The sequence below is a fragment of the Pseudomonas syringae genome (genome assembly GCF_023278085.1).
In the GTDB taxonomy this organism is placed as follows: domain Bacteria; phylum Pseudomonadota; class Gammaproteobacteria; order Pseudomonadales; family Pseudomonadaceae; genus Aquipseudomonas; species Aquipseudomonas syringae_Q.
The window spans coordinates 168,021-225,691 of the sequence record NZ_CP066265.1 but is presented as its reverse complement, the minus strand read 5'-3'; the positions used below and the strand labels follow the sequence as shown (position 1 = coordinate 225,691).

Here is a 57,671-nt window from a genome sequence, read left to right as displayed (position 1 = left end):
ACGACATCGCCTGCCTTCACGTCGACACCGTCCAGATAATCAGCGACCAGAGGAACCTCGCGGCCCAGCGCCTTGCTCAGGTACTCGGCAACCGGCTTCAGGCTGTTCTCGGCAGAAAACTCGCCTTCGGTCGGGCGACCCAAGTGCGAGCAGATCATGACAGCCGCGCCTTTTTCCAGCGCCAGCCTGATGGTCGGCAGCGAAGCAAGGATACGCGCGTCACTGCTGACAACGCCGTCCTTGACCGGGACGTTGAGGTCTTCGCGGATCAGTACACGTTTGCCTTGCAGATCGAGGTCGGTCATCTTCAACACGGTCATGAGCATTCCTGTTTTTTTACTGTTATTGGTCAGCGACGCGCAAAAAGTGATCGGCGACGTCGAGCATTCGGTTTGCAAAACCCCACTCGTTATCGAACCAGGCCAGCAGATTGACCAGCCGGGGTCCGGAAACGCGGGTCTGACTCGCATCGACAATGGCCGAATGCGGGTCATGGTTGAAATCGCAGCTGGCATGCGGCAACTCAGTGTAGGCCAGCAGCCCCTTGAGCGGGCCACGGGTGGCGGCCTCACGCAGGATACGGTTGACCTCCACTGCATCGGTGTCCCGCGACATCTGCAGTGTAATGTCCAGACAAGACACATTGACGGTCGGTACACGAACTGCTTTGGCCTGAATTCGACCGGCAAGTTCCGGAAGCAGCCGCTCGATTCCTCGCGCCAGACCGGTGGACACCGGAATGATCGACTGGAAAGCCGAGCGGGTACGACGCAAATCCTCATGGTGATAGGCGTCGATTACCGGCTGATCGTTCATCGCCGAGTGAATAGTGGTGATGGTGATGTATTCCAGACCAATGGCCTGATCCAGCAAACGCAGCAGCGGAACGCTGCAGTTGGTGGTACAGGACGCGGCCGAGACCAGCAATTCGCGCCCGGTCAGCCGTTGCTGGTTGATGCCGAACACCACCGTGGCATCGACATCCCGCTCGCTGGCCATAGGCTGGGAAAACAGGACCCGTGGCGCACCGGCATCCAGAAAACGCTGCCCGTCTTCGCGGGTGTTGTAGACACCCGAGCACTCCAGCACCAGATCGACTTCCAGCCCGGCCCAGTCAATGCCTTCGGGCGTTGAACTGCGCAGGACCTTGATCCGGTGATCGTTGATATGCAGGTATTGCCCTTCGACCCGCACTTCGCCGGGGAACCGGCCATGTGTCGAATCAAAGCGCGTGAGGTATTCGAGACTGGCCATATCGGCCAGATCATTGATGGCAACCACTTCAAACCCGGCCTTCGTCCCCCGCTCGCACAGCGCACGAACGACACAACGGCCGATACGACCGTAGCCGTTCAGAGCAACTTTATAAGGGCGGGGCTGGGGCATGAAATTTTCGCCAGGGGATGGATCAGGTTGCGTAGAGCTCAATATGCGTAGTGATACATGTGTAGGAGCGGACGGGGCAACGCTTCGCTTGTCCGCGAATAGGAACACTCGGTGTATCTGATTTACCGAGTTGCTCCATTCGCGGACAAGTCCGCTCCTACACAGACCTTCACATAGCCAATCAGTCCTCCAGCAGCTCTTCAGCAATGCTCAGGACGTTTTCCAGCGTGAACCCGAACTCTTCGAACAGCGCTGGTGCAGGGGCCGACTCACCGAAGGTGGTCATGCCGATCACGCGGCCTTCCAGACCGACGTATTTGTACCAGTAGTCTGCGTGCGCGGCTTCGATGGCGATACGTGCGCTGACCTGAAGTGGCAGGACTTCCTGCTTGTACAGCGCATCCTGAGCTTCAAAGATGCTGGTGCACGGCATGGAAACCACGCGAGCCTTGCGGCCCTGAGCGATCAGTTTGTCGTAGGCCTCAACAGCCAGACCCACTTCCGAACCGGTCGCGATCAGAATCAGTTCAGGCTCGCCAGCGCAGTCGCGCAGCACGTAGCCACCACGAGCGATGTTGGCCAGTTGGGCCTCGTCACGCGCCTGGTGAGTCAGGTTCTGACGCGAGAAGATCAACGCCGATGGACCGTCGTTACGCTCGATGGCGTGCTTCCAGGCCACTGCCGATTCAACGGCATCGGCCGGACGCCAGGTGTCCAGGTTCGGCGTGGTACGCAGGCTGGTCAACTGCTCGATTGGCTGGTGAGTCGGGCCGTCTTCGCCCAGACCGATGGAGTCGTGAGTGAACACGTAGATCACACGCTTCTTCATCAGCGACGCCATGCGCACTGCGTTGCGGGCGTATTCCATGAAGATCAGGAAGGTTGCGCCGTAGGGCACGAAGCCGCCGTGCAGGGCGATACCATTCATCATGGCGGCCATGCCGAACTCGCGAACGCCGTAGTGCAGGTAATTGCCGTTAGGGTCTTCGCCGGTGATGCTCTTGCAGCCTTTCCAGATGGTCAGGTTGGAACCTGCCAGGTCGGCCGAACCGCCGAGGATTTCAGGCAGCAACGGGCCCAGCGCGCTCAGTGCGTTCTGGCTGGCCTTGCGGCTGGCAATGGTTTCGCCCTTGGCGTTGACTTCAGCCACGTACGCTGCGGATTTCTCGGCAAAGTCGGCAGGCAACTCGCCGCTCATGCGACGGATAAAGTCGTTGGCCAACTCGGGGAATGCAGCGGAGTAGGCAGCAAAGCGCTGGTCCCACTCGGCTTCGACCGCCAGGCCTTTTTCCTTGGCATCCCATTCGGCGTAGATATCAGCCGGAATTTCGAAGGGGCCGTAGTTCCACTTCAGCGCAGCACGGGTCAGGGCGATTTCGTCAGCACCCAGCGGCGCGCCGTGGGATTCTTCCTTGCCCTGCTTGTTCGGCGAACCGAAACCGATGGTGGTCTTGCAGCAGATCAGGGTTGGCTGAGCGCTCTTGCGGGCGGTGTCGATCGCGATCTTGATCTCTTCGGCGTCATGGCCGTCGACATTGCGGATGACCTGCCAGCCGTAGGCTTCGAAACGCTTCGGCGTGTCGTCGGTGAACCAGCCTTCGACTTCGCCATCGATGGAAATGCCGTTGTCGTCGTAGAACGCGATCAGCTTGCCGAGTTGCAGCGTACCGGCCAGCGAGGCGACTTCGTGGGAAATGCCTTCCATCATGCAGCCATCGCCCATGAACACGTAAGTGTTGTGGTCAACGATGGTGTGGCCTGGACGGTTGAACTGTGCCGCGAGGGTCTTCTCGGCAGCGGCAAAACCGACAGCGTTGGCAAAACCCTGACCCAATGGGCCAGTAGTGGTTTCAACGCCCGGGGTGTAGCCGAATTCAGGGTGACCTGGCGTACGGCTGTGCAGTTGACGGAAGTTTTTCAGATCGTCGATCGACAGGTCGTAACCGGTCAGGTGCAGCAGCGAGTAAACCAGCATCGAACCATGGCCGTTGGACATGATGAAACGGTCACGGTCGGCAAACGAAGGATTCTTCGGGCTGTGTTTCAGATAATCACGCCACAGAACCTCGGCGATATCCGCCATGCCCATCGGGGCACCCGGATGGCCGCTGTTGGCTTTTTGCACGGCATCCATGCTTAGGGCACGAATAGCATTGGCACGCTCACGACGGCTTGGCATCGCTGATCTCCTGGGATTGAAAAAATTAGGGGCGGAAAAAAGACGCTCATTTTCCCTCACGGACCGGCCGGGGGCAATGACAGATGTCGACCTTAGGCTCTTTTCCTGCGTTACGGACATTATTTAGCCTGTGAAGACTGGAACACACGGCGACACGACAAGTTCACAGCGCCTGACCGGCACCCGGCCAAGGGCAATATCAAAACTTTTTGATATTGCCCTTGCGGCGTCATGGATCGCTCTCTAGACTGCGGAGCTTATGAACCTGCGCGTGCCTGCAATTCGCCATGACGCATGCGACGACCTTTCTGCATTGTGCAAGGCCGGCGGCGATCCTCTACGGCTGAATGTATTGCGCGCACTGACCAACGATTCGTTCGGCGTGCTTGAACTGGCGCAGATCTTCGCCATTGGTCAGTCAGGCATGAGCCATCACCTGAAGGTTCTGGCGCAGGCCGACCTGGTGGCGACTCGCCGTGAAGGCAACGCGATTTTCTACCGCCGCGCCCTGCCCCACACCAGCTTGCCGGGCGGCAGACTGCACGCGGCGCTGCTGGATGAGGTCGATACGCTGGCTTTGCCGGACGATGTTCAGGGCCGCATCGGCCTGGTGCATCGGCAGCGGGCAATGGCCAGCCAGGATTTCTTTGCCCGCACTGCAGAAAAGTTTCGCGCTCAGCAGGACCTGATCGCCGGTCTGGCGCAATACAGCGAGAGTCTGCTGACGCTGCTCGACAAACTGAGCTTCGGCGCGCAGGCCACGGCTCTGGAAGTAGGCCCCGGCGACGGCGGCTTCCTGCCAGAACTGGCGCGGCGTTTCCGGCAGGTCGTCGCCATGGACAACAGCCCGGCTATGCTGGAGCTGGCGCGCGGCGTCTGTGAACGCAAGGCGCTGGCTAACGTTGAGCTGAGGCTGGCCGATGCACTGAACGACAGTAAAGTCAGCGCCGACTGCGTCGTCCTCAACATGGTGCTGCATCATTTCGCGGCACCGGCCGAAGCGCTCAGGCAACTGGCCGAGCACGTAACACCCGGCGGTAGCTTGCTGGTAACAGAATTGTGTAGTCATGACCAGAGTTGGGCCAGGGAGGCCTGTGGCGATCTCTGGTTAGGTTTCGAGCAGGAAGACCTGGCCCGTTGGGCCATCGCTGCGGGGCTAGTTCCCGGGGAAAGCCTCTATGTAGGCTTACGTAATGGTTTCCAGATCCAGGTTCGCCATTTTCAGCGACCGGCTGGCGACACTCACCATCGGTAAAATGAAGGAAACCCGTAGAGATGAGCGAATACTCACTTTTCACCTCCGAGTCCGTGTCCGAAGGGCATCCGGACAAGATCGCCGACCAGATTTCCGACGCGGTTCTGGACGCTATCATCGCTGAAGACAAATACGCCCGTGTAGCGTGCGAAACACTGGTCAAGACCGGTGTGGCGATCATCGCTGGCGAAGTGTCGACATCGGCCTGGGTCGATCTGGAAGACATCGTGCGTAACGTCATCCTCGACATCGGCTACAACAGCTCCGACGTCGGCTTCGACGGCGCGACCTGCGGCGTGATGAACATCATCGGCAAGCAGTCGGTGGACATCGCTCAGGGCGTTGACCGCAGCAAGCCTGAAGATCAGGGCGCTGGCGACCAGGGCCTGATGTTCGGCTACGCCAGCAATGAAACCGACGTGCTGATGCCTGCGCCGATCACCTTCTCGCACCAACTGGTGCAGCGTCAGGCCGAAGCCCGCAAATCCGGCCTGCTGCCGTGGTTGCGCCCGGACGCAAAATCCCAGGTCACCTGCCGTTACGAAAATGGCAAAGTGGTCGGCGTCGACGCCATCGTGCTGTCGACCCAGCACAACCCGGACGTGTCTTACAAAGACCTGCGCGAAGGCGTGATGGAGCTGATCGTCAAGCACGTCATCCCTGCGCACTTGCTGCACAAAGACACCCAGTTCCACATCAACCCGACCGGCAACTTCATCATCGGTGGCCCGGTAGGCGACTGTGGTCTGACCGGCCGCAAAATCATCGTCGACACCTACGGCGGCATGGCCCGTCACGGCGGCGGTGCTTTCTCCGGCAAGGACCCATCGAAGGTTGACCGTTCGGCCGCCTACGCCGGTCGTTACGTCGCCAAGAACATCGTGGCTGCCGGCCTGGCCGAGCGTTGCGAAATTCAGGTGTCCTACGCCATCGGCGTCGCTCAACCGACCTCGATCTCGTTGAACACTTTCGGCACCGGCAAGCTGTCCGATGACAAGATCATCAAGCTGGTCCGCGACAACTTCGACCTGCGTCCTTACGCAATCACCACCATGCTCGACCTGCTGCACCCGATGTACCAGGCCACTGCGGCCTACGGCCACTTCGGTCGTACCCCGGTCGAAATGACCGTTGGCGATGACACCTTCACCGCCTTCACCTGGGAAAAAACCGACCGCGCCGACGCCCTGCGCGCAGCTGCCGGCCTGTAAAACCCGCCCCGAAAAAAGCCCCGGACGACCTGGTCGTTCGGGGCTTTTTTTCGTCTGGATTATTGATCCTGCGCTGCATGGTAACGACGCTATGGGCGTTCTGCGTCCAATTCTGAGTACGCAGTGCGGCGCAGATTTGTGACGCAGAGCGTCACGAAAGGCATGCCAACGCGGAGCATTGGCACGAGAGGACACAGTCTCGTTCCGCACGCTCCAGCGTGGGAATGCCGTTCTGGACGCTCCGCGTCCGATCTTGGGCATGCGGCGCAGTGCGGTGGAAAAACCCGGTAACCAAGCCACTCGTGTGCAAAGCGAACCGGCAACTACTCTGATCGGGCCTACCCCTAAAGCAAGGATGCTTCGATGTTGTCCACCCTCCGCCTGATGACGTGCGCTCTGGTCTTTCTTCTCCCCGGCCTCGGCCATGCCAGCCAGTGCCCTGACTGGTCTGCCGCCAGGGCAAACAACGAAATAACGGCACTGCAAAAGCAGGTTGCCGAGTGGGACGACAGTTATCACCGACGCGGCATCTCGCAAATCCCTGACGAGCTTTACGATCAGGCGCGGCAGAGGCTGAGCGTATGGCGTGCATGTTTTGCAGTGTCTACGCCTGAATCCAACCCGCTGAAAACCGCAGTCGGCCCACTGGCACATCCTGTCCCGCACACCGGCGTTAACAAGCTGGCGGACGAAGGCAGCGTCAAGGCCTGGCTCAAGGGCCGCAACGATCTGTGGATTCAACCCAAGGTCGACGGCGTGGCGGTGACGCTGGTTTACGAACAGGGCCAGCTGGTGCAGGCAATCAGTCGGGGCGACGGGATAAAAGGTCAGGACTGGACCTCGCAAGCACGACTGATCAAGGCGATCCCTCAGCAGATCCCCCAAACCGAATCCGTGGTCCTGCAAGGCGAGCTTTACTGGCGGCTTGACGATCATATTCAGGCGACGGCCGGCAGCGTCAACGCTCGCAGCAAGGTGGCGGGCCTGTTGGCGCGACAGACGATCAGCTCGCAACAGGCCGACGCCATCGCCCTGTTCGTCTGGGACTGGCCGAACGGGCCAGCGGATATGACTCAGCGGCTCGAAAGCCTGCAAAGCATGGGTTTTGCAGACAGCATGGCTTACACCCACCGGCTGGAGAACTACGCTCAGGCCGCGAAATGGCGTGAGCACTGGTATCGCAATCCCCTGCCGTTCGCCACAGACGGCGTGATCATGCGCCAGGGCAAGCGGCCACCCGCACAGCGCTGGCAAGCCAGTGCGCCTTACTGGATCGCTGCCTGGAAACATCCTTACGCCCAAGCGCTGGCCGAGGTGCGCAAGGTCAACTTCACCATCGGGCGCAGCGGCAGAATCACCCCGGTGCTGGAACTGACACCGGTACGCCTCGATGACCGGACCGTCACCCGTATCAGCACAGGGTCGCTGCAACGCTGGCAGGCGCTGGACATCCGGCCCGGCGATCAAGTGGCAGTGAGCCTGGCCGGCCTGACAATCCCACGACTCGACAGCGTGGTTTCTCGCACAGCCGAGCGAGCGGAAATAAGCATTCCGCAAGCCAGTGATTTTCATGAGTTGAGTTGCTGGCAAGCCACGCCAGGCTGTGAAAGCCAGTTTCGCGCCCGACTGGTCTGGCTCAGTGGCAAGAAAGGTCTCGCGTTGCCCGGAGTCGGTCCGGGAACCTGGGACAAGCTGATTGAAAGCGGCCAGATCGAAGGCTTGCTCGATTGGATGACCCTTAATCACGCTCAGCTTGCTAACATCCCCGGCTTCGCCGAACGCAGTAGCGCTAAACTGCTTGCGAGCCTGCAAACAGCCCGCGAACGGCCGTTTCAGGCGTGGCTCAAGGCCATCGGTCTACCGCCCTCAGGTGACGCGAAACTGCCTGATAACTGGCACGACCTCGCGGCACTCACCGCCGAACAATGGCAAGCCGAACCGGGCATCGGTCCGGGACGGGCAGCGAAACTCAGGGCTTTTTTTCAAGACCCTCAGGTGCAGGCGATAAGCCAGCAATTGCAGGCGCACGGTATTTCAGGTTTCTAGGTAGCGGACGTTCATTTTTCTGTCCGGGTATTGTCATCTTCAAGCGGAGTTCACATGCGGTTTTTATCACCATTGATCCTTTTCACCAGTTGCACGCTGATTGCGAGCACATCGCTGGCCGTCGAGCCGGCAACACCGCCTTCCGAGTGCCTGATCAAAAGTCAGGAGATCAGCAGCAAGATTCAGGACGCCAAGACCGAAGGTAACAAGGCCGAGCAGACCGGGCTGGAAAAGGCCCTTGCCGAGGTCAATGCCAATTGCACGGAGACTTCCTTGCTCAAACAGCGCGAGCAAAAGGTGCTGGACGCCAAACGCGAAGTCAGCCGCCGTCAGACCGATCTGAACAAAGCCATGGACAAGGGTGACCCGGAACGGATCAACAAGCGCAAAGACAAGCTGGCCGAGTCGCGCAAGGAGTTGCAGGATGCGCAGACTGAACTCGAGAAAGTACAGCCGGACGATTGATCGGTATTGGACGTTGCGACGCTGACCATGAAAGACAGCGTCGCAAGGCCATCATCAGGCAGCAGCCGGGAAAGCCGATACACCGAACAGCGCAATGATCAGCCCCATGCCAACCAGCCATACCGCAGAACGCAACGCAGCCAGGTCGGCCAGATAGAAAATGATGTACAGCAGGCGGCTGGTGATAAACAGCACCGCCAGTACATCGATGGTGACCAACTGCGCATTGCCCGCGATGTGCGCAATGATCACCGCCGCTGCAAACGCAGGGGTCACTTCAAAGCTGTTGAGCTGTGCCGCGTGGGCACGTCGTGGAAAACCTTCCAGCTTGTCGAGAAATGCACGCGGGTCATGATTGTGCCCGCTGCCGAATTTGCGGCTACCGAACTTGGCGATGCCGGCACAGATTATCGGCAGCAATATCGCGACCAGCACGCACCAGAAAGCAACTGTCATACGTCCATCCTTATAGGTTCAGCTTCATCGGAAGCATCCGGGCGTTACCCGCTCACAAGCTATGAGCCGGAGGTCAGCGAAAGGTTCTTGAAGAACGACCATCAACCTGACGCATTACATCAGTTTAGGGAAGATCAGGCTGAACGTGGTGAAATGTCCGGGCTCACTCTGAACCGTCACCTGCCCTTCATGCAGGCTCATGATGGAACGCACAATCGCCAGCCCCAGCCCCGTACCGCCCTGCTGCCGGGCGCGACTGACGTGGACCCGATAGAAACGGTCGAACAGTCGCGGCAGGTGTTCGGCGTCAATACCGTCGCCCGCATTGCGCACTGCCAGCGAGACTTCATCACCCTGCGTGGCAAGGGTGATGGTAATCACACTGCCGGACAGACCGTGGCGGATGGCGTTGGAGAGCAGGTTCGAGATCGCTCGCTGGATCATCAGCTTGTCGCCCGATACTTTCGCCGTGCCATTGATCTGTAGCGTGATGTCGCGGTCCTCGGCCGAGGATGAAAACAGCTCGGCGACTTTTTCTGCCTCTTCCCGCAGATCGACAATGTCAGCCGGCAGCGGCGCAGCCGGCTGGCTGACGCTGGCCAGGAACAGCATCTGGCTGATCATGCGCGACATGCGCTCCAGCTCTTCGGTGCAGGACTCCAGTGCCTGCTTGTACTCTTCGGGCGGACGCGGTCTGGAGAGCGTGACCTGCGCCTTGCCCATCAGATTGTTCATGGGCGAGCGCAACTCATGCGCCAGATCGTCAGAAAATTGCGCCAGTTGCTGCACGTCGCCATCCAGCCTGTGCAGCATGAAATTGACTGCATGCGCGAGATCGCGCAATTCGTCAGGCAGGCCATTCACTTTCATGCGATGGGACAGATCTCGAGCCGAGATCAGCGCAGTCACCTTGCGAAACGCCCTCAACGGCCTGAGGCCACGGCGCACCACCCACCAGACGCAAAAGCCGACCAGCAGCAGAATCACGGGCAAGACCATACACGTCGATCTCACATAAGCGTGCAGCAGCTCAGTGTCGCTTTCCCTGTCCATCGACAGCCTGACCAGTATGTCCTGACCGGTTTTGAGGCGTATCGTCTTGTAACCCAGCAGGATCTTGTGACCCTGCGCCGATTTCAGCTCCTGAAAGTCTTGAGGTATCTGTGCGGTATCGGGAACCGGCAGATTGCGCCCCTCCTCGTTACCGACGCTCATCAATTGTTGCCGAGGATTACCCGAGTCGAGAACGGTCAGCGAGAAGCTGTCATGCCCGACGATCTGATCGCGCAGCGTGTGGGGGTATTGAACGATGTCTTCGATCCCCAGAAAACCCTCGCTCATGCTGTGTTCGATCTGCCTGAATTTCTCGCTCAATCCGTCTTCGGCGCGTATATCGAGCTGACGGGAAATCGCCGCGTAGGCGAGCATTTCCATCATCAGCACCAGGCACGCAATCAGAGCAACGACCGTCAACCCGAGACGCGTCGAAAGGCGTGTCGGCGTCATTCACGCACTTCCAGTACGTAACCGACGCCACGCAGGGTGTGAATCAGCTTGGTCTCGAACGGATCATCGATCTTCGCTCGCAGGCGGCGGATCGACACTTCCACCACGTTGGTGTCGCAATCAAAGTTCATGTCCCAGACCAGCGAAATGATCTGGGTACGCGACATGACTTCACCACTGTGGCGCATCAACAGGTGCAGGAGCGCAAACTCCTTGGTGGTCAGGTCGATGCGCTGCTTGCCGCGAAATGCCCGGTGTCGGCCTTGATCGAGCTCCAGGTCGCCGACCTGCAACACCTTGGAAGTGGTGGTCTGCTCACTGCGACGCATCAGGGTGCGGACCCTGGCCAGCAGTTCCGGAAACTCGAACGGCTTGACCAGATAGTCATCAGCGCCCATCTCCAGACCTTTGACTTTTTCCTCAAGCCGCCCCCGCGCCGTGACCATCATGATGCGCGTGTTGACGGTTTTCCTCAGCCGGCTCAACACTTCCCAGCCATCCATCTCCGGCAGGTTCACATCCAGAATCACCACGTCGTAAGCCTGATGCTGCGCGAGATAAAGCCCATCAAGCCCGGTGGCGGCGATATCGACGACATAGCCACTTTCGGTCAGACCTTGATGCATGTACTCGGCCGTTTTCGGCTCGTCCTCTACGACAAGGATTCGCATAACCTGGCTTCCTGTTTGATGAACGGAGGATGACGATGCCGTGCAGTGTACTGAAAAGAAACGCTTATCTCGCTGGATAACAGAATCGTAATTTTCCGGCAATCCCTGTGATAACTCCCATTGCATAAAGTCCTCCCAGCCAACTTCAGCGCCTCGGTGCCTGTTTGTATTTTTGCTTTGATGGGGTGATTTCATGGGACTGGAGAACAACATACGCACTCGGCGTACAGTTGGATTTGCAGGGGGCCCGGCATGAGAGTCGGCGCGTTTTTTCTGTTGTTGTTGCCGTTTGCTGCGCCCGGCGTTGCAGCGGCTCAAGGCATCAGCCTGCCTCAGGCACTGGAAGCCGCTTTTGCCCACAACCCGGAGCTGGCCGCAGCCCAATGGGAGATCGGTGTCGCCGAAGGCGATCGACAGCAGGCGGGACTAATCCCCAACCCGACCGTGTCGTGGGAAGTCGAGGACACGCGACGCAACACCAGCACCACCACCGTGATGCTCAGCCAGGCGCTGGAGCTGGGTGGCAAACGCGGCGCGCGTATCGAAGCGGCCGGCAAGGGGCAGGATGCGGCTCGACTGGAACTTGAACGGCGCGGCAATGAACTGCGCGCCGAAGTGGTTCAGGCCTTCTATGCCGCAGCGCGTGCGCAGGCCGGTCTGGAACTGGCACGGCAATCCCGGGCGCTTGCCGAACGCGGCCTGAGGGTCGCCGAAGGTCGCGTGCAAGCGGGCAAAGTTTCGCCGGTCGAGGCCACCCGCGCACAGGTGCAGCTGGCAGAAACCGACTTGCTGGTGCGCCGCGCCGAAACCCTGAAAATCAACAGCAACCGTGAACTGGCGCGCGCCACCGGCTCGCCGACCGCGTCTTTCGAACGTCTGGATTACACCGATCTGTCTCCCGGCAAATTGCCGCCGACCGCAAAGATGCTGACCGCCCTCAGCCAGTCTGCCGAACTGCGCCTCGCCCAGACCCAGATCGAGCAGCGCGAAGCCGCACTCGGATCGGAACGCGCCAAGCGTATTCCGGACCTGACCGTCAGCGTCGGCAGCCAGTACAGCCGCGAAGAGCGCGAACGCGTCAACGTGGTCGGGCTGTCGATGCCGCTCCCGCTGTTTGACCGAAATCAGGGCAACGTGCTCGCCGCCTCACGCCGGGCCGACCAGTCCCGCGACCTGCGCAATGCCGTCGAACTGAAACTGCGCACCCAGACACAGTCGGCCCTCGATCAGTGGAGCACCGCTGCGCAGGAAGTCGAGTCGTTCAATCAAGTCATTCTGCCCGCCGCGCAACGTGCCGTCGACACGGCGACCCGTGGTTTCGAAATGGGCAAGTTCGGCTTCCTCGAAGTTCTGGACGCACAGCGAACGCTGATTTCGGCGCGCAGCCAATACCTGGAATCACTGGCGACAGCGACCGAAGCGAGAGTCGCCATCGAACGAATTCACGGTGATCTCAACCGGTTCAGCTTCAACCCCTGACTGTCTTTTTCCGCCTACATCGAGCGTATCCAGAGGTGCTGCACGTACCTGATCGCCGGGAGCTTTCATGAATAACAAACGAAGCATTGCCATCGCGTTGGCGGTGGTGGTCATCATTGGTCTGGGCAGTCTGACAGTGAACCAGCAGATGCGGCCCTTCGCCGCTGAAACCGGCTCATCGGGCGATGGGCATTCAGACCAAGAGCACGCCCATGAACCGGAAGAGGCTCACGGCGAAGACAACCATGACAGTGAGCCGAAAAAACCGGGCGCTGCAGCCGCAGAGCCGGCCCACGAAGAAGAAGAGGGACACATCGAGCTGACTGCCGAGCAGATCAAGGCCGCTGGTATCGAGCTGGCAACCGCCGAGCCTCGGCAGATGAGCACGACCGTGACCTTCCCCGGTGAAATCCGCTTCGACGAGGACCGCACCGCGCATGTCGTGCCTCGGGTCAGCGGCGTGGTCGAATCGGTCAAGGTCGATCTGGGTCAGGCGGTGAAAAAAGGCCAGGTGCTGGCGGTGATTGCCAGCCAGCAGATCTCGGATCAACGCAGCGAACTGAACGCCGCCCAGCGCCGTCAGGAACTGGCACGCCTGACCCTGCAACGCGAGAAGAAGCTGTGGGAAGACAAGATTTCTGCCGAGCAGGACTACCTGCAAGCGCGCCAGGACTTTCAGGAAGCCGACATCAACCTCGCCAACGCCCGGCAGAAGATCAGCGCCATCGGTGCCAGTCTCAGCCCTTCCGCAGGCAATCGCTACGAACTGATCGCCCCCTTCGACGCTATGGTCGTGGAAAAACACCTCGGCATCGGCGAGATGGTCAACGAAGCGAGCAACGCGTTCACCCTGTCGGATCTGTCCCGTGTCTGGGCCACGTTTGGCGTATCGCCAAGGGATCTGGACAAGGTGGTCGTCGGGCGTCCGGTGATTGTCAGTGCGCCTGATCTGAACGCGAGCGTCGAAGGCAAGATCGGTTATGTCGGCAGCCTGCTGGGCGAGCAGACCCGTGCCGCCGCTGTGCGCGTGACGCTTGCCAACCCGCAGGGCGCCTGGCGTCCAGGCCTGTTCGTATCAGTAGAGGTCGCCGCCGAACAGACCGGTGTAGCGGTCAGCCTGCCCGAGTCCGCCATCCAGTCGATTGAAGACAAGCCATCGGTCTTCGTGCGCAACGAAGAAGGTTTTCAGCTGACGCCCGTCACGCTTGGCCGCCGCGACGGCGGTCATGTGGAAATCGTCAAAGGCCTGGCCGCCGGTAAGCAAGTGGCCTCCGCTGGCAGCTTCATCCTCAAGTCGGAGCTGGGCAAAGGCTCCGCCGAGCACGCCCATTGATCTGCGTCACACGAGTACACCTCCATGTTTGAACGGTTGATTCAATTCGCGATTGAACAGCGCATCGTCGTGATGCTCGCTGTGTTGCTCATGGCTGGGCTGGGCATCGCCAGTTACCAGAAACTGCCCATCGATGCCGTACCCGACATCACCAACGTACAGGTGCAGATCAATACGTCTGCGCCCGGTTTCTCGCCGCTGGAGACCGAGCAGCGCATCACCTTCGCCATCGAAACCAACATGGCGGGCCTGCCCGGCCTGCAACAGACGCGTTCGCTGTCGCGTTCGGGCCTGTCCCAGGTCACGGTAATTTTCGAAGACGGCACTGACCTGTTCTTTGCACGCCAACTGGTCGGCGAGCGCCTGCAGATCGCCAAGGACCAATTGCCCGAAGGCGTCGACGCGATGATGGGGCCGATTTCCACCGGCCTCGGCGAAATATTCCTGTGGACGGTCGAAGCCCGGGATGGCGCGCTGAAAGAGGACGGCACGCCGTACACGTCGACTGACCTGCGGGTGATTCAGGACTGGATCATCAAGCCACAGTTGCGCAACGTGCCGGGCGTGGCCGAGATCAACACCATCGGCGGGTTTGCCAAGCAGTATCAGATCGCCCCCGATCCGAAAAAACTGGCCGCCTACAAGCTGACGCTGAACGATCTGGTGGCGGCGCTGGAGCGCAACAACGCCAACGTCGGCGCAGGCTACATAGAACGCGGCGGCGAGCAGTTGCTGATCCGCGCACCGGGCCAGCTTGGTACGGTGGACGATATCGCCAACATCGTCATCGCCAATGTGCAGGGCACACCGATCAGGATCAGCAGCGTGGCCGAGGTCGGCATCGGCAAGGAAATGCGTTCCGGCGCAGCCACCGAAAATGGCCGTGAAGTGGTGCTCGGCACCGTGTTCATGCTGATAGGCGAGAACAGCCGCACCGTCTCGCAAGCCGTCGCAGCGAAACTCGCCGACATCAATCGCACGCTACCCGAAGGTGTCGAAGCGGTAACGGTTTACGACCGCACCACGCTGGTCGAAAAAGCCATCGCGACGGTCAAGAAGAACCTGATCGAAGGCGCGATTCTGGTTATCGTGATTCTGTTTCTGTTCCTGGGCAATATCCGCGCGGCGCTGATCACCGCCATGGTGATTCCGCTGGCCATGCTGTTCACCTTCACCGGCATGTTCACCAACAAGGTCAGCGCCAACCTGATGAGCCTGGGCGCGCTGGACTTCGGCATCATCGTCGACGGCGCGGTGGTGATCGTCGAAAACGCCATTCGCAGGCTGGCGCATGCCCAGAAAAAATACGGCCGCATGCTGACTCGCTCCGAGCGTTTCCACGAGGTATTCGCCGCCGCCAGAGAAGCACGTCGACCGCTGATTTTCGGTCAGTTGATCATCATGGTCGTGTACCTGCCGATCTTCGCCCTCACCGGCGTGGAAGGCAAAATGTTCCACCCGATGGCTTTCACCGTGGTGATCGCCCTGCTCGGCGCGATGATCCTTTCGGTGACCTTCGTACCCGCCGCCATCGCCATGTTCGTCACCGGCAAGGTCAAGGAAGAAGAAGGCTTGGTGATGCGCACCGCCCGCCAGCGCTACGCACCGATACTGAGCTGGGTACTGGGGCATCGTGCCATTGCCTTCAGCATGGCGTTCGTTGTAATCGTGTTGTCCGGGTTCACCGCCAGCCGCATGGGCAGCGAGTTCATTCCGAGCCTGAGCGAAGGCGACTTTGCCTTGCAGGCGCTGCGGGTGCCTGGCACCAGCCTGACCCAGTCGGTGGACATGCAACAGCGTCTGGAAAAAGCCATCATCGAAAAAGTGCCGGAAGTGCAGCGTGTGTTCGCTCGTACCGGGACCGCCGAAATCGCCGCCGACCCGATGCCGCCCAACATCTCCGACAGCTACGTGATGCTCAAGCCGCAAAGCGAGTGGCCTGATCCGGACAAATCCCGAGAAGCCTTGATCGCCGACCTGCAAAAGGCCGCCGCTACGGTGCCGGGCAGCAACTACGAACTGTCTCAGCCGATCCAGTTGCGCTTCAACGAACTGGTTTCGGGAGTGCGCAGCGATGTGGCGGTGAAGGTATTCGGCGACGACATGAACGTCCTGAATCAGACTGCAGCAAAAATCGCCGCCACGCTTCAGAAGGTGCCGGGTGCATCAGAAGTGAAAGTCGAGCAGACCACCGGCCTGCCGGTGCTGACCATCAATATCGATCGCGACAAGGCCGCGCGTTACGGCCTCAATGTCGCCGACGTGCAGGACGCCATCGCCATTGCGCTGGGCGGGCGTCAGGCGGGCACGCTGTATGAAGGGGATCGCCGTTTCGACATGGTGGTGCGCCTGTCCGAGCAACTGCGCACTGACGTGGACGGGCTTTCCAGCCTGCTCATTCCGGTACCCGCGAGCGCCAGCAACCAGCAGATCAGCTTCATCTCGCTGTCGCAGGTCGCCAGCCTCGATCTGGTGCTGGGCCCGAACCAGATCAGTCGCGAGAACGGCAAGCGCGTGGTGATCGTCAGCGCCAATGTGCGCGGTCGCGACCTTGGCTCGTTTGTCGAAGAAGCAGGCACCACCATCGAAAACGGTGTGCAGATCCCGGCAGGCTATTGGACCAGTTGGGGCGGGCAGTTCGAACAACTGCAATCCGCTGCGAAACGCTTGCAGATCGTGGTGCCGGTGGCATTGCTGCTGGTCCTCGCGCTGCTGTTCATGATGTTCAACAACCTCAAAGACGGCCTGCTGGTCTTCACCGGCATCCCGTTCGCGTTAACCGGCGGCGTCATGGCCCTGTGGCTGCGCGACATTCCCCTGTCGATCTCCGCAGGCGTAGGCTTCATCGCCCTGTCGGGTGTTGCGGTACTGAACGGCCTGGTGATGATCGCTTTCATCCGCAGCCTGCGCGAAGAAGGCCGCTCGTTGCACGACGCCATCAACGAAGGCGCCATCACCCGCCTGCGCCCGGTACTGATGACTGCACTGGTCGCATCGCTGGGCTTCATCCCCATGGCCCTCGCTACAGGGACCGGCGCCGAAGTGCAGCGGCCACTGGCAACCGTGGTGATTGGCGGGATTCTGTCCTCGACGGCACTGACATTGCTGGTGTTGCCAGCGCTGTATCAGTGGGCGCATCGGCGGGAGGAGGAAGAGGAGTAAACAGGCTACCCGTAGAAAAAAAGCGCCCAGTGGGGCGCTTTTTGCTTATGTCGAAAACACTTTAAGTCAGGTCAAAGCACGCTCAACGGATACTCCACAATCACCCGCACTTCATCCAGGTCCGATTCAAACGCCGTAGCCCGGGTCGTCGCCTGGCGCACGCGCAACGACAGGTCTTTCAGCGAGCCGGTCTGCACGATGTATTTGGCTTCGATATTGCGCTCCCAGCGTTTCTGATCGGTCAGCGGGTTGCCTTGTGCATCGCGGCGCATGTAGGTGCTGTTGGCGTTGGAGTAGTCGGCGTCGGTGCCTTTGCCGTAGCGGGTCATGAACGACAGGCCGGGGACGCCGAAGGTGGACATGTCGAGGTTGTAAGTGAGCATCCATGAACGCTCTTTGGGCGAGTTGAAGTCGCTGTACTGGATGGAGTTGGCCAGGTAAATGGAATCGGACTGCCTGAGGTAGTCGAAATCGTCATCGCCTTCGTTGCGCTGGTGCGACAGCGACAGGGTGTGCGCGCCGTATTGCAGGGCGACTTTCGCACTCCAGATGTCGTTGTCGAATTCGCCGAGCAGCTTTTTGCCTTCATCGGTAGCGTTGTAGTAGTTCAGGCTGCTGGTCAGCGACAGGTCATCGGAGAGCGGCAGCACGTAGGAGGCCGAGGCGTATTTCTGATCCCAGGCGTCTTTCAGGCGGCTGGTGTAGAGGCCAAGGCTCAGTGCGTCGGTGGCCTGGTAATCACCGCCGAAGTAGGCAACCCAGGGAGAGTCGACCGCGCCGCCGTAGAAGGTCACGAAGCCGTCGCGCATGTTGCTGGAGACCGGCTGGCTCATGGAGTGCAAGCGACCGCCTTGCAGGGTCAGACCGCTGATGCTGTTGTTGATCGCCGTGACGCCACGAAAGCTTTCCGGCAGCAGGCGCGAATCACCGAATGCAACCACCGGCGTCGAGGGGAAAACATCGCCCACATTGACGACGGTGTCGAAGGCCCTGGCCTTCAGCGAGCCGCCGACTTTGCTGTACTCGTCGCGGGCATTGCCTTGCCCATCGACCGGCAGCACATCGAATGCGCTGCGCCCGCCATTGCGTCCATCACCGGTGTCGAGCTTGATGCCGATCATGGCAAAGGCATCGACCCCGACGCCGAACGTACCCTGGGTGAAGCCTGACTGGAAGCGCCCGATGATGCCCTGCGCCCAGGCTTCGGAGTAGCCGTTGCCGGTAGGGCTGGACTCGCCGTTGCGGTGATCCCGGTTCATGTAGAAGTTGCGGTTGAGTACGGTCAGCGTACTGCCTTCGATGAAGCCTTCTTTCTGCTCTTCCGCAAGTGCCGCAAAAGGCGTTATACCTGCGAAGGTCGAACACAGGGCCAGTGAGAGTGTTCTGAGTTGAGTCATGTGCGCTCCGATTGATCGGCAGATTGTTTTAAGTGTCGACCTGGCTGTTTTTATTAAACCGAGCGCTGCCAGTGGGGCACAATCTTGAAGCGGCGAAGATAACGCCAAGGTGACGGGAAGATTACAAATAGGAAAGGAAGCGCACTGCAGCGTGTGTTAGTTCGATAAAACAAAACACGCTTTGGCCAGATGCGACTAGATATTCAATAGCGGACGCGGAGCGTCCAGAATTGCGCTCCCACGCTGGAGCGTCGGAGCGATACCGAATCGGCGTTTTGCGGGAATAAAAAAAAGCGCCCCGAAGGACGCTTAAAGATTCGCCCGGACCAAAGGAGCTGGGAGCTGCCAAAGGGCGAATGGGGGTGCAGCGGGTCGAGCATCAAGGCATCAGCCTTCAGACTTGGTTGGCTGCTCAGCCTTCTTGTCGTCTGAGTTGACGTACCGCTCGCCCGGGGTGCTGTTCTGCTCCTTGAAGCGCATCTCTTGTGCCAGGCGCATCTTGTCAGCGGCCGTGCTTGCATACTCGTTGCCGTCGTCGGCAAATGCTGCAGTACCGGACAGGGCAGCTACTGCGAAAACCATCGACTTGATCAGCTTCATCATCATTACCTCTTGGGTTGAAAGTGGTTCCTGAAAAGCGCGTTGCTCGTCAGGGATGAAACAAGCTTACGCCCGGACAACTAACAGGAAGGTGAGCAGACAATGACAATACTGTTAGAAAACTGACATCTTGAAGATTGCCGATTTGTAATGTTTCAGCCACTTTCTGGTTAGCACCTGCTTGTTAAGGTTGAGCCACATTCAAACGGAGACAAAAGAAAATGCGCACAGCCAAATCGTTGTTACTTGCTCTGGTTATCCTTTCGCCAATGAGTGCTTTCGCTTACACGACTGATGAAGTCAAGGCCACCACGGTCATCAAGGAACACCAGGCCAGCGTGCAAAAGTATGCCGCCATCCATAACAAGCCGATGCCGGAGATCAAGGAGTACAAGTACGGAATGAAGCTGGACGTCGCCAAAGTCATTCGCAAATCCCCGGATCTGCAGACCTGTAGCGTGATGCCGAAGCTGATGACCTACGAAGACTCCAAGGGCAAGCTGAACACCGTGCAGTACCAGATCCTGAGCGGGTGCAGAAACAGCCAATGATTCTGAACCTGCCAGGGAGGCCACCCAGCGTTACATCCCCCATCAGCCCGGACCATCCTCCGGGCTGATTTTTTTGCGTTGCCCTCCCGCTTGAACCCTGTTTACAGCCCGCCGCCTGACCGCTTATTCCCACCTTCCTTGCAACATCACCGGCTTTGCGTGGTCAACGCAGACCCTGCTGTGTCTTGTCGCCATGTGCCTGGATGCCCGTCCGGTCCATCCAACACAGGCTCGGTTACGGTGATCGAGTAACTGCAACTACGGATTTGGAATGACCGATGCTTGAACTCGCTGCTGGTTTTATCTGCCTCACTGCGCTGCTGACCTATGTGAACTATCGTTTTATCGGTCTGCCTCCCACCATCGGTGTGATGGTGACAGCGCTGATGTTCTCGTTACTGCTGCAAGGCCTGAGCTTTCTGGGCTACCCCGGTCTGGAAGACCGCGTCCAGCAATTGATCGGCCAGATCGACTTCGGCGACCTGTTGATGAACTGGATGCTGTCCTTTCTGCTGTTCGCAGGGGCCTTGCACGTCAACCTGGGTGACTTGAGGAACTATCGCTGGCCCATCGGCCTGTTGGCGACCTTCGGTGTGCTGATTGCCACCACCGTTATCGGTGCGCTGGCCTACTGGATCTTTGCTCTGTTCGGCTGGCATGTGAGCCCGCTGTACTGTCTGCTGTTCGGCGCACTGATTTCGCCTACCGACCCGATTGCGGTGCTTGGTGTGCTGCGAACCGCCAATGCGTCCAAGCCGCTCAAGACCACCATCGTCGGTGAGTCGCTGTTCAATGACGGCACGGCAGTGGTGGTGTTCACCGTATTGCTGGGCATTGCGCAACTGGGCGAGACGCCCACGGTCGGCGAAACCGCGTTGCTGTTTGCCCACGAAGCGCTCGGCGGAGTGCTGTTCGGCGGCCTCATCGGTTACGCCGTGTACCTGATGATCAAGAGCATCGAGCAGTATCAGATTGAAGTCATGCTGACCCTGGCGCTGGTGATCGGCGGTTCGGCCATGGCCTCCGAGCTGCATGTCTCCGGCCCCATCGCGATGGTCGTGGCCGGTCTGATCATCGGCAATCTGGGGCGCAATCTGGCCATGAACGACATGACCCGTCGTTACATGGACGGTTTCTGGGAGTTGCTGGATGACATGCTCAACGCGCTGCTGTTCGCGCTGATCGGCATGGAGCTGTTGCTGCTGCCGTTCTCGTGGCAGCATTTGATTGCCGCCAGTCTGCTGGCTGTGGCGATCCTGCTGTCGCGCTTTGTCACCGTGGCCCCGGCCATTCTGCTGCTGCGGCGCTGGCGTAAAGTGCCGCACGGCACGATTCGCATCCTGACCTGGGGCGGCTTACGCGGCGGCGTTTCGGTAGCGCTGGCGCTGGCCCTGCCCACCGGGCCGGAACGCGACCTGCTGCTGAGCATCACTTACATCGTGGTGTTGTTGTCGATCCTCTTGCAGGGCCTGACCATCGGCAAGCTGGTAAAGGCCGTCACCCGCGCCCCGCAGGCAAAAGACGACGCGCACTGATTCACGTTGCTGCAGCGGCGCGCCGGTACTCACTGGGCGTCTGCTGCATTTCCACGCGAAAGTGCCGGTTGAAGTTGGACAGGTTGGCGTAGCCGACTTCGAAGCAGATGTCCGACACCGACATCTCGCTGTGCAGCAGCAACCGGCAAGCCCGCTGGACCCGCAATTTGCGCATCAGATCGATGAAACAGTGGCCGGTGGTGCGTTTGAAGAAGCGCGAGAAACCCGGATCGCTCATGTCCAGTTGCCGGGCAATCACTGACAACCGGATATCGCTGGTCAATTCCTTGAGCAGATAATCGAACGCCTTGTTGATCCGCTCCGAGCTGCGCGCATCCAGGGTCGGCGCATACCAGGCGCTGGCCAGCAGGCGAACCTCCTGCGCAGGCGCTTTCATCAGCGTATTGACCAGTTGCAGGAACAGAATCAGCCGCTCCAGACCTTGTGCCGGGCCGATCTGCTCCAGCAGGCGCGCAGCCTGTACAGCCGTCGCCCCGGTGAACTCCAGCCCGCGACGCGCCTGCTCGAACAGGCGCTGCAAGTCGCCCATTTCCGGCAACGTGCCGCGTAGCGCCAGCAGCGCTGCACCATCGAACTGCAACACCACATCCCGCCCGGCCAGGTGTTCACCGGGGGCCAGATCGCCGATCCAGTCATGGGGCAGATCCGGACCGATCAGCGCCACATGACCGGCGCCGAACTGTCCGATGTAATCGCCGGCCACCAGTTTGCCGCTGCCTTGGCGGATCAGATGGATTTCGAATTCCGGATGGTGGTTCCAGCGCGCCAACGCGTAAGGATAGTCGTGCTCATACCAGCGAAAGCAATGGTCTGGCTGTGGGAGGATGACTTCAAGCTCGGCGGGACGCTGCTCGAACAAGGCCGCTCGACTGTCAGGCACTGGATGCCCCTTTTATCGTTATGAATGCGCTATGGACACTTGAACATACGCCCTCCCGACCGGCCAATGCTAGCTCGCGCTCAAATCGACACTGATACTTTTTTGCTTTCTGACCACCGGGCGGCACTCGGTTAAAAAAGTATCAGTCAGGCGTTTCTGCTGCGTTTGTTCAGCGCAGCACAGGCTGCTGTAATCGGGACGTCCACCAGGCCGTTCAGTGCAGCCGTGGTCAACAACAAAAACAATAGCTCCCGCCCGCAAGGCGCGGAGTGGAGAGCACTACGATGAACATCCAGAAAGCGCTTTTCCTGTCCGCAGGCGTTTCGTTCGCCTTCCTCAGCCTGGCCGCTCAGGCCGCCGAAACCGTGACCATTGCCACGGTGAACAACGGCGACATGATCCGTATGCAGCGCCTGTCGAAACTCTTTGAGCAGCAGCATCCTGAGATCAAGCTCAACTGGGTGGTGCTTGAAGAAAACGTCTTGCGCCAGCGCCTGACCACCGACATCGCTACGCAGGGTGCCCAGTTCGACGTGCTGACCATCGGCACTTATGAAACGCCGCTGTGGGGTGCCAAAAAGTGGCTGGAGCCGATTACCGGCCTGGCCCCGGAATATGATCTGGAAGATATCTTTGCCTCGGTACGTCAGGGTTTGTCAGTCAACAACACCCTGTATGCCCTGCCCTTTTATGGCGAAAGCACGATCACCTATTACCGCACCGATCTGTTCAAACAGGCGGGTTTGAGCATGCCAGAGCATCCGACCTGGACGCAGTTGGGCGAATTTGCGGCAAAGCTACATCAGCCCGACAAGGGGATTTACGGCATGTGCCTGCGCGGCAAGGCCGGCTGGGGTGAGAACATCGCGCTGCTGAGCACCATGGCCAACGCCTTCGGCGCGCGCTGGTTCGATGAGCAGTGGAAACCCGAGCTGACCAGCCCGGAATGGAGCAACGCTGCGAATTTCTACGTCAATACCCTCAAGAATTACGGCCCACCGGGTGTGTCGAGCAACGGCTTCAACGAAACCCTTGCGCTGTTCAACAGCGGCAAATGCGCCCTGTGGGTAGACGCCAGCGTGGCCGGTTCCTTCACCACCGACAAGGAGCAGAGCAAGGTGGTCGACAGCGTCGGCTTTGCGCCTGCGCCGGTTGAGGTGACGGACAAGGGCTCGTCATGGCTGTATGCCTGGTCGCTGGCAATACCGGCCACCTCGAAGCACAAAGACGCAGCCAAGGCCTTCATCACTTGGGCTACGTCCAAAGACTATATCCAGCTGGTCGCCAAGACGGATGGCATCTCCAACGTACCGCCCGGTACCCGCACGTCCACCTACAGTGAGGCTTATCTTAAGGCTGCGCCGTTCGCCAAGGTCACGTTGCAGATGATGCAACACGCCGACCCTGCGCAACCCTCGGCCAGGCCGGTGCCTTACGTTGGCATCCAGTACGTGACCATTCCCGAGTTTCAGGCCATCGGCACCTCGGTCGGCAAGTTGTTCTCTGCTGCCGTGACCGGGCAGACCACCACCGAGCAGGCACTCAGCGCCGCGCAGGCCGTCACTGAACGCGAGATGAAACGCGCCGGTTATCCGAAATAACCCGGCAGCCCTCAACTGTATTGGACGGACGATAAACCCATGAAACGACTAGACGGTAAAAGTGCGCTGATCACCGGATCGGCGCGAGGTATTGGGCGGTCTTTTGCGCAGGCCTACATTCGCGAAGGGGCCAGTGTGGCCATTGCCGACATCAATCTGCAGCGCGCACAGGCCACGGCGGCTGAACTGGGGCCGAACGCTTATGCGGTCAGCATGGACGTAACGGATCAGGCGTCCATCGATCAGGCCATCGCCGCCGTCGTCGCGCACAACGGCAAGCTGGATATCCTCATCAACAACGCGGCGCTGTTCGATCTGGCGCCGATTGTCGAGATCACCCGCGAAAGCTATGAGCGGCTGTTTTCAATCAACGTCGCCGGCACGCTGTTCACCTTGCAGGCGGCTGCAAGGCAGATGATTGCCCAGGGCCACGGCGGCAAGATCATCAACATGGCCAGCCAGGCCGGTCGCCGAGGCGAAGCGCTGGTGGCGGTATACTGCGCGACCAAGGCTGCTGTGATCAGCCTGACGCAATCGGCCGGTCTGGACCTCATCAGGCACGGCATCAATGTGAATGCCATTGCTCCGGGCGTGGTCGACGGCGAGCACTGGGACGGGGTCGATGCGATGTTCGCCCGTTATGAAAACCGGCCGCTGGGCGAGAAGAAAAGGCTGGTGGGCGAGCAGGTGCCCTATGGGCGCATGGGCACGGCAGATGACCTGACCGGCATGGCGATCTTTCTCGCCTCCAGCGACAGCCAATACGTGGTGGCCCAGACCTATAACGTCGACGGCGGCAACTGGATGAGCTGAGGGGCAACCGGTGCGCAGATGAGCCGCACCGCGCAAAAAAGCCGGGTCGACGCTTCCATTGCCGAAGCGATTGGCTAAGATGCGCGGACCGCCTGCTGCCTGGGGCGGCTCATTGATGCACAGGAGCACGCATGTCCACTGAAGAGGAGATCGCCATTGCCGGCGGTACACCTATGATTCCCGATCAACGCCGGGAGCTGATGCTGCGTCAGTTGCGCAAGCATCAGGTACTCAGCGTTCATCAGTTGATGGAGATGTTCGACTGCTCGCACATGACCATCCGCCGCGACATCGCCGTGCTGGAACAGGAAGGCCGGGCCTACTCGGTGACTGGCGGCGTGCGCATCGCCAGTCAGGTACACAGCGAACCCAGCCATCAATCGAAAGCCGTCGTCGAGCTGCCGCACAAGCAGGGCATGGCGCGGCTGGCAGCGGGTTTGCTGCACCCGGACATGACGATCTATCTGGACGCGGGCACCAGCACGCTGGAGATCGTGCCGCATATCGTTGCGTTGTCAGGCATGACCGTGGTGACCAATGATTTCGGCGTGGTCAATGCGCTGGCCGACGCCGCGCACGTGGATGTGATTCACACCGGCGGCCTGCTCGATCATCCGAACCGCTCCAGTGTCGGCGGGCTTGCCGCCGCAACGTTGCGCCAGCTGGCCACCGACGTGGCGTTCATGTCGACCAGCTCGTGGGACCTGCAACGCGGCACCACCACACCCTCGGCATTGAAGGTCGAGGTCAAGCAGGCGGCGATGCAGTCCGCTTCGCAAACCGTATTGATCGCCACCAGCTCCAAATACGGCACCTTCGGCATGTACAAGGTGGCCGGGCTGGAGCAGTTCGACACCATCATCACCGACGCAGCGCTGGCCGAAGCCGCTGCGGACGGTATCCGCAAGCAGCGCATCGAGTTGCTGCTGGCGCCCGTGGGCGGCCGTTCCAAGTAACGTGCTGCCGAGCTGGCGGATGCCAGAGGCCACAAATGGCAGGCATAAAAAAACCCGGTCTCGCGACCGGGTTTTTTGTGTCTAGCCGACTAACTGATTACTCAGTTGCCCGACTTCTTGGCAGCGCGAGTACGCTCGCTTTCGCCAAGGATTTTCTTACGCAGGCGGATCGACTTTGGAGTCACTTCGCAGAGTTCGTCTTCTTGTACGAATTCCAGCGCTTGTTCCAGAGTGAAACGGATAGGCGGAACCAGAGCGATGGTTTCGTCTTTACCGGAAGCACGCATGTTGTCGAGCTTCTTGCCTTTGGTTGGGTTGACACCCAGGTCGTTGTCGCGGCTGTTGATGCCGACGATCTGACCTTCGTACACGTCTTCGCCATGACCCAGGAACAGCTTGCCACGGGCTTGCAGTGTTTCCAGGGAGTAGGTCAGCGCCTTGCCGGTAGCAACCGAAACCAGAACGCCGTTCTGACGGCCGGACATGTCGCCAGACTTCATCACGTCGTAACGGTCGAAGATGCTGGTCAAGATGCCTGCGCCGGAAGTCAGGGTCAGGAACTCGTTACGGAAACCGATCAGGCCACGTGCCGGGATGTTGTACTCAAGGCGCACACGGCCCTTGCCATCCGGAACCATGTTGGTCAGGTCGCCCTTACGGATACCGATCTGCTCCATGATCGAACCCTGGGATTCTTCCGGCAGGTCGATGGTGACGTTTTCGAACGGTTCGTGCTTGACGCCATCAACCATGCGGATGATCACTTCAGGACGGCCGACACCCATTTCGAAGCCTTCGCGACGCATGGTTTCGATCAGTACCGAGAGGTGCAGCTCACCACGGCCGGAGACCTTGAACTTGTCGGCGGTGTCGCCTTCTTCAACGCGCAGGGCAACGTTGTACAGCAGCTCTTTGTCCAGACGTTCCTTGATGTTACGGCTGGTGACGAACTTGCCTTCTTTACCGCAGAAAGGCGAGTCGTTTACCTGGAAAGTCATGGAAACGGTAGGTTCGTCAACGGTCAGCGGCTTCATCGCTTCAACGTTCTGTGGATCGCACAGGGTGTCGGAGATGAACAGCTCTTCGAAGCCGCTGATGCAGACGATGTCGCCGGCAGCCGCTTCGTCGACGTCGATACGGTGCAGACCGTGGTGACCCATCAGTTTCAGGATACGACCGTTACGGCGCTTGCCGTTGGCATCGATAGCCACAACCTGAGTGTTTGGCTTGACCTTGCCGCGAGCGATACGGCCAACACCAATGATGCCCAGGAAGCTGTTGTAGTCCAGTGCCGAGATTTGCATCTGGAACGGACCGTCACGGTCGACTTTAGGGGCCGGAACGTTATCGACGATGGACTGATACAGCGGAGTCATGTCTTCAGCCATGTCGGTGTGTTCCAGACCGGCAATGCCGTTCAGGGCCGAGGCGTAGACGACTTTGAAGTCCAGCTGTTCTTCGGTAGCACCGAGGTTGTCGAACAGGTCGAAGATCTGGTCCAGAACCCAGTCCGGACGCGCGCCTGGACGGTCAACCTTGTTGATGACCACGATTGGACGCAGGCCGGCTTCGAAAGCCTTCTTGGTCACAAAACGGGTTTGCGGCATAGGGCCGTCCTGGGCATCGACCAGCAGCAGTACGGAGTCGACCATCGACATCACGCGCTCTACTTCACCACCGAAGTCAGCGTGGCCCGGGGTGTCCACGATGTTGATGTGGTAGCCATTCCAGTTGATCGCGGTGTTCTTCGCGAGAATGGTAATACCGCGCTCTTTTTCCTGGTCGTTGGAGTCCATCACGCGCTCATCGTTGAGCTCGCCGCGCTCCAGAGTGCCGGATTGACGCAGGAGTTTGTCTACCAGGGTGGTCTTACCATGGTCAACGTGAGCAATGATGGCGATGTTACGTAGATTTTCGATCACTTGTGTATCTCGATCAGAGGATTCGGTCTGCTGACTGTTTAAGGACAGCGATTACTATTTTGAGTCGGCAAAAGCCGTTACGGCATGACGACTGGTGTCGGGGGGCCGGTGACGCAAGCCACAGGCAAACAGCCCCGGGCACTTAGCTCGGTCGATAAACGCGCACATTGGCATGCCCCTCACTGAGCAAATGGTGAGCATGCAGGCGACTCATGACGCCTTTGTCGCAATACAGCAGGTACTGGCGCGTGTCATCCAGTGCCTTGAAGCGGCTATTCAATGCGTAGAACGGCAACGTCTGTATCTCCACGCCGGGCACTTGCAACGGCTGGTCTTCCTGGGCATCCGGGTGACGGATGTCGATGATGACCTGGCCGGCCAGCGCCTGGCTGACTTCTTCAATGTCGACATGGCGGCTCAGATCGTCGATGACCCGATCGATCGAAACCAGCTTGGCGCGCTCGAGCGCTTGCTCGAGAATCGCCATGTCGAACTGCTTTTCTTCGTACTCAACGCGGTTACGCTTGGCGTTGGTCTTGGGGTTGACCGAAATCACCCCGCAATACTCAGGCATGTGCCGGGCAAAATCAGCGGTGCCGATTTCAGTCGCCAGGTCCACGATGTCCTGCTTGTGGCTTGCAACAAGCGGGCGCAAGACCAGCTTGTCGGTCGCCGCGTCGATCAGCGACAGGTTCGGCAGCGTCTGGCTGGCAACCTGTGAAATCGCTTCGCCCGTGACCAGCACATCGATTTCGAGACGATCAGCCACCGCGGATGCAGCGCGTAACATCATACGCTTCAAAACTACACCCATATGACTGTTATCGACTTTCTGCAGAATTTCTCCGAGAACTTCCTCGAAAGGCACGCTGACGAACAGCACGCGCTGCGAACTGCCGTACTTCTTCCAGATGAAGTGCGCGACTTCCATCACGCCCAGTTCATGGGCACGTCCGCCCAGATTGAAGAAGCAGAAGTGCGCCATCAAGCCGCGGCGCATGATCTGGTAGGCCGCAACGGTCGAATCGAAACCGCCGGACATCAATACCAGGGTCTGCTCCAGCGCGCCGAGCGGGTAGCCGCCCAGGCCTTTGTGCTGGTCATGCACGACAAACAACCGTTGGTCGCGAATTTCCATGCGCACGACCAGATCGGGCTTTTTCAGCTCGATTCCGGCGGCGCCACATTGCATGCGCAGCTTGCTGCCGACGTATTTCTCGACGTCCATGGAGCTGAAATCGTGACGACCGGCACGTTTGCAGCGCACCGAAAACATCGTGCCCGGCAGCAGGTCTGCATAGTGCAGTTTGCACTTGGCAACGATGTCGTCCAGATCGCCCAGCGGGTACTCGGCCACTTGCAGAAAGTTGGCGATGCCCGGCATGCAACTCAGCCGATCCCTGATGCCCTGCAGCACTTTGGGGTCGGTCTGGCGGGTTTCGACCTCAAGGTTGTCCCATACGCCACCCACGACAATGTCCGCGTCCAGTTCCCGGAGCACGGTACGAATGTTCTTGCCCAGCTGCCGGATGAATTTCTTGCGAACCGGCGGGCTTTTAATGGTGATTTCTGGGAAAACTTTAACGATTAGTTTCATGGAAACGGAGCGTGAGGTGCCGACCAAAAAAGGGGGGCGCGGATTATAGCGGAAATTGCTCAAGGTTTAACCAGTTATCGTACAGCAGATAAGCAGCGCACCAAAAAGAGTCGACGCACCAAAATGCAGCGCCATAACGGTGCGCGTTTTCTCCGACTCAAGCGCTTTCAGCCCCTGAAAGCCTTCATTTGAAGCAAAAAACCCAACACAGGGCACTGGCATGCAAATTGCTCCCTTGTGAGGCAGGTTGCCTTGGCAGAATATTCGAGCCGGCATCACCAAAATTCAAGGGACCCACACTCTACCAACAAGTAGGTCTCTAGCCACCCGGAGGACACCATGTCGAAGTCGGTTCAACTCATCAAAGATCATGACGTTAAGTGGATTGATCTGCGCTTCACGGACACAAAAGGTACGCAGCACCACGTGACCATGCCAGCTCGCGATGCGCTGGAAGACGACTTCTTCGAAGTCGGCAAGATGTTCGACGGTTCCTCCATTTCCGGCTGGAAAGGCATCGAAGCCTCCGACATGATCCTGCTGCCGGACGATGAAACCGCGGTCCTGGATCCGTTCACCGAAGAGCCTACCCTGATCCTGGTGTGCGACATCATCGAACCTTCGACCATGCAAGGTTACGATCGCGACCCACGCGCCATCGCTCGTCGCGCCGAGGAATACCTGAAGTCCACCGGTATTGGTGACACGGTATTCGCAGGCCCGGAGCCAGAATTCTTCATCTTCGACGAAGTGAAATTCAAATCCGACATCTCCGGCTCCATGTTCAAGATCTACTCTGAACAAGGTTCGTGGATGTCCGATCAGGACGTCGAAGGCGGCAACAAAGGCCACCGTCCAGGCGTCAAAGGTGGTTATTTCCCGGTTCCGCCGTTTGACCACGACCACGAAATCCGTACTGCCATGTGCAACGCTCTGGAAGAAATGGGCCAGACCGTTGAAGTTCACCACCACGAAGTGGCGACCGCTGGCCAGAACGAAATCGGCGTGAAATTCAACACGCTGGTTAAAAAGGCTGACGAAGTTCAGACCCTGAAGTACTGCGTACACAACGTTGCCGATGCTTACGGCCGTACCGCTACCTTCATGCCCAAGCCACTGTACGGTGACAACGGTTCGGGTATGCACGTGCACATGTCCATCGCCAAAGATGGCAAGAACACCTTCGCAGGTGAAGGCTATGCCGGTCTGTCCGACCTCGCGCTGTACTTCATCGGCGGCATCATCAAGCACGGCAAGGCACTGAACGGTTTTACCAACCCTTCGACCAACTCGTACAAGCGTCTGGTTCCAGGTTTCGAAGCACCGGTCATGCTGGCCTACTCGGCACGTAACCGTTCCGCATCGATCCGTATTCCTTACGTCAACAGCCCGCGCGGCCGTCGTATCGAAGCACGCTTCCCGGATCCGTCAGCCAACCCGTACCTGGCCTTCGCAGCCCTGTTGATGGCTGGCCTGGACGGCATCCAGAACAAGATCCACCCTGGCGATGCAGCTGACAAAAACCTGTATGACCTGCCGCCTGAAGAGGCCAAAGAGATCCCACAAGTTTGCGGCAGCCTGAAAGAAGCCCTGGAAGAACTGGACAAGGGCCGTGCGTTCCTGACCAAAGGCGGCGTATTCAGCGATGACTTCATCGATGCCTACATCGCGCTGAAAAGCGAAGAAGAAATCCGCGTTCGCACCTTCGTACACCCACTGGAATACGAGCTGTACTACAGCTGCTGATCCAGCCGCGCCAGCATTGATGGCGTAACAAGAGACCTCCTTCGGGAGGTCTTTTCGTTTGGGCGCACTACGCCGGATTGCAGTACACCACGTAAAGTTTTCTTCACTGCACAGGTCTGGCCCTGATCAGTTACCTGGAGTTAAATCTGCGTCTCCCCAACTGATCCGAGATGGAACCGCCATGCGCCTGCTTCTGGCCACTTCCCTGCTGACTCTGACCTTCATGTCCTCAGGCTTCGCCTTCGCCGGCGGGCAAAAGCCTTCTGTTATCGAACCGTTGCTGCAAGCAATCAGCGAACGTCTGACCATCGCCGATCAGGTCGCCCTGAGCAAATGGGACAGCGGCAAGGCCGTTGAGGACCCGCCCCGCGAACAGCAAGTCATCAGCGCCGCGCAGGCCCGCGCTGCCGAGTTCAAGCTGAAGCCCGAAGACGTTGAACGGCTGTTCCGCGCACAGATCGAAGCCAATAAGCAGGTGCAGAACGCCCTTCTCGCCCAGTGGCACGCAGCGGGCAAGGCGCCTGATACGGTCAGACTGAGCCTGGCGGACGACATCCGTCCGAAACTCGACCGCCTGCAAACCCAATTGCTGCAGGCCTACGCCGACTTCCAGCCGCTGCGCGAGACAAAAGACTGCAAGATCCAGCTCGACGCGGCGCTCAAGCGTTATCAGCGCGACCCGATTCATGACCAGGCGCTGGTGCTGGCCACTGCCGATCTGTGTGCCGCAAAACCCTGACACAGCAGGCGGATAGCGCAGCATAGGGCGATGTGTTCTATGCTGAGCGCCATTCATGCCCTTTGCTGTCGAGAGCCTCATGCGTCATAGCCTGATTTGCCTGCTGCTGTTGATCAGCCTGCCTGCCATGGCGCAGATCTATAAGTACACCGATGCGAACGGCAATACCGCGTTCAGCAATCAGCCACCCAATGGCACCAGGAGCGAAGTGGTCGAATTGCCGCCGCTGAACAGCATCGACACCCAGGCACCGTCCAGACCTGCCGTGAACAGCGCCCCGCCATCGGCCCCGGCACAAGCGCCCGCTCAATCTCAGCCACAACATGCCTACGACGTACTGGAGCTCACGGACCTGCCAGCTGATGAGGCCTTACGCGCCAACAACGGCACGTTCATCATTGGCGTGAAGATCCAGCCGCGCCTGCAGGAGAACCATCGCCTGCAACTGCTGCTGGACGGTAATCTGTACGGACAGCCGTCCAACCTGCCGCGTTTTCAGGTGGTCAATATCGACCGTGGCGAACACAGCTTCGCCGTGGTGGTGAAGGATGGCGAGCGGATCATTCAGCAGAGCGAGACGATCACGCTGACGGTGCAACGCGTCCATCTCGGCAAACCATGAACCGGCCCGGCATGCGCTGCCTGCTGATCGGTGTGCTGTTGCTGTCGGCGCTGCCTGCGCTGGCCGACGTCTACACCTACATCGACGCGCAGGGCAATCGGGTATTTACCGATCAACCGCACAAGAACGCCAAGCGCGTCGACATCCCGCCCAGCAACAACATGACCGGCACGCCGCCCACCCGCACCCTGAAAGCCAGCCCCAGGCCAGCAGCTCCGGCGCCGATGTTTCACTACCAGTTGTTGAGAATTCTGGTCCCGGAGCCGGATGCGACGCTGAACAATCCGAGTGGCGAATTCATCGTCACCGTGACCAGTGACCCTGCCCTGCAGCCGGGCCACAGCTACCGGTTGTTGCTGGACGGCGTTGCTGTCGGCCAGCCTGGACGCAGCCCGGTGTTTCCGGTGAGCAATATCGATCGCGGTACCCATCAGCTGTCGGTGGAAATTTTCGATGAGCTCGGCCGGGTGCTGGAAAAGACCCCGAATCAGCCGCTCCACGTGCAGCGCGTTTCCCTGGCGCAGAAGCGTATGACCAACCCCTGCAAGGACGAGCAATACGGCGTTCGTCCGGAATGCCCGCTCAAGGACAAGCCAGAGCCAAAAAGCAGCATTCTGCCGTTCTTCTGACTCCCGCCCAAGCCAGGCACCTTTTTGGTGCGCCATCAGCCTGACTGCGCAACAATACAGCCCAAACTGGTTCAGAAATGCGGCCCGGATAGCGCCGTATGCGGGCACACTTTGAAAAAATGCCCCGAATTTGCAGATAAAGCGCTTCTTTTCGGAGCCTTGGTTTGGTTTTTGCAACTTCACTGACACAGCACCTATCAAGCACCGTATCGGTGATTTTGCTCATGCTGGCGAAGACCACCCAGCACCCGCATTGCACGACTGCAATGTGCCAAAAGAGGTCAACACGATTCATGACTATCAGCGACGCGCTGCACAGACTGTTACTGGATAACCTGACCACTGCCACCATTCTGCTCAACTCCGACCTGCGACTTGAGTACATGAACCCGGCAGCGGAAATGCTGCTGGCGATCAGCGGGCAGCGCAGCCATGGGCAATTCATCAGCGAGCTGTTCACCGAGTCGGCCGAAGCACTGAGTTCACTGCGCCAGGCGGTGGAGCAGGCACACCCGTTCACCAAGCGCGAAGCAATGCTCACCGCACTTGCCGGCCAGACCCTGACGGTCGACTACGCCGTGACGCCCATCCTCAGCAAAGGCGAAACCCTGCTGCTGCTTGAAGTACACCCGCGCGACCGTCTGCTGCGCATCACCAAAGAAGAAGCGCAGCTGTCCAAGCAGGAAACCACCAAGATGCTGGTACGCGGTCTGGCCCATGAAATAAAGAATCCACTGGGCGGGATTCGCGGTGCCGCGCAACTGCTGGCCCGCGAACTGCCGGAAGAAAGCCTCAAGGACTACACCAACGTCATCATCGAAGAGGCCGACCGGCTGCGTAATCTGGTCGACCGCATGCTGGGCTCCAACAAGCTGCCTTCGCTGGCGATGACCAACGTGCATGAAGTGCTCGAGCGGGTGTGCAGCCTGGTCGAAGCCGAAAGCCAGGGTTGCATCACGTTGGTGCGCGACTATGACCCAAGCATTCCCGATGTACTGATCGACCGCGAACAGATGATTCAGGCCGTGCTCAATATCGTGCGCAATGCGATGCAGGCAATCAGCGGCCAGAACGAGTTGCGCCTCGGCCGGATCACGCTGCGAACCCGCGCCATGCGCCAGTTCACCATTGGCCATGTGCGCCATCGGCTGGTCAGCAAGATCGAAATCATCGACAACGGTCCGGGTATCCCGGCCGAGCTTCAGGAAACCATTTTCTACCCGATGGTCAGTGGCCGCCCGGATGGTACCGGGCTCGGTCTTGCCATTACCCAGAACATCATCAGCCAGCACCAGGGCCTGATCGAGTGTGACAGCCATCCCGGCCACACCACGTTCTCGATCTTCCTGCCGCTGGAACAAGGAGCAGCTTCGACATGAGCCGTAGTGAAACTGTCTGGATCGTAGACGACGATCGTTCTATCCGCTGGGTACTGGAAAAAGCCTTGCAACAGGAAGGCATGACCACGCAAAGCTTCGACAGCGCCGACGGGGTGATGAGCCGTCTGGCCCGTCAGCAACCGGACGTGATCATCTCCGACATTCGCATGCCCGGCGCCAGTGGCCTGGACCTGCTGGCGCGGATTCGCGAGCAGCACCCGCGCTTGCCAGTGATCATCATGACGGCCCATTCGGACCTGGACAGCGCGGTTGCCTCGTATCAGGGTGGTGCTTTCGAGTACCTGCCCAAGCCGTTCGACGTCGACGAAGCCGTCTCGCTGGTCAAGCGCGCCAACCAGCACGCTCAGGAACAGCAAGGCCTGGACGTGCCGCCGACCCTGACCCGCACCCCTGAAATCATCGGCGAAGCGCCAGCGATGCAGGAAGTGTTTCGGGCCATCGGGCGTCTGAGTCATTCCAACATCACCGTGCTGATCAACGGCGAATCGGGGACCGGTAAAGAGCTGGTCGCTCACGCCCTGCACCGTCACAGCCCGCGTTCGGCTTCGCCGTTCATCGCCCTGAACATGGCGGCGATTCCCAAGGACCTGATGGAATCGGAGTTGTTTGGCCACGAGAAAGGCGCTTTCACCGGCGCGGCCAACCTGCGTCGCGGCCGCTTCGAGCAGGCGGACGGCGGTACGCTGTTCCTCGATGAAATCGGCGACATGCCGGCCGACACGCAAACCCGGCTGCTGAGGGTTCTGGCGGACGGCGAGTTCTATCGGGTTGGCGGTCATACGCCGGTCAAGGTCGACGTGCGAATCATTGCCGCGACGCACCAGAATCTGGAAATCCTCGTGCAGGCCGGCAAGTTCCGTGAGGACTTGTTCCACCGCCTGAACGTGATCCGTATCCACATTCCGCGCATGTCGGACCGTCGCGAAGACATTCCGACGCTGGCCAAGCACTTCCTGAGCCGCGCAGCGCAGGAGCTGTCCGTCGAGCCCAAACTGCTCAAGGCCGAGACCGAGGAATACCTCAAGCATCTGCCGTGGCCAGGCAACGTTCGTCAACTGGAGAACACCTGCCGCTGGATCACGGTCATGGCTTCGGGTCGTGAAGTGCACATCAGCGACCTGCCGCCGGAACTGCTAAGCCTGCCGCAAGACGCTGCGCCGGTTACCAACTGGGAACAGGCGCTGCGTCAATGGGCCGACCAGGCGTTGTCTCGCGGTCAGTCCAGCCTGCTGGACAGCGCGGTGCCGACCTTCGAACGAATCATGATCGAAACCGCCCTCAAACACACCGCCGGCCGTCGCCGCGACGCCGCCGTGCTGCTGGGCTGGGGCCGCAACACCCTGACCCGCAAGATCAAGGAACTGGGCATGAAAATCGACGGCGGTGACGACGACGAGGCAGACGAAAGCTGAGCCTTCCTCAAGACCGAACACTGGCATTTCTGCCAGTTACTCGCCACGTCCTTTAATGATTAGCTTCTTCTGACCCCACTCAAGGGGCATAAGGAGCTAATCAGTATGGAAAGTGCATTATTCGATGAATCTGACGCCCGACAGCGCGCCAATAATTTACGTTTGCTTGCTGCACTGCCGTGTGGTGCCAGCATTGAAAGACGCGAGCGGATTGTTGACTACGATATCGTCGAACTCGCCGCACTGCTGCGCGAAGACAACCCGCAAAGACTGACCGCCGAACAGGTGTTCATCGAGTACTGGAGCCGCATCACCCAGCTCAACGGCCCGGAAGAAATCTATGGCGATAACGGCAAGTACAATGCTTTCGTGCGTCTTGAGCATTTTTCGGCGCTCCTGGAGCAGGCGAGACTTGCCGATAGATGGCTGACCAGCCAGGACGATGAACGCGGCCCGGCCCCTCCGTTATGCGGAATTCCCTTCGGCATAAAAGACTCTTTCGCCATCAAGGGCCTTGAAAGCAAAAACGGCACTCAGGCCTTTTCCGGCAACCTGGCATTACGTGATGCGACATGCGTCGCCCGGCTGAGGGCTCAGGGCGCATTGATTATCGGTCATACCATCTGCTCCGAACTCTCAACCCATACCGTCGGCCAGTTTGCCGGGAATGCGTGGGACCCGACGCGCACGCCGGGTGGGTCCAGTCAGGGCTCGGGGGTCGCCCCGGTTGCGCGTCTGTGCGCCGCAGCGCTGGGCGAAGAAACCGCGGGCTCGATTATCATCCCGGCGGCAGCCAATGGCGCCAGCGCGATAAAGCCGTCGCTGGGGCTGGTGTCTGGCGCCGGCGTGATGCCGCTGCGAACCGGCTGGGACGTGGTCGGCCCCATGGCCCGTTCGATTCGTGATGCATCGCTGATCCTGTCGATAATTGCCGGCCCTGATGGAGAAAACGATCCGCAAAGCCTGTCGGCCCCGTCGATAGGCGAGCAGCTATCCATTACCCCGACCCCCGGTTCTCTTCCTCTGGAAGGGCTGACCATAGGCATTCCGCAGACAGACTGGATGTCTTCGCCTGGACAACCTCCCGCGCAGTCTTACGACGAGGACTACAGCGCAGCCTTCGTCAGGTTCAAGGACCAGCTTGCAGCGCTGGGCGCAAAGGTCGTCGACTTCCCGTGGCTGGATGCCGGAGCTCCTGAAAACACCCCTTACACCGCGCCCGAACCCATTCATGACGTGCTGAACAGTGATGGCAGCATTCTGATGAGTGTCAACGCCCAGGCCGTTACCAGTTACGCCAATCAACTGGAAACCCGGCACTGGTCGGCCGTGCGTGATTTTGCAGGCTCGCTGGAGAATGAAGACGACCGGGAATACCTGCTGCGAAGATACCCGGAGTTGTACGATCAGGTTGCCTCACTCATTCCAGTGGGCATCAGACTCGAAGCAGAGAACAGACGCCGCCAGGAACAGGGGCATTTTGAAAAGGCACTGAATGACTATCAGATTGACTTCATGATGGTGCTGCCGCTTGGTGCACATGTCGGCGAACGGGCAGGCCCGGTGGCAAAGTCGCTTCCGGTGCAACGCAGGTACTTCGCCCAGCCCAACGCACTGGCCTGGCCCATGCTGACGCTGCCCATCGGCCATGGCGCGACCGGCATTCCACAGCAATTGCCCATTACTGCGGCCTTTTGGGGAAGGCGCTTCAGCGAGCCTTTTCTGGTGCAGGCCGCCATCGACTTTCAGACCCATTATCCCGAGTATCACACCAAGGTCCCGCCAGACCCGGACTTCGCCTCACCTGTGGCGTTTCATCTCTGGGCACTGGACGAAATACCTTCGCAGTACTCAGCGGATCCGCTGGTCATTGCCGAGGGCAGGAGAAAAACATCATGACCCCGGGATATTTCTTCGTCATTGAGTGGCGCCCCCTGAACAACTCGGCGCTGCTGCCCGTGCAGGCTAGCAGGCCGCCAGGTGCATTTTTCAATGTCCGATGGCGGCCTGCACTGAGCCTGGCCTATTACCCGGCCATGGCTGTGCTTACTCCGCCAGCGACGGTTTTTCCCACAGATTGATGCCGCCTTCCACGGCAAAGCTATCGATCTCGGCCAGTTCTTCGCTGCTGAACGCCAGGTTCTTCAGCGCACCGACGTTTTCGATGATTTGCTCCGGGCGGCTCGCGCCGATCAGCGCTGATGTTACGCGTGGATCACGCAACGTCCAGGCCAGGGCCATCTGCGCCAGGCTCTGACCACGACGCTGGGCAATGTCGTTGAGTGCGCGCACGTGGGCGATGTTCTGTTCGGACAAGTGCGAAGCCTGCAGCGAACCACCGCCCGGACGATTGACCCGCGCGTCCTTGGGCACGCCGTTCAGGTATTTGTCAGACAGCAGCCCCTGCGCCAATGCGGTAAAGGCGATCACGCCAGCACCCAGCTCTTCGGTAGCCTCCAGCAGGTCTTTCTCGACCCAGCGATTGAGCAGGTTGTAGGCCGGCTGGTGAATCAGCAACGGCACTTTCCACTCTTTCAGCAGCGCAGCGATTTCGCGGGTCTTGGCCCCGGAATACGACGAGATACCGATGTACAGCGCCTTGCCCTGCTGCACCGCCGTGGCAAGCGCGCTGGCGGTTTCTTCCAGCGGGGTGTCCGGATCGAAGCGGTGGGAATAGAAAATATCAACGTAATCGAGCCCCATGCGCTGCAGGCTCTGATCAAGGCTGGCAAGCACGTATTTGCGCGAGCCGCCGCCCTGCCCGTAAGGCCCTGGCCACATGTCCCAGCCAGCCTTGCTGGAAATAATCAGTTCATCGCGGTACTGCTGGAAATCTTCGCGCAGCAAACGACCGAAGTTGATCTCGGCGCTGCCGTACGGCGGGCCATAGTTGTTGGCCAGGTCGAAATGGTTGATGCCCAGATCGAACGCCGTGCGCAGCATGGCGCGCTGGGTGTCGATCGGCGTGCTGTCACCGAAGTTGTGCCACAAGCCCAAAGACAGTGCCGGAAGCACCAGCCCGCTGCGGCCGGTACGGCGATAAGGCATGTCTTCGTAACGATTTTCGGCAGCGATGTAGGTCATTGAGTCCTCTCTTGTCTGGGGGATATTCGAGGCGTCTTGATTGCGGTTGCGAACAGGTGACGCTTGTTCGCAACGCCGGAATCATGGCTTTTGCCAGACAACCTGCTGAATGTCGACCCGCTTGGGTATCAAGTGGTTGTCGTAAAACAGATCAGCGGTCGCCTGCTGCGCACGCACGATATCGGGTGTGATCGGCAGGCTGGGTGATGCAGGCCGATGGTCAAGATACTGAGTGATGACCGCCTCAGACAAGCCCATGCTGCGTGCCAGAATCTGAATGCTCTCGGCACGCCGGGTCCGCGACAGGCCATCGGCAACGGTCAGTTCGTCAAGGATCTGCTGCACGAACGCGCCGTTTTTATCGGCGAACTCCCGGCGTGCCGTATAGAAGGGCCCCGACAGTCCAAGCCCTTCACCATTGGCCAGCAGGCGGCTGTGGCCTTCGCTCATGGCGATGGAATAGTACGGGTCCCAGATTGCCCAGGTATCGACGCTGCCGTTCTCGAACGCGGCGCGGGCATCGGCCGGGGTCAGGTAGATCGGCTGAATATCCTTGAAGGTCAGCCCTGCCTTGTTCAGCACGCGCAGCACCACGTTGTGGGAGCTGGAGCCTTTCTGAAGTGCGACCTTGCGGCCCTTCAGGTCAGTGACGCTGTGCAGCGGGCTTTCATTGCGCACCAGCAAGGTTTCTGCCTGTGGCTTGGCTGGCTCCGCGCCGATGTAGACCAGATCGGCACCTGCGACCTGAGCAAAGATCGGCGGAATGTCGCCGGTTGAAGCAATATCCAGACTGCCGATGTTCAACGCCTCAAGCATCTGCGGCCCGGCGGGGAACTCGATCCATTGGATCTTTGTATCAGGAAAACGCTTCTCCAGCAGCGCGTGCTCCTTGGCCAGCACCAGCGTGATCGAACCTTTCTGGTAGCCGATGCGCAGGCTGTCGGGTTCTTCGGCAGAGGCGCTGTTGAGCAGACCGCAGAAGGCCAGAATGGCGGTGATAAAGGTGAATGATTTCATCGGTAATCCTTTCGGCGAAAATTATCCCGGTTGACGCTCGTGCCCATGCTCCGCGTGGGTATGCATGTCGTGACGCTCCGCGTCGCCTTTCTGCAGCCTTGCGCGGCAGCAAACGCCGGAGTGATCAAAATCTATAAGCAGGCCGCTGCAAGCCCAGGTTGTCGCGCAACGTCGTGCCTTCGTATTCGCGACGAAACAACCCGCGCCGCTGCAACTCAGGCACCAGCAGCTGTGCGACATCTTCAAGCCCGCCCGGCAGATGCGGCACCAGCACATTGAAGCCGTCGGCTGCGCCCTGTTCGAACCAGATTTGCAGTTCATCGGCGATCTGCGCGGGTGTGCCGATCAGGCTGTAGTGCCCTCGCCCACCGGCAATCCGCCGCCCCAACTGCGCCAGCGTCAGGTTTTCCTGATCGGCCAGTTCGGTCAGCAATTTTTGCCGACTGCGCTGGCCGCTGTCGGTCAACGGTAACTCCGGCAACGGGCCGTCCAGCGGATAGCCCGACAGGTCGAAATTTCCCAGCATGCGCCCCAACAAAGCGACACCCACCTGAGGCTCGACCAGGCGTTGAAACGACTCGAATTTTTCTTTCGCCAGCGCCTCGGTTTCTGCCACGACGATGAACACGCCGGGCATGACTTTCAGCGACGCTGCGTCACGTCCGTATGCGCGCAAACGCCCCTTGATGTCTGCGTAAAACGCCTGTGCACTGGCCAGCGATGTCTGGGCGGTAAACACAACTTCCGCCGTCTGTGCCGCCAGATCACGTCCTGCTTCAGAAGAGCCAGCCTGCACCACCACCGGCTGGCCCTGCGGCGAGCGCGCCACATTCAGCGGCCCTTTGACGCGGAAGTGCTCGCCCACGTGGTCGAGCACATGCAGCCTGGCCGGGTCGTAGTACTCACCACTGGCTTTGTCGCGGATGAAAGCATCGTCTGCCCAGCTGTCCCACAGGCCGGTCACCACCTGATGAAACTCGCGTGCGCGGCTATAGCGCTCGGGATGCCCTACATGTTCGGCGCGACCGAAGTTCTGCGCTTCGGCGGCAGCATCCGACGTCACCAGATTCCAGCCTGCCCGCCCGCCGGACAGATGATCCAGCGAGGCGAACTTGCGGGCCACGTGATACGGCTCGTTGTAGGTGGTGGTCGCGGTTGCAATCAGACCGATGTGGTCAGTCACCGCGCTCAGCGCCGAGAGCAGCGTCAGTGGTTCAAAATGATCGGAGCGCGCCATGCGGCTGGCGATATCACCGGTCGCCGCGGCAACGCTGTCCGCCACAAACAGCGCATCGAATTTTGCCGCTTCGGCCACCCTGGCCAAATGCCGATAGTGCTTGAAATCCAGCCCCGCATCGGCAGGCACATCCGCATGGCGCCACGCCGCAACGTGGTGCCCGGTGGCCATTAGAAAAGCGCCCAGTTTCATCTGTCGAGCAGTCGTGCTCATTCTTCACTCCTTACTGTATTGCTGCGGGCAACGACTCAAAAATCCTTGCGTAGCTGCACGCCGAAATAACGTTCGTCATCACGCGGCACAGATCGGTAAACGTAGTTGCCGCCGGTTGCCAGCATCGGCGAATAAGACTTGTCGGCGAGGTTCTTGCCGAGCAGCGCCACGCGCCAGCCACTGTTGTAATCGGCCAGCGCCACGCTGGCGTTCCAGATGCCATAAGCGCCCTGTTTGGTGTCGGGGTTCTGGCTGATGTCGTACTGCACTTCGCTCTGCCAGCTGTAGTCGGTGCCCAGTTCGATATCCAGACCGTTGTCCAGCGGGATGGTGTAATCGGCGCGAACGTAGCTTTTCCAGTCCGGGCTGTACGGCAGGGTTTTGCCATCGACGTTGCAAGACGCTGCGGCACCGGCCGGGCAGGAGAACGTGTCGATACGTGCGCGGGTGTAGGACAGCGCGCCGGAGAACTTCAGATTGCGGGTGGCCTGCAACGCGTAATCCAGCTCGACACCTTCGGTGCTGACACTGCCTGCGTTGATCAGGCGCGTGACGACCTGCCCGGCCACGCTGTCGAAGAAGTTCGCCTGATAGTTGTCGTAGTCGCTGTGGAACACCGCCAGATTGGTGGTCAGACGGTTGTTCCAGGAGGTGGCTTTGACGCCGACCTCCCAGGTGTTCGAGGTTTCCGGTTTGAGGGCTTCGGTGTCGCGCGGCTGCATGTTGAAGAACACGTTATAGGCCGGGCCTTTGTAGCCGCGCGAGTAGGTGATGTAGGTCATCACGCTGTCGCTCAGGTCGTATTGCAACCCCAGGCGCCCGGATTTGCCGTCCTCGTCCACCGAACCGGAACTGCTGGTCGCAGGCTGAATGCCGCTCACGGTCGTCGCCGATGTCGAAACGCGGCGGTGATCGTATTCCAGATCATCGTGGGTCCAGCGTGCGCCGGCAATCGCGCGGAAATCAGGCGTGAAGTTGAAGGTGGTTTCGCCGAATACCGAATAGCTGTCGGTGGTGGTGCTGTAATCGGCGATGCCACGGTTTTGCGCCGTCGGGGTGATCAGCGTGCGCTGATAGGTTTCGTCACTCTTGCCATGCATGTAAAACAGCCCGCCGACGTACTCGACAAACTGGCCTTTCGGCGATGCCAGGCGTAACTCCTGAGAGTACTGGTTGAACGCCAGATCGCCCTTGTCTTCAGTGCCGGGGAAAGCAGCCGTGATGGTGCCAAGACGGTCGCCGTCCTGATACTGGGTGTTGTCCCAGCCGCGCCAGGCGGTGATGGACGTCAGGGTGTAATCACCCAGTTGCCAGTCGAGCTGGCCGGACAGGCCTTTGTTGACGTCTTCGACATGGCTGCGGTAATCGCTGAGCACATTGCGGTTGTCGCTGTCCGCACGCACTGGCGACAGGGCACTGGCAAATGCCGGGGTCAGCGCCTTGGTCACTACGCCGTTGGGCGCGTCATCATGGGACTGCATGTAATCCGCCGCGAGGGTAAACGTGATGTCATCGTTGGGCGTGAATTCCAGCTTGCCGCGCACGCCCTTGCGGTTGTAACCGTTGACTTCCTGACCGTTTAGCGCGTTGTCGACATTGCCGTCGTAGCTGCCGAAAAGTGTGGTGATCGAGCCCTTGAGGGTCTGCGGAATCAGACTGCCGCCGATGCCGAAGCGAGTGCGGCTTTCGTTGCCGCTGTAATACGACTGATCGATATAGCCGTGGGTCTCTTCGGTTGGCGCTTTGGTGGTGACGTTTAGCACACCGGCCGATGCATTCTTGCCGAACAGCGTGCCTTGCGGGCCGCGCAGCACTTCGATGCGTTCCAGGTCGAGCAGGTCCAGCGTGGCCTGCCCCGGACGCGCATACACCACGCCGTCAATCACGGTCGCCACGGTTGGCTCGACGCCCGGCGAGGTGGAAATGGTGCCGACCCCGCGAATGAACAGCGAGGTGTCCTTGTTGGAGGCGCCAGTGCGGAAATTCAGCGACGGCACCTGCTGCACAATGCTGGCCACGCCATTGCGGTTATCGCGCTCCAGTTGTTCGCCCTGAATCACCGACACGGCGACCGGCACCTTTTGCAACGATTCCTCGCGGCGCGTGGCGGTCACCGTGACAGACTCCAGCGCTACCGTCTCAGCGCTCTGCGCAGTATCGGCGTCCGCCAGCGCCGGAACCCACGGCAAGGCCGTCAGCCCCATCAGCAACCAGCCATAACGACGCCCCCGCGCCGTATGCGCCTGATCGATGGCCTGTGCCAGAAGTGTGTGTTTGACGCCATCCCCACGTGTTGTGTGCATCTGCGTGCCTGCCTGAAATATGCCCTGATCCGACAGTGCAATGCGCACTGGCGCGTGTTCTTGCTGGCTAAACCGGGGCCGGGCATTCGCGGTGGCGAGTAGCAGACAACCATCGTTGTTAGCGCTAACATCACAAGTATCAGGAAACGACCGATAGATCGTCCAATACTGAAAAATTAGTTTTATATTCTTTTTACTTGTATGCGAAGTGATCGAGCATGGCCGACGAAAAACCTGCGACACGCAAACGCCGAGGCGCAGGCCGGGTGACCATCGACACGGTGGCGCGACAGGCAGGTGTGTCAGCGATCAGCGTATCGCGCTATTTCAATCAGCCTGCACACGTGTCGCCAGCGTTGCGCGAACGCATTGCGGCGGCTGTCAGTGCGCTGGGTTACGTGCCCAATCGGGTGGCCGGTGGTCTGGCGTCAGCGCGCAGCAAGGTAGTGGCGATGGTCATTCCCAACATCTCGGGGCCGATCTTCGCCAACACCATTCAGGGCTTCAGCGACACATTGAGCCAGCAGGGTTTCCAGTTGCTGCTGGCTTCCAGCTACTTCTCCGCCGAGCAGGAAGAAAGCGCCGTGCGGGCGTTTCTGGGCTGGTCGCCGGCAGCGCTGGTACTGACCAGCCGCTTCCACAGCCCGGCCACCGAGAAGATGATCGAGCAGGCGGATATCCCGGTGATCGAAACCTGGGACCATCGGCCGGAGCGCAGCCCGATCCAGATTGGTTTTTCTCACTACAACGTTGGCGTGACTGCCGCTCGCTATCTGTACGGCAAGGGCTATCGCAGCATTGCGTTCGTGCAGAACAGCATCGCGGGGGACTTCAGCGCACTGGAGCGACGCGACGGGTATATCGCCACCCTGGCAGGGCTTGGCATCCAGCCATGGGTATTCGTCCCGGATGCCGGGCGAGCGCCATTCGAGGCGGGCAAACAGGCGATGGAAACCTTGATGAGCCAGGCACCTCGCCCCGACGCCATCTTCTTCGCCAACGACAACCTGGCAGCCGGCGCCCTGCTCGCCAGCCAGCGTGCAGGCCTGCACATCCCGCAGGATTGCGCCGTGATGGGCTTTGGCGATTACGCCTTCGCAGAAATGATGCTGCCCAGCCTGACCACCATCAAACCGCCAGCGCTGGAGATCGGCATACTGGCCGCAACGCGCGTGCTTGAAAGCCTTGGGGTGTTGCCGGTAGAGGGGGAAATCCAGCGGCTGAATCTGCTGGATTGCAGCTTGGTGGAGCGGGAGAGTACGTAAGTTTGCAGACGCAATCTCACGCCTGCGCGAGCGCGTGAGGAACGATCACCTCAACTATCCTGCGACGCTCCGCGTCGACATGCCGTTCTGGACGCTCTGCGTCCGATCTTGAATGTGCGGTGCGGCGCAGATTTGTGACGCGGAGCGTCACCCACGGCATTCCCACGCTGGAGCGTGAGGAACGATAACCTCAACTATCGTGCGACGCTCCGCGTCGACATGCCGTTCTGGACGCTCTGCGTCCGCTCTTGGATGTGCGGCGTGGCGCAGATTTGTGACGCGGAGCGTCACGCCAGGCATTCCCACGCTGGAGCGTGAGGAACGATAGGCGTCTGAAAGAACACCTATCGTGCCCATGCTCCGATCAACGCACCAGATGCAGGAACTGCATGTGCCGCTCGTACTGGTCGAGCACGTCGTTGATGACCTGTTCCTTGGTGTAGCCCACCAGGTCGTAGTCCTGACTGCCTTCGCTCAGGTGAACCTCGGCGCGGTAGTAGCGGCGGTTGTTCAGCTGCTTGGAGCCCATGCCACCTCGTGCGAACGAGGGAGTGAAGAAGCCTTTCATCTGCACCTGGTAGATGAACGGACGCTCTTCGCCGTGGCCGATTTCCAGGGTCACCGAGTCGTTGGACGGGTCAGGCACATTGACGACACTCAAGCCCTTCTCGACAAACACCGCCGTCACCTCATCAATGGCCGGACGCACGGTCTGGTCGAGGAAGCGATACACCTCGTCTCGCGACGGGTAATGCACGGCCTGACTCAAGCGCTGACGCCAGCCGCCGCGTCGTGAACCGGACACTGGCGCCAGTGAGTACAGTTGCGCGATCTGGCGCTGGGACTCCATGACGAACGCCTTGTGCAGGCCCCACATCATCAGCAGCAGGATCAGCGAGAACGGCAACGAAGTCAGTACCACCGCTGATTTCAGCGCATCGATACTGCCGGAGAACAGCAAGCCGCTGGTGATCAGCGCCGTGGCCACACCCCAGAACACGCGCAGCCATTTCGGGCCGTCTTCGTCGGGGTTGCCGCCTTTGGCCGAGAGCGTGGACAGCACCACCGTGCCCGAATCGGCCGAGGTGACGAAGAACACGAAGCTGATGAACACCGTGACCGCGATAACGGTCTTGCTCCACGGATAGGTCTCCAGCAACAGGTACAGGGTCATCGACGGATCATCGATGGCCGACTGACCGAGCGCAGTCATACCGTGGTTGAGCACCTGATCGATGGCGCTGTTGCCGAAGATCGACATCCAGGCCAGGGTAAAGCCCAGTGGAATCAGCAATACACCGAACACGAATTCACGGATGGTCCGGCCACGGGAAATACGTGCGATGAACAGGCCCACGAATGGCGCCCAGGCAATCCACCACGCCCAATAGAACACGGTCCAGCCGCCCAGCCAGTCACTTGGCTTATCGTAGGCGTAGACGTCGAAACTCTTGCTCGGCAGCGCGCCCAGATAGTCGCCGATGTTCTGCACCAGCGTATTGAGCAAATGCTGGGTCGGACCGGCAAACAGCACAAACAGCAGCAGCGCGCAGGCCAGCAGCATGTTGATGTCGGACATGACGCGCACGCCCTTGTCGACACCGGCGATGGCCACCAGAATCGCCGCCCCCATCATCAGGGTGATCAAACCGACCTGAATCCATTGGGTGTGCGGAACGCCAAACAGATAATCAAGGCCGGAGTTCAGATGCAGCACACCGAAGCCCATGTCTGCGCCCAGCCCGAAGATGGTCGCAATAATGCCGAAGCCATCGACGGCATAGCCGATAGGGCCGTTGATGCGTTTGCCGATCAGCGGGTACAGCGCCGAACGCAGTGCCAGCGGCAGGTTGTGTCGATAAGCGAAATAGGCCAGCGCCATACCGACAAAGGCAAACACGCCCCAGCCATGCAGGCCCCAGTGCAGAAACAGCAACTGCATACCCTGACGCGCAGCCTCGGTCGTGCCGCCCTCGCCTTGCGGCGGTTGCAGCAAATGCGTCAGCGGTTCCGAGACGCAGAAGAAGAACAGCGTGATGCTGATCCCCGCAGCGAACAGCATGCCGGCCCACGAGAGGTAACTGAACTCGGGTTCGTCGTGGTCGGCACCGAGCTTGATCTTGCCGAAGCCCGACAAGGCGGTGACCACCACGAAGACCAGGTACAGGGTCATGACCATCATGTAGTACCAGCCGACCGTATTGGCCGCCCAGTTTTGTGCAGCCAGCAACCATGCGCCGCTGGCTTGCGGGAAGGCGATGACGACGATGCCGAAGATCAGGATGAAGCTCGCAGCGAAGTAAAACACTGGAGCGTTCATGCGGACCATTCCGCTGGGAGTTGTACTCGGAGAACTCATAAAACGCAGGCCTCCGGACTGATAAAACAAACTGCAAAAAACGGATACGGCAAGGGTAAGCCTCCAGATGTGAGCGGGCAGCGAACCACCGGTTTAACTTGAACGAGCGTTCAATTTAAACATGAAAACACCCGCAAAGACTAATCGCAGGCCGGTAAACGCTGGCTCAGGCCACGGTATGACGCGTGGCAGAGCGAGTTCGTTCCCATGCCAAAGCGATGCAAACGAGTACCCACGACTGCTCTGTTCATGAGCCTCGCAACCCTGTGCACATTCTCTGCACCAATCTGTTACCCGCCGCCTCAAAACTGCGCAAAACACGTGCGCGGTAACATCAGCAGCATTGCTTCACACCATTTCATCTGCCTGACCACACCCTCGTGAAGCCCATGAATACGGGGTTTCACGCTGTTCCGACGATCAAAACAGCAGCGCTATGCAAAGTTGGTCTTTTGATTGCATATGCTTGTATGTACAAGTAGAGACAGGCCAGTCAGCCTGTGCTCTATCGGACTGAACCGGCCTGCTTCGCCAGGCACTGCCCGCCCTTCATCGCGCTGATCTGGATTGATCGCTGAGGATTTTTTTGTGACCGAGAATAATCAAGACCTTAAGCAGGACTGGACCCGCCACCGCGAAGGCGTCGTACGGGCCGCCCGCGGCACTCAATTGACCGCCAAGAGCTGGATGACCGAAGCGCCGTTGCGCATGTTGATGAATAACCTCGACCCGGAAGTTGCCGAAAACCCCAACGAACTGGTGGTTTACGGTGGCATCGGCCGTGCCGCGCGCAACTGGGAGTGCTACGACAAGATCGTCGAGAGCCTGACTCAGCTCAACGATGATGAAACCCTGCTGGTGCAGTCCGGCAAGCCGGTCGGCGTGTTCAAGACCCACAGCAACGCCCCGCGCGTGCTGATCGCCAACTCCAACCTGGTGCCGCACTGGGCCAGCTGGGAGCATTTCAACGAGCTGGATGCCAAGGGCCTGGCGATGTATGGCCAGATGACCGCAGGCAGCTGGATCTACATCGGCAGCCAGGGCATCGTTCAAGGCACCTACGAAACCTTCGTCGAAGCCGGCCGTCAGCACTATGACGGCAACCTCAAGGGTCGCTGGGTGCTGACGGCAGGCCTCGGCGGCATGGGCGGCGCACAACCATTGGCGGCAACACTGGCCGGGGCCTGCTCGCTGAACATCGAATGCCAGCAGAGCCGCATCGATTTCCGCATCAAGACCCGCTATGTCGACGAACAGGCGGCTGATCTCGATGACGCTTTGGCGCGCATTGCCAAATACACCGCCGAAGGCAAGGCCATTTCCATCGCCCTGTGCGGCAACGCGGCAGATATTCTGCCGGAAATGGTCCGTCGCGGCGTGCGGCCAGACATGGTCACCGACCAGACCAGCGCCCATGACCCGCTCAACGGCTACCTGCCCAAAGGCTGGACCTGGGACGAGTACCGCGCCCGCTCGGTGAGCGAACCGGCCAGCGTGGTCAAGGCCGCCAAGCAGTCGATGGCTGAACACGTCGAAGCCATGCTGGCGTTTCAGAAGGCCGGCATTCCGACCTTCGACTACGGCAACAACATCCGTCAGATGGCCAAGGAAGTCGGTGTGGCCAATGCTTTCGATTTCCCCGGTTTTGTCCCGGCCTACATTCGCCCGCTGTTCTGCCGCGGCATCGGGCCGTTCCGCTGGGCTGCGCTGTCAGGCGACCCGCAGGACATCTACAAGACCGACGCCAAGGTCAAGGAGCTGATCCCGGACGACGAGCACCTGCACAACTGGCTGGACATGGCCCGCGAGCGGATCAGCTTTCAGGGCTTGCCTGCACGTATCTGCTGGGTCGGCCTGGGTCAGCGCGCCAAACTGGGCCTGGCCTTCAACGAAATGGTCCGCAGCGGCGAGCTGTCGGCCCCGGTGGTGATCGGTCGTGACCACCTGGACTCCGGCTCGGTCGCCAGCCCCAACCGCGAAACCGAATCCATGCGCGACGGCTCGGATGCAGTCTCTGACTGGCCGCTGCTCAACGCGTTGCTCAACACCGCCAGTGGCGCGACCTGGGTGTCGTTGCACCACGGCGGCGGCGTCGGCATGGGCTTTTCGCAGCATTCCGGGATGGTGATCGTCTGCGACGGCACGGACGAAGCCGCCGAGCGCATCGCCCGCGTACTGCACAACGATCCGGCCACCGGTGTAATGCGGCATGCCGATGCCGGTTACGACATTGCTATCGACTGTGCCAAAGAGCAGGGCTTGAACCTGCCGATGATCGGACGTTAAGGACTCTGCGGTTATCACACCGACAGACTCGGGGAACGGGCATGAGAATGCCTGCGGGCCGGATGCCTGATTGAAGCTGCCGTCATCCATTTCAAGCTTGGGAGCATCGACAATGAACATGAAAAAGGCCCTGTTGACCACACTGGTATCCGCTGGCCTGCTCGCCAGCGCAGGCGCAAGTCAGGCTGCCGGCTGGTGCGAATCAGGCAAACCGGTGAAATTCGCCGGTCTGAACTGGGAAAGCGCAATGCTGCTGACCGACGTGCTGCAGGTCATTCTGGACAAGGGTTACGGCTGCACTGTCGACGCCCTGCCCGGTAACTCCATCGCCATGGAAAACGCCCTGAGCACCAACGACATCCAGATTTTCGCCGAAGAATGGGTCGGCCGCAGCGAGGTCTGGAACAAGGCCGCCGCTGCCGGCAAGGTGGTCGGTGTCGGCGCGCCGATCGTCGGCGCTGTGGAAGGCTGGTACGTGCCACGCTATGTGATCGAAGGCGATGCCAAACGCAAGCTGGAAGCCAAGGCACCCAACCTGAAATCCATCAGCGATCTGGCCCAGTACTCTGCGGTGTTCAAGGACCAGGAAGAGCCCGGCAAAGGCCGTTTCTACAACTGTCCGGCTGGCTGGACCTGCGAGCTGGAAAACAGCGAAATGCTCAAGAGCTACGGCCTGGAAAGTAAATACACCAACTTCCGTCCGGGCACCGGCCCGGCACTGGATGCGGCTATCCTGTCCAGCTACAAGCGTGGCGAGCCGATTCTGACCTATTACTGGTCGCCGACGCCGCTGATGGGCCAGGTGGACCTGGTGCGACTGGAAGAAAAGGCCGGGGTCAACAAGTCGATCGATATCAAGGTCGGCGTGTCCAAAGTGTTCCACGACCAGGCGCCTGAGCTGGTCGCGATACTGGAAAAGGTCAACCTGCCCATCGACCTGCTCAACCAGAACCTGGGGCGCATGGCCAAGGAACGCATCGAATCGCCAAAACTGGCGAAGATTTTCCTGAAAGAGCACCCGGAAGTCTGGCACAAGTGGGTCAGTGAAGACGCCGCGAAGAAGGTGGACGCCTCGCTGTAAACGCCGGGGCAGCCCGCCTGACGAGCCGTCTGCCCTGACCGTTGACCCGACACACCTCATTTGAGAGCCGCTTATGTTTCCTGAAAACTTCACTTTCTCGATTGCCAACTGGGTCAACGACGGCGTCGACTCGCTGGTGACTCAGTACGGCGATGTGTTCCGACATATATCCGACACGCTGCTGTGGGCCATCGTCAACCTGGAAAGCCTGCTGCGCATGGCGCCGTGGTGGCTGATGCTGATCATTGTCGGCGCGATTACCTGGCACGCGACGCGCAAGATCGTCACCAGCCTGGTGATGGTCGGCCTGCTGTTTCTGGTCGGCGCGGTCGGCTTGTGGGACAAACTGATGCAGACCCTGGCGCTGATGCTGGTCGCCACGGTCATTGCGGTGCTGATCGGCATTCCACTGGGCATTCTTTCAGCGCGCAGCAATCGCCTGCGCTCGGTGTTGATGCCGCTGCTGGACATCATGCAGACCATGCCCAGCTTCGTTTACCTGATCCCGGTGCTGATGCTGTTCGGGCTGGGCAAGGTTCCGGCGATTTTTGCCACCGTGATCTATGCCGCGCCGCCACTGATCCGCCTGACTGACCTGGGCATTCGTCAGGTTGATGGCGAAGTGATGGAGGCTATCAACGCATTCGGTGCCAATCGCTGGCAGCAACTGTTCGGCGTGCAACTGCCGCTGGCCATGCCAAGCATCATGGCCGGGATCAACCAGACCACCATGATGGCGCTGTCGATGGTGGTCATTGCATCGATGATCGGCGCGCGCGGACTGGGCGAAGACGTGCTGGTGGGCATTCAGACCCTCAACGTCGGACGCGGACTGGAAGCGGGTCTGGCCATCGTCATTCTGGCGGTCGTCATCGACCGTATCACGCAGGCCTATGGCCGCCCACGGCATGAGGCGCACAAATGAGCAGCGTGGAACCGAACAAAATCGTCGTCAAAAACGTGTTCAAGATCTTCGGCAACCGCTCGAAGGAAGCGCTGGAACTGATCAGGCAAAACCAGAGCAAGGACCAGGTGCTGGCCCAGACGGGCTGTGTGGTCGGGGTCAACGACCTGTCGCTGTCAATTGGCAGCGGCGAAATCTTCGTCATCATGGGCCTGTCCGGCTCAGGCAAGTCGACACTGGTGCGCCATTTCAACCGGCTGATCGATCCTACCAGCGGCGAGATTCTGGTCGATGGCGAAGACATTCTGCGCTACGACATGGAGGCCCTGCGCCAATTCCGCCGACACAAGATCAGCATGGTGTTCCAGAGCTTCGGCCTGCTGCCGCACAAGACCGTACTGGCCAACGTTGCCTACGGCCTGAAAGTGCGCGGCGAGAGCAAGGCGCTGTGTCAGGAGCGCGCGCAACACTGGATCACCACGGTGGGCCTGCAAGGCTACGAGAACAAATACCCGCACCAGCTTTCCGGTGGCATGCGCCAGCGTGTCGGCCTGGCACGAGCGTTGGCGGCCGACACCGACATCATTCTGATGGACGAGGCATTCAGCGCGCTTGATCCGCTGATTCGCGCCGAAATGCAGGACCAGTTGCTGGAACTGCAAGCCAGCCTGCACAAGACTATCGTGTTCATCACCCACGATCTGGACGAAGCCGTGCGCATCGGCAATCGCATCGCGATCCTCAAGGACGGGCGATTGATTCAGGTCGGCACGCCGAAAGAAATCCTGCATTCGCCCGCCGACGATTACGTGGACCGTTTCGTTCAGCGCCGCGTGGCCACCCTTTAAGGACTGTTGCAGATGTCGCGAGCAGCACAGATCGTCATCGATAAAACGCCATTGGGCTGGCAGGATGTCGTGGCCGTGGCCCGCCATGGCGCGCAACTGCGCCTGTCGGACGCCGCTTGGGCGCGGATCGATAACGCACAGGCCATCGTGCAGCAGATCGTCGTCAGCGGCGAGCGCGCCTATGGCGTGAACACCGGCCTCGGCGCGCTGTGCAACGTATCGCTGGAAGGCGAACAGCTCAGTCGTCTGTCGCGCAACACCTTGCTCAGCCATGCCTGCGGCGTGGGTGCGCCGCTGGCCGATGAACAGACCCGCGCGATCATCTGCGCCGCGATTCTCAATTACAGCCAGGGCAAGTCCGGCATTCATCGACAAGTGGTCGAAGCACTGCTGGCCTTGCTCAACCGGGGTATTACGCCACACGTGCCGTCGCAAGGCTCGGTGGGTTATCTGACTCACATGGCACACGTTGGCATCGCCTTGCTGGGCGTTGGGGCGGTCAGTTATCGAGGGCAAATCATCCCGGCCGAGCAGGCTTTGCATGAAGAAAAGCTGGCACCGGTCATACTCGGTGCCAAGGACGGCCTGTGCCTGGTCAACGGCACGCCGTGCATGACCGGCCTGAGCTGTCTGGCCATCGCCGATGCCGAGCGCCTGAGCCAATGGGCCGACGTGACAGGGGCAATGACCTTTGAAGCCCTGCGCGGCCAACTCGACGCGTTCGATGAGAGCATTCTTGCCCTCAAGCCGCATCCGGGCATGCAACAGGTGGGCAAAAACCTGCGCAGCCTGTTGGCAGGCAGTGAAGTGCTGGCCAGCAGCCAGGGCATTCGCACGCAGGATGCGCTGAGCATTCGCTCGATTCCACAGGTACATGGCGCGACCCGCGACCAATTGGCCCACGCCATCCGCCAGATCGAGACCGAACTGAATTCGGTCACTGATAACCCGATGCTGCTTGGCACACCGGACGCCTGGCGCGTGGTGTCCCAGGCCAACCCGCATGGCCAGTCGGTGGCAATGGCGGCGGACTTGCTGTGCATGGCGGTGGCCGAACTGGGCGCCATCGCCGAACGACGTCTGGATCGCCTGATCAATCCGCTGGTCAGCGGCCTGCCGGCGTTTCTGGTCAGCCAGCCGGGCGTCAACTCGGGAATGATGATCGTCCAGTACGTCGCCGCGTCGTTGTGCGCAGAAAACCGCCAGCTGGCGCAACCGGCGGTGGTCGACAACTACGTCACCTCGGGCCTGCAGGAAGATCACCTGAGCCTGGGCACCAGCGCTGCGCTCAAGCTGCACAAGGTGTTGGGCAATACCACACAGATTCTGGCCATCGAGTATTTGCTGGCGGCCCAGGCGTTCGAATTTCTCAAGGCGCAGCGCTTCGGCGTTGGTACGGACATGGCCTGGCGGCTGCTGCGCGAACAGGTTCCGGCCTACGACGAAGACCGCTGGCTGGCCCCTGATATCGCCAGCAGCGCGGCGCTGCTCAACGACCCGACATCGCTGGAAAGGGTTTTCCAGCAGTGCCGCGATCACGCGACAACCCCATAAAAGCGGCGAACGGCCAGAAGCCGTTGCTGATATCAATCAAGGAGTAGCTGCATCGTGACCACTTTATCTGCCAAGACGCTGAACCTGATCCCCGGCCAGTTGACCCTGGCGCAACTGCGCGCCATTCATCAGCGGCCGGTCAGCCTGACGCTGGACAGCAGCGCGAATCAGCAGATCGACGACAGCGTCGCCTGTGTCGAGCGCATTCTCGCCGAAAACCGCACGGCCTACGGCATCAACACCGGTTTCGGCCTGTTGGCCTCGACGCGGATTGCCAGCGAAGACCTCGAAAACCTGCAACGTTCATTGGTGCTGTCGCATGCAGCCGGTGTCGGCCAGCCGATCAGCGATGATCTGGTGCGCCTGATCATGGTGCTCAAGGTCAACAGCCTGAGCCGCGGCTTCTCGGGTATTCGCCGAGTCGTTATCGACGCGTTGATTGCGCTGATCAATGCCGAGGTCTACCCGCACATCCCGCTCAAAGGTTCGGTCGGAGCATCCGGCGACCTGGCACCACTGGCGCACATGTCGCTGGTGCTGCTGGGCGAAGGCAAGGCGCGTCACAAGGGCGAATGGCTGAATGCCGTCGATGCGCTGGCGGTCGCGGGGCTGCAACCGTTGACCCTGGCGGCCAAGGAAGGGCTGGCGCTGCTCAACGGTACGCAGGTCTCCACAGCCTATGCGCTGCGCGGCCTGTTCGAAGGCGAGGACCTGTTCGCCGCCGCGCTGACCTGCGGCTCGCTGACGGTCGAAGCCGTGCTTGGCTCACGCTCGCCGTTCGATGCGCGGATTCACGCAGCACGCGGCCAGCGCGGGCAGATCGATGCGGCTGCCTGCTACCGCGACCTGTTGGGCGAAAGCAGTGGCGTGTCGGAATCGCATCGCAATTGCGACAAGGTTCAGGACCCCTACTCGCTGCGCTGCCAGCCGCAGGTGATGGGCGCGTGCCTGACCCAGTTGCGTCAGGCTGCCGAGGTGCTGGAAATCGAATCCAACGCGGTGTCCGACAACCCGCTGGTGTTCGCCGCCGAGAACGACGTCATATCCGGTGGTAATTTTCACGCCGAGCCGGTCGCCATGGCGGCGGACAATCTCGCACTGGCCATCGCCGAGATCGGCTCGCTCAGTGAACGCCGCATCTCGCTGATGATGGACAAGCACATGTCGCAGCTGCCGCCGTTCCTGGTGGCCAACGGCGGCGTCAATTCCGGCTTCATGATCGCGCAGGTCACGGCCGCCGCGCTGGCCAGTGAAAACAAGGCATTGGCCCACCCACACAGTGTCGACAGCCTGCCGACTTCCGCCAATCAGGAGGACCATGTGTCGATGGCCCCGGCCGCCGGCAAGCGGTTATGGGAAATGGCAGAAAACGTTCGCGGGATTCTTGCCGTAGAATGGCTGGCTGCCTGCCAGGGTCTGGACTTGCGTGAGGGGCTGAAAACCTCTGCGAAGCTGGAGCAAGCCCGCAGCCTGTTGCGCAGCAAGGTCCCGTTCTATGAAAAGGACCGTTTTTTTGCACCGGACATCGAAGCTGCCAGTCAGCTGTTGTCCTCCACTTGCCTGAACCCGCTGGTTCCTGCACGTCTGCTACCGAGTCTGTGATGCACCGCGAGCCTGGCAGGGCTCGCTTTGGTCATCGCTGCGGGAGGCCGGATGCAGGCGTTCTCGCGGCTTTTGCCATACCAGTAATGAAATGGACCTGAAATGACGTCACAAGATGGTTTGAAACGCGGGTTATCCGCCCGCCACATCCGCTTCATGGCCCTGGGCTCTGCCATCGGCACAGGGTTGTTCTACGGCTCGGCCTCGGCGATTCAACAGGCCGGCCCCGCTGTACTGCTGGCGTACCTGATCGGCGGCGCGGCGGTGTACATGGTGATGCGCGCACTTGGCGAGATGGCCGTTCACGATCCGGTGTCCGGTTCGTTCAGCCATTACGCGACGCGCTACATGGGCCCGCTGGCCGGTTTTGTACTGGGCTGGACCTACGCGTTCGAGATGATCATCGTCTGCCTGGCCGACGTGACCGCGTTCGGCATCTACATGGGCTTCTGGTTTCCGGAAGTGCCGCGCTGGATCTGGGTGCTGGGCATCGTGTTCCTGATCGGCGCGCTCAACCTGTGCAACGTGAAAGTCTTCGGTGAAACCGAGTTCTGGCTGTCGATCCTCAAGGTCAGCGCCATCGTGGCCATGATCGTTGCAGGCTTCGGCATCATGATCTTCGGCATCGGCACCTCAACCAGCGGCACCGAAATCGGCATCAGTAATCTGTGGGCGCACGGCGGCTTCATGCCCAACGGTGTAACCGGTCTGATCGCCTCGTTTGCGGTGGTGATGTTTGCTTTTGGCGGCATCGAGATCATCGGCATCACGGCCGGTGAGGCAAAGGACCCGCAGCGCAGCCTGCCGCAGGCGATCAATGCGGTGCCATTGCGCATTCTGCTGTTCTATGTGCTGACGCTGTTCGTGCTGATGTGCATCTACCCGTGGCCGCAGATCGGCACACAGGGCAGCCCGTTCGTGCAGATTTTCGACAACCTGGGCATCGCCTCGGCGGCGACCATTCTTAACATCGTGGTGATTTCCGCAGCGGTGTCGGCGATCAACAGCGACATCTTCGGCGCAGGCCGGATGATGTACGGCCTGGCGCGTGAAGGTCAGGCTCCGGCGAGTTTTGCGCGCCTGTCGCGTCACGGTGTGCCGTGGATGACCGTGCTGGTGATGGGCGTCGCGCTGCTGGGTGGCGTGCTGCTCAATTACCTGATCCCGAAAGACGTGTTTCTGCTGATCGCTTCGCTGGCAACGTTCGCCACGGTCTGGGTCTGGCTGATGATCCTGATGACTCAGGTAGCGATGCGCCGCTCGATGAGCCGCGAAGAAGCCGCACAGCTGAAATTCGCCGTGCCGCTCTGGCCTTACGGGCCCGCCGCCGCCATCGTCTTCATGCTGTTCATCTTCGGCGTGCTGGGTTACTTCCCGGACAACCGTGCAGCCTTGATCGTCGGCGCAATCTGGATCGGTCTGCTGCTCATTGCCTATGGCTGGGTCAAGCCCAAGGCGCTCAATACCACTCATTGATCAGCGAGGCCTGGAATGAAAATGCTCTGGAAGAACTGTCACATCGCAAGCATGGCGCACGGCAACTACTCGATCATCGAGGATGCCGCCATCGTGACCTCCGGAGCGCTCATCGAGTGGATCGGGCCTCTGGCTGAACTGGTCGAGCCGGAACATGACAACTGCATCGATCTGGGCGGTGCATGGGTCACGCCCGGCCTGATCGACTGCCACACGCATACCGTCTTCGGCGGTAACCGCAGCGGCGAGTTCGAGCAGCGCCTGCAAGGGGTGAGCTACGCCGAGATCGCCGCAGCGGGCGGCGGCATTGCCAGCACGGTGCGTGCGACTCGCGCCGCCAGTGAAGATGAGCTGTACGCCAGTGCCGAGCGCCGTCTGCGGCATCTGCTGAAAGACGGCGTTACCACGGTGGAAATGAAATCGGGCTACGGGCTGGACCTGGAGAACGAACGCAAGATCCTGCGGGTGATCCGGCGTCTCGGTAACACCCAGCCCGTCACCGTACGGGCCACCTGCCTGGCCGCCCATGCGCTGCCACCCGAATACGCCGACCGCGCCGACGACTACATTCAGCACATCTGCAACGAGATGCTTCCGGCACTGGCGGCCGAAGGCCTGGTGGATGCGGTGGATGCGTTCTGTGAGTACCTGGCGTTCTCACCTGCACAGGTCGAGCAGGTGTTCATCACGGCCGGGCAGTTGGCGCTGCCGGTGAAACTGCACGCCGAGCAGCTTTCTTCACTGGGCGGCTCGAGTCTGGCAGCGCGTTACAAGGCGCTGTCGGCGGACCATCTGGAGTTCATGACCGAAGACGACGCCATCGCCATGGCGGCTGCCGGAACCGTCGCGGTGCTGCTGCCCGGGGCGTTCTA

The 57,671-nt window shown here is 60.1% G+C and carries 44 protein-coding genes (2 of these 44 cut by a window edge); 28 read left to right on the top strand and 16 right to left on the bottom strand.

What is annotated here, in order from left to right; translation table 11 throughout:
- The 3 genes from I9H07_RS01055 to tkt form a co-directional block, all read right to left on the bottom strand.
- On the bottom strand, positions 1–320 hold the beginning of the coding sequence (locus I9H07_RS01055; RefSeq protein WP_058823828.1) for a phosphoglycerate kinase. The gene continues 844 nt to the left of window position 1, outside the view; only the first 320 of its 1,164 coding nucleotides appear in the window; its start codon is at positions 318–320; the stop codon falls past the left edge of the window.
- 22 nt (positions 321–342) lie between these two features.
- Positions 343–1,386 (bottom strand): erythrose-4-phosphate dehydrogenase, encoded by a 1,044-nt coding sequence (epd, locus tag I9H07_RS01050; RefSeq protein ID WP_024672588.1) that lies wholly within the window; start codon positions 1,384–1,386, stop codon positions 343–345.
- Between the two features lie 181 nt (positions 1,387–1,567).
- Positions 1,568–3,565 (bottom strand): transketolase, encoded by a 1,998-nt coding sequence (tkt, locus tag I9H07_RS01045; RefSeq protein WP_024672587.1) that lies wholly within the window; start codon positions 3,563–3,565, stop codon positions 1,568–1,570.
- A gap of 259 nt (positions 3,566–3,824) precedes the next feature.
- On the opposite strand from tkt, the gene I9H07_RS01040 reads away from it, so the two are divergent.
- The 4 genes from I9H07_RS01040 (at position 3,825) to I9H07_RS01025 (ending at position 8,542) form a co-directional block, all read left to right on the top strand.
- Positions 3,825–4,820: an ArsR/SmtB family transcription factor gene (locus I9H07_RS01040; RefSeq protein ID WP_236424119.1), complete on the top strand. Its 996-nt coding sequence runs from the start codon at positions 3,825–3,827 to the stop codon at positions 4,818–4,820.
- Positions 4,821–4,840: 20 nt separating this feature from the next.
- Positions 4,841–6,031, top strand: coding sequence for a methionine adenosyltransferase (metK, locus tag I9H07_RS01035; RefSeq protein WP_002555698.1), 1,191 nt, complete (start codon positions 4,841–4,843; stop codon positions 6,029–6,031).
- Positions 6,032–6,394: 363 nt separating this feature from the next.
- Positions 6,395–8,077 (top strand): NAD-dependent DNA ligase LigB, encoded by a 1,683-nt coding sequence (gene ligB / locus I9H07_RS01030; protein ID WP_236424121.1) that lies wholly within the window; start codon positions 6,395–6,397, stop codon positions 8,075–8,077.
- A 54-nt stretch (positions 8,078–8,131) separates the two neighbouring features.
- Positions 8,132–8,542: a DUF1090 domain-containing protein gene (locus tag I9H07_RS01025; RefSeq protein WP_236424123.1), complete on the top strand. Its 411-nt coding sequence runs from the start codon at positions 8,132–8,134 to the stop codon at positions 8,540–8,542.
- 54 nt (positions 8,543–8,596) lie between these two features.
- Here I9H07_RS01025 and I9H07_RS01020 read toward each other — a convergent pair whose 3' ends face one another.
- The 3 genes from I9H07_RS01020 to I9H07_RS01010 form a co-directional block, all read right to left on the bottom strand.
- Entirely contained in the window at positions 8,597–8,998 is a 402-nt protein-coding gene (locus I9H07_RS01020) for an MAPEG family protein (protein ID WP_024675046.1), read from the bottom strand.
- A 114-nt stretch (positions 8,999–9,112) separates the two neighbouring features.
- A complete protein-coding gene (locus tag I9H07_RS01015) occupies positions 9,113–10,504 on the bottom strand; it encodes a heavy metal sensor histidine kinase (RefSeq protein ID WP_058391927.1) in 1,392 nt (463 codons plus the stop codon).
- A complete protein-coding gene (locus I9H07_RS01010; protein ID WP_058391928.1) occupies positions 10,501–11,175 on the bottom strand; it encodes a heavy metal response regulator transcription factor in 675 nt (224 codons plus the stop codon). The genes I9H07_RS01015 and I9H07_RS01010 overlap by 4 nt, the downstream gene beginning before the upstream one ends.
- Before the next feature lie 252 nt (positions 11,176–11,427).
- On the opposite strand from I9H07_RS01010, the gene I9H07_RS01005 reads away from it, so the two are divergent.
- From I9H07_RS01005 to I9H07_RS00995, 3 genes are all read left to right on the top strand, one after another.
- Positions 11,428–12,654, top strand: coding sequence for a TolC family protein (locus I9H07_RS01005; protein WP_058391929.1), 1,227 nt, complete (start codon positions 11,428–11,430; stop codon positions 12,652–12,654).
- A gap of 67 nt (positions 12,655–12,721) precedes the next feature.
- A complete protein-coding gene (locus I9H07_RS01000) occupies positions 12,722–13,987 on the top strand; it encodes an efflux RND transporter periplasmic adaptor subunit (protein WP_236424125.1) in 1,266 nt (421 codons plus the stop codon).
- A gap of 24 nt (positions 13,988–14,011) precedes the next feature.
- Complete coding sequence (locus tag I9H07_RS00995) at positions 14,012–17,149, top strand: CusA/CzcA family heavy metal efflux RND transporter (RefSeq protein WP_236425894.1); 3,138 nt, start codon at positions 14,012–14,014, stop codon at positions 17,147–17,149.
- 71 nt (positions 17,150–17,220) lie between these two features.
- On the opposite strand, the gene I9H07_RS00990 is transcribed toward I9H07_RS00995, so the two are convergent.
- Together I9H07_RS00990 and I9H07_RS00985 are read right to left on the bottom strand one after the other, a co-directional pair.
- A complete protein-coding gene (locus I9H07_RS00990) occupies positions 17,221–18,546 on the bottom strand; it encodes an OprD family porin (RefSeq protein WP_024675041.1) in 1,326 nt (441 codons plus the stop codon).
- Between the two features lie 387 nt (positions 18,547–18,933).
- Positions 18,934–19,152: a hypothetical protein gene (locus I9H07_RS00985; RefSeq protein WP_236424605.1), complete on the bottom strand. Its 219-nt coding sequence runs from the start codon at positions 19,150–19,152 to the stop codon at positions 18,934–18,936.
- Positions 19,153–19,367: 215 nt separating this feature from the next.
- Between I9H07_RS00985 and I9H07_RS00980 the strand changes: the two genes are divergently transcribed.
- Both I9H07_RS00980 and I9H07_RS00975 read left to right on the top strand, forming a co-directional pair.
- Positions 19,368–19,697, top strand: a complete 330-nt coding sequence (locus tag I9H07_RS00980; protein ID WP_024655886.1) for a DUF2790 domain-containing protein — start codon at positions 19,368–19,370, stop codon at positions 19,695–19,697.
- A gap of 278 nt (positions 19,698–19,975) precedes the next feature.
- Positions 19,976–21,232, top strand: coding sequence for a cation:proton antiporter (locus tag I9H07_RS00975; RefSeq protein ID WP_058823821.1), 1,257 nt, complete (start codon positions 19,976–19,978; stop codon positions 21,230–21,232).
- A 1-nt stretch (position 21,233) separates the two neighbouring features.
- Here the strand turns inward: I9H07_RS00975 and I9H07_RS00970 are convergent, their stop codons facing one another.
- Positions 21,234–22,133 carry an AraC family transcriptional regulator gene (locus tag I9H07_RS00970; RefSeq protein WP_024675038.1) on the bottom strand — a complete coding sequence of 300 codons (900 nt, stop codon included), beginning with the start codon at positions 22,131–22,133 and terminating at the stop codon, positions 21,234–21,236.
- Between the two features lie 284 nt (positions 22,134–22,417).
- Here I9H07_RS00970 and I9H07_RS00965 point away from each other — a divergent pair, with 284 nt between their 5' ends.
- From I9H07_RS00965 to I9H07_RS00955, 3 genes are all read left to right on the top strand, one after another.
- Positions 22,418–23,734, top strand: a complete 1,317-nt coding sequence (locus I9H07_RS00965; RefSeq protein ID WP_058391934.1) for an ABC transporter substrate-binding protein — start codon at positions 22,418–22,420, stop codon at positions 23,732–23,734.
- A 39-nt stretch (positions 23,735–23,773) separates the two neighbouring features.
- Entirely contained in the window at positions 23,774–24,547 is a 774-nt protein-coding gene (locus tag I9H07_RS00960) for an L-iditol 2-dehydrogenase (protein ID WP_024675036.1), read from the top strand.
- Positions 24,548–24,678: 131 nt separating this feature from the next.
- Positions 24,679–25,503, top strand: coding sequence for a DeoR/GlpR family DNA-binding transcription regulator (locus tag I9H07_RS00955; protein ID WP_058823820.1), 825 nt, complete (start codon positions 24,679–24,681; stop codon positions 25,501–25,503).
- Between the two features lie 101 nt (positions 25,504–25,604).
- Here the strand turns inward: I9H07_RS00955 and typA are convergent, their stop codons facing one another.
- Together typA and thiI are read right to left on the bottom strand one after the other, a co-directional pair.
- Complete coding sequence (gene typA / locus I9H07_RS00950; protein WP_024675034.1) at positions 25,605–27,425, bottom strand: translational GTPase TypA; 1,821 nt, start codon at positions 27,423–27,425, stop codon at positions 25,605–25,607.
- Between the two features lie 142 nt (positions 27,426–27,567).
- Entirely contained in the window at positions 27,568–29,022 is a 1,455-nt protein-coding gene (gene thiI, locus I9H07_RS00945; protein ID WP_058391942.1) for a tRNA uracil 4-sulfurtransferase ThiI, read from the bottom strand.
- A gap of 339 nt (positions 29,023–29,361) precedes the next feature.
- Here thiI and glnA point away from each other — a divergent pair, with 339 nt between their 5' ends.
- The 7 genes from glnA to I9H07_RS00910 all read left to right on the top strand — a co-directional run bounded on the left by glnA (position 29,362) and on the right by I9H07_RS00910 (position 37,469).
- Complete coding sequence (gene glnA / locus I9H07_RS00940) at positions 29,362–30,768, top strand: type I glutamate--ammonia ligase (protein WP_024643327.1); 1,407 nt, start codon at positions 29,362–29,364, stop codon at positions 30,766–30,768.
- A gap of 181 nt (positions 30,769–30,949) precedes the next feature.
- Positions 30,950–31,507 carry a chorismate mutase gene (locus I9H07_RS00935; RefSeq protein WP_024675032.1) on the top strand — a complete coding sequence of 186 codons (558 nt, stop codon included), beginning with the start codon at positions 30,950–30,952 and terminating at the stop codon, positions 31,505–31,507.
- Positions 31,508–31,586: 79 nt separating this feature from the next.
- Entirely contained in the window at positions 31,587–32,129 is a 543-nt protein-coding gene (locus I9H07_RS00930; RefSeq protein WP_024675031.1) for a DUF4124 domain-containing protein, read from the top strand.
- Positions 32,130–32,140: 11 nt separating this feature from the next.
- A complete protein-coding gene (locus I9H07_RS00925; protein ID WP_032606578.1) occupies positions 32,141–32,758 on the top strand; it encodes a DUF4124 domain-containing protein in 618 nt (205 codons plus the stop codon).
- A gap of 293 nt (positions 32,759–33,051) precedes the next feature.
- Positions 33,052–34,137 (top strand): nitrogen regulation protein NR(II), encoded by a 1,086-nt coding sequence (gene glnL / locus I9H07_RS00920; RefSeq protein WP_024643323.1) that lies wholly within the window; start codon positions 33,052–33,054, stop codon positions 34,135–34,137.
- Positions 34,134–35,570 (top strand): nitrogen regulation protein NR(I), encoded by a 1,437-nt coding sequence (gene ntrC, locus I9H07_RS00915; RefSeq protein WP_058391939.1) that lies wholly within the window; start codon positions 34,134–34,136, stop codon positions 35,568–35,570. Before glnL ends, ntrC begins: the two co-directional genes overlap by 4 nt.
- Positions 35,571–35,675: 105 nt before the next feature.
- Entirely contained in the window at positions 35,676–37,469 is a 1,794-nt protein-coding gene (locus I9H07_RS00910) for an amidase (RefSeq protein ID WP_236424607.1), read from the top strand.
- Positions 37,470–37,616: 147 nt separating this feature from the next.
- Here I9H07_RS00910 and mgrA read toward each other — a convergent pair whose 3' ends face one another.
- The 4 genes from mgrA to I9H07_RS00890 all read right to left on the bottom strand — a co-directional run bounded on the left by mgrA (position 37,617) and on the right by I9H07_RS00890 (position 43,472).
- The gene (gene mgrA / locus I9H07_RS00905; protein ID WP_024672930.1) at positions 37,617–38,654 is read right to left on the bottom strand and encodes an L-glyceraldehyde 3-phosphate reductase; all 1,038 of its coding nucleotides are present in this window, start codon (positions 38,652–38,654) and stop codon (positions 37,617–37,619) included.
- An 81-nt stretch (positions 38,655–38,735) separates the two neighbouring features.
- Positions 38,736–39,671, bottom strand: coding sequence for a sulfonate ABC transporter substrate-binding protein (locus I9H07_RS00900; protein WP_058823818.1), 936 nt, complete (start codon positions 39,669–39,671; stop codon positions 38,736–38,738).
- 124 nt (positions 39,672–39,795) lie between these two features.
- A complete protein-coding gene (locus I9H07_RS00895; RefSeq protein ID WP_236424609.1) occupies positions 39,796–41,121 on the bottom strand; it encodes an LLM class flavin-dependent oxidoreductase in 1,326 nt (441 codons plus the stop codon).
- Between the two features lie 35 nt (positions 41,122–41,156).
- Positions 41,157–43,472 carry a TonB-dependent receptor gene (locus tag I9H07_RS00890; protein WP_201022781.1) on the bottom strand — a complete coding sequence of 772 codons (2,316 nt, stop codon included), beginning with the start codon at positions 43,470–43,472 and terminating at the stop codon, positions 41,157–41,159.
- 170 nt (positions 43,473–43,642) lie between these two features.
- On the opposite strand from I9H07_RS00890, the gene I9H07_RS00885 reads away from it, so the two are divergent.
- Positions 43,643–44,689: a LacI family DNA-binding transcriptional regulator gene (locus I9H07_RS00885; protein ID WP_236424611.1), complete on the top strand. Its 1,047-nt coding sequence runs from the start codon at positions 43,643–43,645 to the stop codon at positions 44,687–44,689.
- A 364-nt stretch (positions 44,690–45,053) separates the two neighbouring features.
- Here I9H07_RS00885 and betT read toward each other — a convergent pair whose 3' ends face one another.
- Positions 45,054–47,009, bottom strand: coding sequence for a choline transporter BetT (betT, locus tag I9H07_RS00880; RefSeq protein WP_200866808.1), 1,956 nt, complete (start codon positions 47,007–47,009; stop codon positions 45,054–45,056).
- A 627-nt stretch (positions 47,010–47,636) separates the two neighbouring features.
- Between betT and hutU the strand changes: the two genes are divergently transcribed.
- The 8 genes from hutU to hutI all read left to right on the top strand — a co-directional run.
- Positions 47,637–49,334: a urocanate hydratase gene (gene hutU, locus I9H07_RS00875; RefSeq protein WP_024674589.1), complete on the top strand. Its 1,698-nt coding sequence runs from the start codon at positions 47,637–47,639 to the stop codon at positions 49,332–49,334.
- Positions 49,335–49,446: 112 nt separating this feature from the next.
- On the top strand, positions 49,447–50,415 hold the full coding sequence (locus I9H07_RS00870) for an ABC transporter substrate-binding protein (RefSeq protein ID WP_024674590.1): 969 nt from the start codon (positions 49,447–49,449) through the stop codon (positions 50,413–50,415).
- Positions 50,416–50,488: 73 nt separating this feature from the next.
- Positions 50,489–51,340: an ABC transporter permease gene (locus I9H07_RS00865; protein ID WP_024674591.1), complete on the top strand. Its 852-nt coding sequence runs from the start codon at positions 50,489–50,491 to the stop codon at positions 51,338–51,340.
- A complete protein-coding gene (locus I9H07_RS00860; protein ID WP_236424613.1) occupies positions 51,337–52,167 on the top strand; it encodes a quaternary amine ABC transporter ATP-binding protein in 831 nt (276 codons plus the stop codon). The genes I9H07_RS00865 and I9H07_RS00860 overlap by 4 nt, the downstream gene beginning before the upstream one ends.
- A 12-nt stretch (positions 52,168–52,179) precedes the next feature.
- Positions 52,180–53,721, top strand: a complete 1,542-nt coding sequence (locus I9H07_RS00855; RefSeq protein WP_236424615.1) for an HAL/PAL/TAL family ammonia-lyase — start codon at positions 52,180–52,182, stop codon at positions 53,719–53,721.
- Between the two features lie 54 nt (positions 53,722–53,775).
- Positions 53,776–55,323, top strand: coding sequence for a histidine ammonia-lyase (hutH, locus tag I9H07_RS00850; RefSeq protein WP_236424617.1), 1,548 nt, complete (start codon positions 53,776–53,778; stop codon positions 55,321–55,323).
- A 102-nt stretch (positions 55,324–55,425) separates the two neighbouring features.
- Positions 55,426–56,799, top strand: coding sequence for an amino acid permease (locus I9H07_RS00845; RefSeq protein WP_024674594.1), 1,374 nt, complete (start codon positions 55,426–55,428; stop codon positions 56,797–56,799).
- A 15-nt stretch (positions 56,800–56,814) separates the two neighbouring features.
- Positions 56,815–57,671, top strand: the 5' portion of a protein-coding gene (hutI, locus tag I9H07_RS00840; RefSeq protein ID WP_236424619.1) for an imidazolonepropionase. The gene runs 349 nt beyond the window's last position; the window shows 857 of its 1,206 coding nt (coding positions 1–857); its start codon is at positions 56,815–56,817; its stop codon lies beyond the right edge, outside the window.

Excerpts from the sequence above, each read along its gene's own strand:
- epd (WP_024672588.1), bottom strand. The coding sequence starts at position 1,386 with ATGCCCCAGCCCCGCCCTTATAAAGTTGCTCTGAACGGCTACGGTCGT.
- tkt (WP_024672587.1), bottom strand. The coding sequence starts at position 3,565 with ATGCCAAGCCGTCGTGAGCGTGCCAATGCTATTCGTGCCCTAAGCATG.
- I9H07_RS01040 (WP_236424119.1), top strand. The coding sequence starts at position 3,825 with ATGAACCTGCGCGTGCCTGCAATTCGCCATGACGCATGCGACGACCTT.
- metK (WP_002555698.1), top strand. The coding sequence starts at position 4,841 with ATGAGCGAATACTCACTTTTCACCTCCGAGTCCGTGTCCGAAGGGCAT.
- ligB (WP_236424121.1), top strand. The coding sequence starts at position 6,395 with ATGTTGTCCACCCTCCGCCTGATGACGTGCGCTCTGGTCTTTCTTCTC.
- I9H07_RS01025 (WP_236424123.1), top strand. The coding sequence starts at position 8,132 with ATGCGGTTTTTATCACCATTGATCCTTTTCACCAGTTGCACGCTGATT.
- I9H07_RS01020 (WP_024675046.1), bottom strand. The coding sequence starts at position 8,998 with ATGACAGTTGCTTTCTGGTGCGTGCTGGTCGCGATATTGCTGCCGATA.
- I9H07_RS01015 (WP_058391927.1), bottom strand. The coding sequence starts at position 10,504 with ATGACGCCGACACGCCTTTCGACGCGTCTCGGGTTGACGGTCGTTGCT.
- I9H07_RS01010 (WP_058391928.1), bottom strand. The coding sequence starts at position 11,175 with ATGCGAATCCTTGTCGTAGAGGACGAGCCGAAAACGGCCGAGTACATG.
- I9H07_RS01005 (WP_058391929.1), top strand. The coding sequence starts at position 11,428 with ATGAGAGTCGGCGCGTTTTTTCTGTTGTTGTTGCCGTTTGCTGCGCCC.
- I9H07_RS01000 (WP_236424125.1), top strand. The coding sequence starts at position 12,722 with ATGAATAACAAACGAAGCATTGCCATCGCGTTGGCGGTGGTGGTCATC.
- I9H07_RS00995 (WP_236425894.1), top strand. The coding sequence starts at position 14,012 with ATGTTTGAACGGTTGATTCAATTCGCGATTGAACAGCGCATCGTCGTG.
- I9H07_RS00990 (WP_024675041.1), bottom strand. The coding sequence starts at position 18,546 with ATGACTCAACTCAGAACACTCTCACTGGCCCTGTGTTCGACCTTCGCA.
- I9H07_RS00985 (WP_236424605.1), bottom strand. The coding sequence starts at position 19,152 with ATGATGATGAAGCTGATCAAGTCGATGGTTTTCGCAGTAGCTGCCCTG.
- I9H07_RS00980 (WP_024655886.1), top strand. The coding sequence starts at position 19,368 with ATGCGCACAGCCAAATCGTTGTTACTTGCTCTGGTTATCCTTTCGCCA.
- I9H07_RS00975 (WP_058823821.1), top strand. The coding sequence starts at position 19,976 with ATGCTTGAACTCGCTGCTGGTTTTATCTGCCTCACTGCGCTGCTGACC.
- I9H07_RS00965 (WP_058391934.1), top strand. The coding sequence starts at position 22,418 with ATGAACATCCAGAAAGCGCTTTTCCTGTCCGCAGGCGTTTCGTTCGCC.
- I9H07_RS00960 (WP_024675036.1), top strand. The coding sequence starts at position 23,774 with ATGAAACGACTAGACGGTAAAAGTGCGCTGATCACCGGATCGGCGCGA.
- I9H07_RS00955 (WP_058823820.1), top strand. The coding sequence starts at position 24,679 with ATGTCCACTGAAGAGGAGATCGCCATTGCCGGCGGTACACCTATGATT.
- thiI (WP_058391942.1), bottom strand. The coding sequence starts at position 29,022 with ATGAAACTAATCGTTAAAGTTTTCCCAGAAATCACCATTAAAAGCCCG.
- glnA (WP_024643327.1), top strand. The coding sequence starts at position 29,362 with ATGTCGAAGTCGGTTCAACTCATCAAAGATCATGACGTTAAGTGGATT.
- I9H07_RS00935 (WP_024675032.1), top strand. The coding sequence starts at position 30,950 with ATGCGCCTGCTTCTGGCCACTTCCCTGCTGACTCTGACCTTCATGTCC.
- I9H07_RS00930 (WP_024675031.1), top strand. The coding sequence starts at position 31,587 with ATGCGTCATAGCCTGATTTGCCTGCTGCTGTTGATCAGCCTGCCTGCC.
- I9H07_RS00925 (WP_032606578.1), top strand. The coding sequence starts at position 32,141 with ATGCGCTGCCTGCTGATCGGTGTGCTGTTGCTGTCGGCGCTGCCTGCG.
- glnL (WP_024643323.1), top strand. The coding sequence starts at position 33,052 with ATGACTATCAGCGACGCGCTGCACAGACTGTTACTGGATAACCTGACC.
- ntrC (WP_058391939.1), top strand. The coding sequence starts at position 34,134 with ATGAGCCGTAGTGAAACTGTCTGGATCGTAGACGACGATCGTTCTATC.
- I9H07_RS00910 (WP_236424607.1), top strand. The coding sequence starts at position 35,676 with ATGGAAAGTGCATTATTCGATGAATCTGACGCCCGACAGCGCGCCAAT.
- mgrA (WP_024672930.1), bottom strand. The coding sequence starts at position 38,654 with ATGACCTACATCGCTGCCGAAAATCGTTACGAAGACATGCCTTATCGC.
- I9H07_RS00900 (WP_058823818.1), bottom strand. The coding sequence starts at position 39,671 with ATGAAATCATTCACCTTTATCACCGCCATTCTGGCCTTCTGCGGTCTG.
- I9H07_RS00895 (WP_236424609.1), bottom strand. The coding sequence starts at position 41,121 with ATGAGCACGACTGCTCGACAGATGAAACTGGGCGCTTTTCTAATGGCC.
- I9H07_RS00885 (WP_236424611.1), top strand. The coding sequence starts at position 43,643 with ATGGCCGACGAAAAACCTGCGACACGCAAACGCCGAGGCGCAGGCCGG.
- betT (WP_200866808.1), bottom strand. The coding sequence starts at position 47,009 with ATGAACGCTCCAGTGTTTTACTTCGCTGCGAGCTTCATCCTGATCTTC.
- I9H07_RS00870 (WP_024674590.1), top strand. The coding sequence starts at position 49,447 with ATGAACATGAAAAAGGCCCTGTTGACCACACTGGTATCCGCTGGCCTG.
- I9H07_RS00865 (WP_024674591.1), top strand. The coding sequence starts at position 50,489 with ATGTTTCCTGAAAACTTCACTTTCTCGATTGCCAACTGGGTCAACGAC.
- I9H07_RS00860 (WP_236424613.1), top strand. The coding sequence starts at position 51,337 with ATGAGCAGCGTGGAACCGAACAAAATCGTCGTCAAAAACGTGTTCAAG.
- I9H07_RS00855 (WP_236424615.1), top strand. The coding sequence starts at position 52,180 with ATGTCGCGAGCAGCACAGATCGTCATCGATAAAACGCCATTGGGCTGG.
- I9H07_RS00845 (WP_024674594.1), top strand. The coding sequence starts at position 55,426 with ATGACGTCACAAGATGGTTTGAAACGCGGGTTATCCGCCCGCCACATC.